This is a genomic window from Micromonospora fluostatini (assembly GCF_050410825.1).
Lineage (GTDB): Bacteria > Actinomycetota > Actinomycetes > Mycobacteriales > Micromonosporaceae > Micromonospora > Micromonospora rosaria.
In genome coordinates, this window is record NZ_CP191251.1 from 2,501 (window position 1) to 60,171 (window position 57,671).

Annotated in this window: 48 protein-coding genes, 2 rRNA genes and 1 pseudogene (2 of these 51 running past the window's edge); 35 read left to right on the forward strand and 16 right to left on the reverse strand. The window is 73.0% G+C overall.

The genetic code is table 11. The features are described from left to right. Both ACQUFX_RS00010 and rrf read left to right on the forward strand, forming a co-directional pair. Positions 1–2,706 (forward strand): 23S ribosomal RNA (locus ACQUFX_RS00010); it begins 406 nt to the left of the window's first position. Between the two features lie 82 nt (positions 2,707–2,788). Next, positions 2,789–2,905: ribosomal RNA gene (rrf, locus tag ACQUFX_RS00015) — 5S ribosomal RNA — on the forward strand. 108 nt (positions 2,906–3,013) lie between these two features. On the opposite strand, the gene ACQUFX_RS00020 is transcribed toward rrf, so the two are convergent. Then, complete coding sequence (locus ACQUFX_RS00020) at positions 3,014–3,733, reverse strand: hypothetical protein (protein WP_428963980.1); 720 nt, start codon at positions 3,731–3,733, stop codon at positions 3,014–3,016. Positions 3,734–3,802: 69 nt separating this feature from the next. Between ACQUFX_RS00020 and ACQUFX_RS00025 the strand changes: the two genes are divergently transcribed. The 3 genes from ACQUFX_RS00025 (at position 3,803) to ACQUFX_RS00035 (ending at position 8,327) form a co-directional block, all read left to right on the forward strand. Continuing rightward, positions 3,803–6,421: a valine--tRNA ligase gene (locus ACQUFX_RS00025; RefSeq protein ID WP_428963981.1), complete on the forward strand. Its 2,619-nt coding sequence runs from the start codon at positions 3,803–3,805 to the stop codon at positions 6,419–6,421. A 185-nt stretch (positions 6,422–6,606) separates the two neighbouring features. Then, positions 6,607–7,878: a bifunctional folylpolyglutamate synthase/dihydrofolate synthase gene (locus tag ACQUFX_RS00030; RefSeq protein WP_428966807.1), complete on the forward strand. Its 1,272-nt coding sequence runs from the start codon at positions 6,607–6,609 to the stop codon at positions 7,876–7,878. After that, positions 7,875–8,327 (forward strand): DUF4233 domain-containing protein, encoded by a 453-nt coding sequence (locus ACQUFX_RS00035; RefSeq protein ID WP_428963982.1) that lies wholly within the window; start codon positions 7,875–7,877, stop codon positions 8,325–8,327. The genes ACQUFX_RS00030 and ACQUFX_RS00035 overlap by 4 nt, the downstream gene beginning before the upstream one ends. A gap of 18 nt (positions 8,328–8,345) precedes the next feature. Here the strand turns inward: ACQUFX_RS00035 and ACQUFX_RS00040 are convergent, their stop codons facing one another. Beyond that, the gene (locus tag ACQUFX_RS00040; protein ID WP_428963983.1) at positions 8,346–9,929 is read right to left on the reverse strand and encodes a VOC family protein; all 1,584 of its coding nucleotides are present in this window, start codon (positions 9,927–9,929) and stop codon (positions 8,346–8,348) included. A 142-nt stretch (positions 9,930–10,071) separates the two neighbouring features. Here ACQUFX_RS00040 and ndk point away from each other — a divergent pair, with 142 nt between their 5' ends. Beyond that, the gene (gene ndk, locus ACQUFX_RS00045; RefSeq protein WP_067373566.1) at positions 10,072–10,497 is read left to right on the forward strand and encodes a nucleoside-diphosphate kinase; all 426 of its coding nucleotides are present in this window, start codon (positions 10,072–10,074) and stop codon (positions 10,495–10,497) included. Between the two features lie 86 nt (positions 10,498–10,583). Here the strand turns inward: ndk and ACQUFX_RS00050 are convergent, their stop codons facing one another. Further along, on the reverse strand, positions 10,584–11,450 hold the full coding sequence (locus tag ACQUFX_RS00050) for an RNA polymerase sigma-70 factor (protein ID WP_428963984.1): 867 nt from the start codon (positions 11,448–11,450) through the stop codon (positions 10,584–10,586). A gap of 107 nt (positions 11,451–11,557) precedes the next feature. Next, positions 11,558–11,998 (reverse strand): carboxymuconolactone decarboxylase family protein, encoded by a 441-nt coding sequence (locus ACQUFX_RS00055; RefSeq protein ID WP_428963985.1) that lies wholly within the window; start codon positions 11,996–11,998, stop codon positions 11,558–11,560. A gap of 554 nt (positions 11,999–12,552) precedes the next feature. Here ACQUFX_RS00055 and ileS point away from each other — a divergent pair. Further along, complete coding sequence (ileS, locus tag ACQUFX_RS00060) at positions 12,553–15,726, forward strand: isoleucine--tRNA ligase (protein WP_428963986.1); 3,174 nt, start codon at positions 12,553–12,555, stop codon at positions 15,724–15,726. 206 nt (positions 15,727–15,932) lie between these two features. After that, complete coding sequence (locus ACQUFX_RS00065) at positions 15,933–16,625, forward strand: lysophospholipid acyltransferase family protein (protein ID WP_428963987.1); 693 nt, start codon at positions 15,933–15,935, stop codon at positions 16,623–16,625. A gap of 36 nt (positions 16,626–16,661) precedes the next feature. Here ACQUFX_RS00065 and ACQUFX_RS00070 read toward each other — a convergent pair whose 3' ends face one another. Together ACQUFX_RS00070 and ACQUFX_RS00075 are read right to left on the reverse strand one after the other, a co-directional pair. Next, positions 16,662–18,134 (reverse strand): cryptochrome/photolyase family protein, encoded by a 1,473-nt coding sequence (locus ACQUFX_RS00070; RefSeq protein ID WP_428963988.1) that lies wholly within the window; start codon positions 18,132–18,134, stop codon positions 16,662–16,664. A 65-nt stretch (positions 18,135–18,199) separates the two neighbouring features. Beyond that, positions 18,200–19,840 (reverse strand): hypothetical protein, encoded by a 1,641-nt coding sequence (locus ACQUFX_RS00075; RefSeq protein ID WP_428963989.1) that lies wholly within the window; start codon positions 19,838–19,840, stop codon positions 18,200–18,202. Positions 19,841–20,025: 185 nt separating this feature from the next. On the opposite strand from ACQUFX_RS00075, the gene ACQUFX_RS00080 reads away from it, so the two are divergent. The 8 genes from ACQUFX_RS00080 (at position 20,026) to ACQUFX_RS00115 (ending at position 29,799) form a co-directional block, all read left to right on the forward strand. Continuing rightward, a complete protein-coding gene (locus tag ACQUFX_RS00080) occupies positions 20,026–22,002 on the forward strand; it encodes a TIGR03960 family B12-binding radical SAM protein (protein WP_428963990.1) in 1,977 nt (658 codons plus the stop codon). 177 nt (positions 22,003–22,179) lie between these two features. Next, the gene (locus ACQUFX_RS00085) at positions 22,180–22,899 is read left to right on the forward strand and encodes a TIGR03936 family radical SAM-associated protein (protein WP_428966808.1); all 720 of its coding nucleotides are present in this window, start codon (positions 22,180–22,182) and stop codon (positions 22,897–22,899) included. Between the two features lie 130 nt (positions 22,900–23,029). Then, positions 23,030–26,200 (forward strand): Rne/Rng family ribonuclease, encoded by a 3,171-nt coding sequence (locus ACQUFX_RS00090; RefSeq protein WP_428963991.1) that lies wholly within the window; start codon positions 23,030–23,032, stop codon positions 26,198–26,200. Between the two features lie 125 nt (positions 26,201–26,325). Continuing rightward, positions 26,326–26,790, forward strand: a complete 465-nt coding sequence (locus tag ACQUFX_RS00095; protein WP_428963992.1) for a hypothetical protein — start codon at positions 26,326–26,328, stop codon at positions 26,788–26,790. Positions 26,791–27,066: 276 nt separating this feature from the next. Continuing rightward, a complete protein-coding gene (gene rplU, locus ACQUFX_RS00100) occupies positions 27,067–27,381 on the forward strand; it encodes a 50S ribosomal protein L21 (protein ID WP_275031453.1) in 315 nt (104 codons plus the stop codon). Between the two features lie 11 nt (positions 27,382–27,392). Continuing rightward, positions 27,393–27,650 (forward strand): 50S ribosomal protein L27, encoded by a 258-nt coding sequence (rpmA, locus tag ACQUFX_RS00105; RefSeq protein ID WP_067359753.1) that lies wholly within the window; start codon positions 27,393–27,395, stop codon positions 27,648–27,650. A 126-nt stretch (positions 27,651–27,776) separates the two neighbouring features. Beyond that, positions 27,777–29,246 carry a GTPase ObgE gene (gene obgE / locus ACQUFX_RS00110; protein WP_428963993.1) on the forward strand — a complete coding sequence of 490 codons (1,470 nt, stop codon included), beginning with the start codon at positions 27,777–27,779 and terminating at the stop codon, positions 29,244–29,246. 103 nt (positions 29,247–29,349) lie between these two features. After that, positions 29,350–29,799 carry a GNAT family N-acetyltransferase gene (locus tag ACQUFX_RS00115; protein WP_067359751.1) on the forward strand — a complete coding sequence of 150 codons (450 nt, stop codon included), beginning with the start codon at positions 29,350–29,352 and terminating at the stop codon, positions 29,797–29,799. Between the two features lie 63 nt (positions 29,800–29,862). On the opposite strand, the gene ACQUFX_RS00120 is transcribed toward ACQUFX_RS00115, so the two are convergent. Continuing rightward, positions 29,863–30,357 carry a DUF4383 domain-containing protein gene (locus tag ACQUFX_RS00120; RefSeq protein WP_428963994.1) on the reverse strand — a complete coding sequence of 165 codons (495 nt, stop codon included), beginning with the start codon at positions 30,355–30,357 and terminating at the stop codon, positions 29,863–29,865. A 193-nt stretch (positions 30,358–30,550) separates the two neighbouring features. Then, a complete protein-coding gene (locus ACQUFX_RS00125) occupies positions 30,551–31,798 on the reverse strand; it encodes a cytochrome P450 (protein ID WP_428963995.1) in 1,248 nt (415 codons plus the stop codon). A gap of 342 nt (positions 31,799–32,140) precedes the next feature. On the opposite strand from ACQUFX_RS00125, the gene ACQUFX_RS00130 reads away from it, so the two are divergent. Beyond that, a complete protein-coding gene (locus ACQUFX_RS00130) occupies positions 32,141–32,581 on the forward strand; it encodes a hypothetical protein (protein ID WP_428963996.1) in 441 nt (146 codons plus the stop codon). 15 nt (positions 32,582–32,596) lie between these two features. Here the strand turns inward: ACQUFX_RS00130 and ACQUFX_RS00135 are convergent, their stop codons facing one another. Then, entirely contained in the window at positions 32,597–32,815 is a 219-nt protein-coding gene (locus tag ACQUFX_RS00135; protein WP_067359748.1) for a DUF397 domain-containing protein, read from the reverse strand. 66 nt (positions 32,816–32,881) lie between these two features. Between ACQUFX_RS00135 and pepN the strand changes: the two genes are divergently transcribed. From pepN to ACQUFX_RS00180, 9 genes and pseudogenes are all read left to right on the forward strand, one after another. Further along, a complete protein-coding gene (gene pepN / locus ACQUFX_RS00140) occupies positions 32,882–35,404 on the forward strand; it encodes an aminopeptidase N (RefSeq protein ID WP_428963997.1) in 2,523 nt (840 codons plus the stop codon). A gap of 105 nt (positions 35,405–35,509) precedes the next feature. After that, the gene (gene nadD / locus ACQUFX_RS00145; protein WP_428963998.1) at positions 35,510–36,109 is read left to right on the forward strand and encodes a nicotinate-nucleotide adenylyltransferase; all 600 of its coding nucleotides are present in this window, start codon (positions 35,510–35,512) and stop codon (positions 36,107–36,109) included. A 106-nt stretch (positions 36,110–36,215) separates the two neighbouring features. Next, positions 36,216–36,626 carry a ribosome silencing factor gene (gene rsfS, locus ACQUFX_RS00150; RefSeq protein WP_428963999.1) on the forward strand — a complete coding sequence of 137 codons (411 nt, stop codon included), beginning with the start codon at positions 36,216–36,218 and terminating at the stop codon, positions 36,624–36,626. Continuing rightward, the gene (locus ACQUFX_RS00155; protein ID WP_428964000.1) at positions 36,623–37,252 is read left to right on the forward strand and encodes a histidine phosphatase family protein; all 630 of its coding nucleotides are present in this window, start codon (positions 36,623–36,625) and stop codon (positions 37,250–37,252) included. Before rsfS ends, ACQUFX_RS00155 begins: the two co-directional genes overlap by 4 nt. Positions 37,253–37,324: 72 nt before the next feature. Next, on the forward strand, positions 37,325–38,200 hold the full coding sequence (locus tag ACQUFX_RS00160) for a DegV family protein (RefSeq protein WP_428964001.1): 876 nt from the start codon (positions 37,325–37,327) through the stop codon (positions 38,198–38,200). A 592-nt stretch (positions 38,201–38,792) separates the two neighbouring features. Continuing rightward, positions 38,793–39,515 (forward strand): annotated as a pseudogene (locus ACQUFX_RS00165) (ComEA family DNA-binding protein); the annotation flags it as partial. Then, entirely contained in the window at positions 39,512–41,935 is a 2,424-nt protein-coding gene (locus tag ACQUFX_RS00170; protein ID WP_428964002.1) for a ComEC/Rec2 family competence protein, read from the forward strand. The pseudogene ACQUFX_RS00165 and the gene ACQUFX_RS00170, both read left to right, overlap by 4 nt. A gap of 140 nt (positions 41,936–42,075) precedes the next feature. Beyond that, positions 42,076–43,053, forward strand: coding sequence for a DNA polymerase III subunit delta (gene holA / locus ACQUFX_RS00175; protein WP_067359742.1), 978 nt, complete (start codon positions 42,076–42,078; stop codon positions 43,051–43,053). Next, positions 43,050–43,511, forward strand: a complete 462-nt coding sequence (locus ACQUFX_RS00180; protein ID WP_428964003.1) for a hypothetical protein — start codon at positions 43,050–43,052, stop codon at positions 43,509–43,511. The genes holA and ACQUFX_RS00180 overlap by 4 nt, the downstream gene beginning before the upstream one ends. 141 nt (positions 43,512–43,652) lie before the next feature. Here ACQUFX_RS00180 and rpsT read toward each other — a convergent pair whose 3' ends face one another. Together rpsT and ACQUFX_RS00190 are read right to left on the reverse strand one after the other, a co-directional pair. Beyond that, positions 43,653–43,919, reverse strand: a complete 267-nt coding sequence (gene rpsT, locus ACQUFX_RS00185; RefSeq protein WP_067359740.1) for a 30S ribosomal protein S20 — start codon at positions 43,917–43,919, stop codon at positions 43,653–43,655. 189 nt (positions 43,920–44,108) lie between these two features. Continuing rightward, on the reverse strand, positions 44,109–45,140 hold the full coding sequence (locus ACQUFX_RS00190; protein ID WP_428964004.1) for a phosphotransferase: 1,032 nt from the start codon (positions 45,138–45,140) through the stop codon (positions 44,109–44,111). Positions 45,141–45,225: 85 nt separating this feature from the next. Here ACQUFX_RS00190 and ACQUFX_RS00195 point away from each other — a divergent pair, with 85 nt between their 5' ends. The 7 genes from ACQUFX_RS00195 (at position 45,226) to ACQUFX_RS00225 (ending at position 52,244) form a co-directional block, all read left to right on the forward strand. Next, positions 45,226–45,762: a DUF4240 domain-containing protein gene (locus tag ACQUFX_RS00195; RefSeq protein WP_428964005.1), complete on the forward strand. Its 537-nt coding sequence runs from the start codon at positions 45,226–45,228 to the stop codon at positions 45,760–45,762. 210 nt (positions 45,763–45,972) lie between these two features. Beyond that, complete coding sequence (lepA, locus tag ACQUFX_RS00200) at positions 45,973–47,850, forward strand: translation elongation factor 4 (RefSeq protein ID WP_428964006.1); 1,878 nt, start codon at positions 45,973–45,975, stop codon at positions 47,848–47,850. A gap of 289 nt (positions 47,851–48,139) precedes the next feature. Further along, the gene (locus ACQUFX_RS00205; protein WP_428964007.1) at positions 48,140–48,424 is read left to right on the forward strand and encodes a GlsB/YeaQ/YmgE family stress response membrane protein; all 285 of its coding nucleotides are present in this window, start codon (positions 48,140–48,142) and stop codon (positions 48,422–48,424) included. A gap of 216 nt (positions 48,425–48,640) precedes the next feature. Then, positions 48,641–48,922: a GlsB/YeaQ/YmgE family stress response membrane protein gene (locus ACQUFX_RS00210; RefSeq protein WP_067359735.1), complete on the forward strand. Its 282-nt coding sequence runs from the start codon at positions 48,641–48,643 to the stop codon at positions 48,920–48,922. Positions 48,923–49,150: 228 nt separating this feature from the next. Continuing rightward, positions 49,151–50,437 carry a sugar ABC transporter substrate-binding protein gene (locus ACQUFX_RS00215; RefSeq protein ID WP_428964008.1) on the forward strand — a complete coding sequence of 429 codons (1,287 nt, stop codon included), beginning with the start codon at positions 49,151–49,153 and terminating at the stop codon, positions 50,435–50,437. Continuing rightward, positions 50,434–51,417, forward strand: coding sequence for a carbohydrate ABC transporter permease (locus ACQUFX_RS00220; protein ID WP_428964009.1), 984 nt, complete (start codon positions 50,434–50,436; stop codon positions 51,415–51,417). The genes ACQUFX_RS00215 and ACQUFX_RS00220 overlap by 4 nt, the downstream gene beginning before the upstream one ends. Beyond that, positions 51,414–52,244, forward strand: a complete 831-nt coding sequence (locus tag ACQUFX_RS00225) for a carbohydrate ABC transporter permease (protein WP_428964010.1) — start codon at positions 51,414–51,416, stop codon at positions 52,242–52,244. The genes ACQUFX_RS00220 and ACQUFX_RS00225 overlap by 4 nt, the downstream gene beginning before the upstream one ends. 51 nt (positions 52,245–52,295) lie before the next feature. Here the strand turns inward: ACQUFX_RS00225 and ACQUFX_RS00230 are convergent, their stop codons facing one another. Together ACQUFX_RS00230 and ACQUFX_RS00235 are read right to left on the reverse strand one after the other, a co-directional pair. Continuing rightward, positions 52,296–52,634, reverse strand: a complete 339-nt coding sequence (locus ACQUFX_RS00230) for a winged helix-turn-helix domain-containing protein (protein WP_428964011.1) — start codon at positions 52,632–52,634, stop codon at positions 52,296–52,298. Beyond that, entirely contained in the window at positions 52,631–52,942 is a 312-nt protein-coding gene (locus ACQUFX_RS00235; protein WP_428964012.1) for a hypothetical protein, read from the reverse strand. Before ACQUFX_RS00235 ends, ACQUFX_RS00230 begins: the two co-directional genes overlap by 4 nt. 248 nt (positions 52,943–53,190) lie before the next feature. Between ACQUFX_RS00235 and ACQUFX_RS00240 the strand changes: the two genes are divergently transcribed. Next, the gene (locus tag ACQUFX_RS00240; RefSeq protein ID WP_428964013.1) at positions 53,191–53,829 is read left to right on the forward strand and encodes an MOSC domain-containing protein; all 639 of its coding nucleotides are present in this window, start codon (positions 53,191–53,193) and stop codon (positions 53,827–53,829) included. 136 nt (positions 53,830–53,965) lie between these two features. On the opposite strand, the gene ACQUFX_RS00245 is transcribed toward ACQUFX_RS00240, so the two are convergent. From ACQUFX_RS00245 to ACQUFX_RS00255, 3 genes are all read right to left on the reverse strand, one after another. Continuing rightward, positions 53,966–54,868 carry a phytanoyl-CoA dioxygenase family protein gene (locus ACQUFX_RS00245; protein ID WP_428964014.1) on the reverse strand — a complete coding sequence of 301 codons (903 nt, stop codon included), beginning with the start codon at positions 54,866–54,868 and terminating at the stop codon, positions 53,966–53,968. A 244-nt stretch (positions 54,869–55,112) separates the two neighbouring features. Then, on the reverse strand, positions 55,113–55,970 hold the full coding sequence (locus ACQUFX_RS00250; RefSeq protein WP_428964015.1) for a hypothetical protein: 858 nt from the start codon (positions 55,968–55,970) through the stop codon (positions 55,113–55,115). A 202-nt stretch (positions 55,971–56,172) separates the two neighbouring features. Then, positions 56,173–56,970: an enoyl-CoA hydratase-related protein gene (locus tag ACQUFX_RS00255; RefSeq protein WP_428964016.1), complete on the reverse strand. Its 798-nt coding sequence runs from the start codon at positions 56,968–56,970 to the stop codon at positions 56,173–56,175. A 12-nt stretch (positions 56,971–56,982) separates the two neighbouring features. On the opposite strand from ACQUFX_RS00255, the gene hemW reads away from it, so the two are divergent. Further along, positions 56,983–57,671, forward strand: the 5' portion of a protein-coding gene (gene hemW, locus ACQUFX_RS00260) for a radical SAM family heme chaperone HemW (RefSeq protein WP_428964017.1). 541 nt of this gene lie beyond the right edge of the window; 689 of the gene's 1,230 nt are visible here — the first part of the coding sequence; its start codon is at positions 56,983–56,985; its stop codon lies beyond the right edge, outside the window.

Genomic DNA, 57,671 nt, shown 5'->3' on the forward strand with positions numbered 1-57,671 from the left:
ACGGTGAGAGTCCGGTAGGTGAAAGTGGCTGGTCTCCTGTGGGTGTTCCCGAGTAGCGGCGGACTCCTGAAATCTGCCGTGAATCTGCCAGGACCACCTGGTAAGCCTAAATACTTCCTGGTGACCGATAGCGGACGAGTACCGTGAGGGAATGGTGAAAAGTACCCCGGGAGGGGAGTGAAATAGTACCTGAAACCGTTCGCCTACAATCCGTCGGAGCCTTGCGGGGTGACGGCGTGCCTTTTGAAGAATGAGCCTGCGAGTTAGTGGCATGTGGCGAGGTTAACCCGTGTGGGGGAGCCGTAGCGAAAGCGAGTCTGAATAGGGCGATTCAGTCGCGTGTCCTAGACCCGAAGCGGAGTGATCTAGCCATGGGCAGGCTGAAGCGCGGGTAAGACCGCGTGGAGGGCCGAACCCACCAACGTTGAAAAGTTGGGGGATGACCTGTGGTTAGGGGTGAAAGGCCAATCAAACTCCGTGATAGCTGGTTCTCCCCGAAATGCATTTAGGTGCAGCGTCGTGTGTTTCTTGCCGGAGGTAGAGCACTGGATGGTCTAGGGGGCCCACAAGCTTACCGAAATCAGCCAAACTCCGAATGCCGGTAAGTGAGAGCGCGGCAGTGAGACTGCGGGGGATAAGCTTCGTAGTCGAGAGGGAAACAGCCCAGATCACCAGCTAAGGCCCCTAAGCGTGTGCTAAGTGGAAAAGGATGTGGGGTCGCATAGACAACCAGGAGGTTGGCTTAGAAGCAGCCACCCTTTAAAGAGTGCGTAATAGCTCACTGGTCAAGTGGTTCCGCGCCGACAATGTAGCGGGGCTCAAGTACACCGCCGAAGCTGTGGCATTCACATTTTAACCCCGCGGAGGCTTTCGGGTTTCCGTGCAGGTGTGTGGATGGGTAGGGGAGCGTCGTGCCGGGGGTGAAGCAGCCGAGTGATCGAGTTGTGGACGCGGCACGAGTGAGAATGCAGGCATGAGTAGCGAAAGAAGGGTGAGAAACCCTTCCGCCGGATGACCAAGGGTTCCAGGGCCAGGTTAATCCGCCCTGGGTGAGTCGGGACCTAAGGCGAGGCCGAGAGGCGTAGTCGATGGACAACGGGTTGATATTCCCGTACCCGCGAAGGAGCGCCCGTGATGAACCTCGTTGTGCTAACCACCCAAACCATTTGAGACCTTCGGGTTGATGGTGGGGAGGCTGGGAACCTGGCGGGTAGTAGTCAAGCGATGGGGTGACGCAGGAAGGTAGCTGAGCCCGGCCGGTGGTTGTGCCGGGGTAAGCGTGTAGGCCGTGTTGTAGGCAAATCCGCAACACATTGAGGCTGAGACGTGATGCCGAGCCGATTCAGGTGAAGTCAGTGATCCTATGCTGCCGAGAAAAGCCTCTAGCGAGTTCCGAGCGGCCCGTACCCCAAACCGACACAGGTGGTCAGGTAGAGAATACCAAGGCGATCGGGTGAACTGTGGTTAAGGAACTCGGCAAATTGCCCCCGTAACTTAGGGAGAAGGGGGGCCGGAGACGTGAAGCCCCGTGCGGGTGGAGCGTTGTATGGCCGCAGAGAGCAGGGGGAAGCGACTGTTTACTAAAAACACAGGTCCATGCGAAGAAGTAATTCGATGTATATGGACTGACGCCTGCCCGGTGCTGGAACGTTAAGGGGACCTGTTAGCTCTTCGGGGCGAAGCGGAGAACTTAAGCGCCAGTAAACGGCGGTGGTAACTATAACCATCCTAAGGTAGCGAAATTCCTTGTCGGGTAAGTTCCGACCTGCACGAATGGCGTAACGACTTCCCCACTGTCTCAACCACAGGCCCGGCGAAATTGCAGTACGAGTAAAGATGCTCGTTACGCGCGGCAGGACGAAAAGACCCCGGGACCTTTACTATAGCTTGACATTGGTATTTGAGTTAGCTTGTGTAGGATAGGTGGGAGCCGGTGAAGTCCATACGCCAGTATGGGTGGAGGCAATCTTGAAATACCACTCTGGTTGATTCGGGTATCTAACTTCGGGCCGTTATCCGGTTCAGGGACAGTGTCTGGTGGGTAGTTTAACTGGGGCGGTTGCCTCCTAAAAGGTAACGGAGGCGCCCAAAGGTTCCCTCAGCCTGGTTGGCAATCAGGTGTTGAGTGCAAGTGCACAAGGGAGCTTGACTGTGAGACTGACAGGTCGAGCAGGGACGAAAGTCGGGACTAGTGATCCGGCACTTGCGTGTGGAAGCGGTGTCGCTCAACGGATAAAAGGTACCCCGGGGATAACAGGCTGATCTTCCCCAAGAGTCCATATCGACGGGATGGTTTGGCACCTCGATGTCGGCTCGTCGCATCCTGGGGCTGTAGCAGGTCCCAAGGGTTGGGCTGTTCGCCCATTAAAGCGGTACGCGAGCTGGGTTTAGAACGTCGTGAGACAGTTCGGTCTCTATCCGCCGTGCGCGTAGGATACTTGAGAAGGGCTGTCCCTAGTACGAGAGGACCGGGACGGACGAACCTCTGGTGTGCCAGTTGTCCCGCCAGGGGCACGGCTGGTTGGCTACGTTCGGAAGGGATAACCGCTGAAAGCATCTAAGCGGGAAGCTCGCTTCAAGATGAGGTATCCCACCACACTTTGTGTGGGTAAGGCCCCCAGTGAGACGACTGGGTTGATAGGCCGGAGATGTAAGCTCGGTAACGGGTTGAGTTGACCGGTACTAATAGGCCGAGGACTTGACTACGAAGCTGCTACGCGTCCACTGTGCAACTCTTGACAAGCGAACAGCAGACCCGTGTGGGTGTTGTTTGATATGTCGATAGGGTTACGGCGGTTATGGCGGAGGGGAAACGCCCGGTTACATTCCGAACCCGGAAGCTAAGCCTTCCAGCGCCGATGGTACTGCACTCGGGAGGGTGTGGGAGAGTAGGACGCCGCCGGACATTCTTCACGTGAGGGCCACCCCTATGGGGTGGCCCTCACGTCGTTTTTCCCGGACCCGACAACCGGCCGGCCCGGCCCGTCCACCTGGAACGGGCCGGCGACACGGGTCAGGGTCGGGTCTGGATCTTCTCGCGGACGGCCCGGAGCAGGTTTCCCGCGTCGGTGACGGTACGGCCTGGGAACATGGCCATCACCACACTGCCGTGGTCGGCCCAGCCGCACACCGGAAGGTCACCGCCCTCACCGCTGGTGGCGCCGCACTTCATCACCCCGCGGAGGGGGCCGGCGGACACCTCGCGGATGTCGGTGACCTCGCCGGTGTCGCCCGCGGTCAGCGTGAAGAGCGTGTCGAGGTCCCGCTCCGGCTGCCAGAGCAGGGTGGCCCCGCCGAAGACGAGTACCGGCCGACTCTCGTCGTCAGGATCGACGTACACCGCGCCGAAGCTGCGGTCCAGGTCGATCTGGGCGGCGAACCCGCTGCGCAGGTAGTCCGCCGTGCTGCGGGCCCGTTCGCGGTCGTCCCGGACCAGGCTCCCGATCTTGTCGGGGGTGGCCAGGTCGGCGTCCTTCTGCTGGGCCACCCGCCAGCCGGCCACGCCGAGGCTGCCCACGCCGGCCAGCCCGACCGCCAGTGCCACGGCCAGCGCCCAGCGGGCCCGGCGGGACCGGAGGAGCTTTCGCTCGGGCTCGCCGTCCGGGTCGTGGTTGCTGAGCTCGATGGGCTCCTCGCTCAGCTCGATCAGCGGCGCGTTGTCGGCGTAGGGCTGCCCGGTGGCGGGTGCGGACCCACCGGCGGCGGCGCCACCGGTGACGTGTGCGTCGGACATGACCGCCACCGTACGCGAAGCACCGGTGGCGCACGTCGGCTCCGCCGAAGCGGTTCGTAGACTTTGAGGGTGACCGAGAACCTGGATGCCCGACGCCCCGACGCCCCGACCCTCGCCGGCCAGTACCAGCCCGGCGAGGTAGAGCAGCGACGGTACGAGCAGTGGGTAGCCGCCGGCCACTTCCGGGCGTCGGCGGAGAGCGACAAGCCGCCGTTCACCATCGTCATCCCGCCGCCGAACGTGACGGGTGTACTGCACATGGGCCACGCCCTCGACCACACCGTCCAGGACGCGCTGATCCGGCGCAAGCGGATGCAGGGCTTCGAGGCGCTCTGGCTGCCCGGCATGGACCACGCCGGCATCGCCACCCAGAACGTCGTCGAGCGGCAGCTCGCCGGCCAGGGGCTGTCCCGGCACGACCTGGGCCGGGAGAAGTTCGTCGAGCGGGTCTGGCAGTGGAAGGCCGAGTCCGGTGGGGCGATCCTCGGCCAGATGCGCCGGCTGGGCGACTCCGTCGACTGGGACCGCGAGCGGTTCACCATGGACGAGGGGCTGTCCCGGGCGGTACAGACGATCTTCAAGAAGCTCTACGACGATGGCCTGATCTACCGGGCGAACCGGATCATCAACTGGTGCCCGCGCTGCCTGACCGCCCTCTCCGACATCGAGGTGGAGCACACCGACGACGACGGTGAGCTGGTCTCCATCCGGTACAGCGACGACGTGGTGGTGGCCACCACCCGGGCCGAGACGATGCTCGGCGACACCGCCGTGGCCGTGCACCCGGACGACGAGCGGTACCGGCACCTGATCGGCACCGAGGTGGAGCTGCCGCTCACCGGGCGGCGGATCCCGATCGTCGGGGACGCGCACGTCGACCCGAGCTTCGGCACCGGCATGGTCAAGGTCACCCCGGCGCACGACCCCAACGACTTCGAGATCGGCCAGCGCCACGACCTGCCGGCCGTGACCGTCATGGACGAGCGGGGCGTGATCACCGCGCCCGGCCCGTTCCAGGGGCTGGACCGGTTCGAGGCCCGGCCGGCGATCGTCGCCGCGCTGCGCGAGCAGGGCCTGATCGTGGCCGAGAAGCGGCCGTACGTGCACGCGGTGGGGCACTGCTCCCGGTGCAAGACGACCGTGGAGCCCCGGCTGTCGTTGCAGTGGTTCGTGAACACCACCCCGCTGGCGAAGGCGGCCGGGGACGCGGTGCGCGACGGCCGGGTGGCCATCGAGCCGGCCGACCTGGCCAAGCGGTACTTCGCCTGGGTCGACAACATGCACGACTGGTGCATCTCCCGGCAGCTCTGGTGGGGCCACCGCATCCCGGTCTGGTACGGCCCGGACGGCGAGGTGGTCTGCGTCGGCCCCGATGAGGAACCGCCGACCGGCGAGGGCTGGCACCAGGACGAGGACGTGCTGGACACCTGGTTCTCCAGCGCGCTGTGGCCGTTCTCCACCCTCGGCTGGCCGGACCCGACCCCGGACCTGGCGAAGTTCTACCCGACCAGCGTGCTGGTCACCGGGTACGACATCCTCTTCTTCTGGGTCGCCCGGATGATGATGTTCGGCCTCTACGCGATGGACGGCCGGCAGCCGTTCGACGTGGTCGCCCTGCACGGCATGGTCCGCGACGAGTTCGGCAAGAAGATGTCCAAGTCGTTCGGGAACGTGGTCGACCCGCTGGACTGGATCGACCGGTACGGCGCGGACGCCACCCGGTTCACCCTGGCCCGGGGCGCGAACCCGGGCGGAGACGTGCCGGTCAGCGAGGACTGGTGCCAGGGCTCCCGCAACTTCTGCAACAAGCTCTGGAACGCCACCCGGTTCGCGCTGCTCAACGGCGCGCACACCACCGGGCCACTGCCGGCGGCCGAGCGCCTGTCGACCGTCGACCGGTGGATCCTGTCCCGGCTGGCGCACGTCACCGCCGAGGTCGACGAGCAGTTCGAGAAGTACGAGTTCGCCAAGGTCTGCGACCTGCTGTACCACTTCGCCTGGGACGACGTCTGCGACTGGTACGTGGAGCTGAGCAAGCCGGTGCTCGGCGCGGGTGGCGAGGCCGCCGACGTCAGCCGTCGGGTGCTCGGGCACGTGCTGGACCAGTTGCTGCGGCTGCTGCACCCGGTGATCCCGTTCGTCACCGAGGAGCTGTGGACCGCGCTGACCGGTGGGGAGACGGTGCTGACCGCCGCCTGGCCGGTCGCCGACCGTACCCTCGTCGACGACGCCGCGGAGGTCGAGGTCGGCACCGTGCAGCGGGTGGTGACCGAGATCCGGCGGTTCCGCTCCGACCAGGGGCTGCGCCCGACGCAGCGGGTCGTGGCGCGGCTGGACGGCCTGGCCGGGGCGGGCATCGCGGCGCACGAGCCGCTGATCCGCTCCCTGGCCCGGCTGGACACCGGCGACGACGGCTTCCAGGCCAGCGCCACCCTGACCATGCCGGGCGAGGTGAGCGTCGCGCTGGACACCCGGGGCTCGATCGACGTGGCCGCCGAGCGGGCCCGGCTGACCAAGGACCGCGCCGCCGCCGAGAAGGAGGTGGCGCAGGCCAGGGCGAAGCTGGACAACCCGGCGTTCGTCGGGAAGGCGCCGGAGCCCGTGGTGGCCAAGATCCGGGACCGGCTCGCGGTGGCCGGGGCCGACCTGGTCCGCATCGACGCCGCGCTGGAGGCACTGCCCTCGTGACCGACCGTACCGAGCACACCGACGACAACGAGCACACCGACGACACTGACGGTGCCGGCGCGGCCGGCCGGGCCGCCCGTGGCGGGCGCCCGGCGCGGGCGGAGCGTACCGACCGGGGGGTCCGCGCCGGGCACGCCGACTTCGCCGCCGTCGACGCCGAGCTGGCCGGGCGCGGGTTCACCCGGATGGTCTTCGAGCTGGACCGCATCGAGAGCCTGCTCGACCTCCTCGGCAGCCCGCAGCGGGCGTACCCGTCGATCCACCTGACCGGCACGAACGGCAAGACGTCGACGGCCCGGATGATCGACTCGCTGCTGCGGGCGTTCGGGCTGCACACCGGGCGGTACACCAGCCCGCACCTGGAGACCGTCCGGGAGCGGATCAGCCTGGACGGGGAGCCGGTCAGCGAGGACCGCTTCGTCGCCACGTACCGGGAGGTGGCCCCGCTGGCCGGGCTGGTCGACCAGCGGTCGGCCGAGCCGCTGACCTACTTCGACATGACCACGGCGCTGGCGTTCGCGACCTTCGCCGACGCCCCGGTCGACGTGGCGGTGGTCGAGGTGGGCCTCGGCGGCGCCGAGGACGCCACCAACGTGATCCAGGCCGGGGTCTGTGTGCTCACCCCGATCGGGCTGGACCACACCGAGTGGCTGGGCGACACGATCCAGGACATCGCGCTGGCCAAGGCGGGCATCATCCACCCCGGCGCGACGGTGATCTCCGCCGCGCAGGAGGAGGAGGCCGCCCGGCCCATCCTGGAACGCTGCGTCGAGGTGGGGGCGACCGTCGCCCGGGAGGGCGCGGAGTTCGGCGTGCTGCGCCGGTCGGTCGCCGTCGGCGGCCAGGTGCTCACCCTCCAGGGCCTCGGCGGGGTGTACGAGGAGGTCTTCATCCCGCTGCACGGGGCCCACCAGGCGCAGAACGCGGCCGTGGCGCTGGCGGCGGTGGAGGCGTTCCTCGGTGCCGGCGCGCGCCGGCAACTGGACGTGGAGACGGTCCGGGAGGGCTTCGCCACGGCCAGCTCGCCGGGCCGGCTGGAGCGGGTACGCACCGCCCCGACCGTGCTGCTCGACGGCGCGCACAACCCGCAGGGCATGGCCGCCACGGTCACCGCGCTCCAGGAGGAGTTCGCGTTCAGCAAGCTCGTCGGGGTGCTCGGCGTGCTCGCCGACAAGGACGCGGCCAGCCTGCTGGAGCTGCTGGAGCCGGTGCTCGACTCGGTGGTGGTCACCCGCAACAGCTCGCCCCGGGCGATGCCCGCCGCCGAGTTGGGCGCCCTGGCGGCCGAGGTGTTCGGGCCGGACCGGGTGGAGGTGGCCGAGGAGATGCCGGACGCGATCGAGGCGGCGGTGGCCGCCGCCGAGTCCGACGTGCCGGGAGAGCTGAGCGGGGTGGGTGTGCTGATCACCGGGTCGGTGGTGACCGTGGCCGACGCCCGCCGGCTGCTGAAGCGATGACCGGCCCGCAGCGACCCGGCCCCGAGCCGGACGACGTGCCGGCCGAGGCGCCGACCGAGGGGGCGCCCCGCTCCGGGCTGCGTGACCCGGAGCGGGCGGTCCGGGGGCTGGGCGCGGCGACCCTGGGCCTGGAGGCGCTGGTGCTGCTGCTCGGCATCCAGCCGATCCGGGTGCTCGGCGGGGACCTGAGCGGGGCGACCATCGCGGTCGTCGTGGTGATCGCCGTGGCGGCGGTGCTGCTCGCCGGCATGATGCGCCGGCCGTGGGCCTGGCACGCCGGCACCGTGCTGCAGGGGGCGCTGATCCTGTCCGGCCTGCTGCACTGGTCGCTGCTGGCGCTCGGCGTCATCTTCGCCCTGGTGTGGGCGTACGCGCTGCACGTGCGGCGGTTGATCCTCGGGCCCGCCCCCGGGCCGACGACCGGCCGGCGGGGCGGGCCCGACGCCTGACAGGGCGGGGCCGGCGGGTCAGGCCCCGGTGAGGGTCCGCCACTGGGTCAGGGCGATGCCGTGGCCGTCGGGGTCGCGGAACGCCGCCGCCCAGACCTCCAGCTTGGTGCCCCGGTTGACCACCCGGGGGGCGTACGTGAAGCGGAGCCCGTTGTCCCGCAGCCGCTCGTACGCCGCCTGGATGTCGTTGACCTCCAGGTTGACGTGGACCAGCCGGCGGCTGATCGGTGCCGCCTCGCTGACCTCCCGCAGCACCAGTCGGGTGGTGCCGGAGGCGAGCACCGCGTTGCCGGAGCCCCGGTCCACCTCGGTGAAGCCGAGCACGTCCCGGTAGAAGTCCAGGGACCGGGTGAGGTCGGTGACCAGCACGGTGATCCCGACGCCGCTGATCGGGGCGGCCGGGTCGAGGTCGACGGTGTCCGGGTCGTACCCGAAGATCGCCGCGTCGAGGTCGGCGTCGCCCAGACCGGGGTCGGTGGCGCGGGCCGTCGCCGGGTCGTCCAGCGGCAGGTCGATCGGGTCGCTCTCCGGCCGGCTCGTCGGACCGCTGTTCGGTCGGCTCGGCGGGCCGCTGTCCGACCGGGCCGTGGGGTCGGTCGCCGGCTGGTGGACCGGGTCGGCCGGCGACCGGTCGAACGGATCGGACTCCGGCAGGTCGGAGCCGGTGCGCTGGCCGGGGGCCGGCGAGTCGAGCGGGTACCCCGAGCCCTGCCCGGCCGGGACGTCGACCGGGTCCACCGGGTACCCCGAACCCCGCTGGGCGGGCGGGACGTCCACCGGGTCGGCCGGTGCCTCCTGCCGGGTCGCGACGGGGGTGTCGACCCGCTCCTCGACCGGGGGGTCGGGCTGCTCCTCGGCGGGCGGACGGGGGCCGGGGGTGGCCCGGCGGGGCAGCGTCCCGGCGGGCTGTTCGACCAGGGTGCCCTCCAGGACGACCGGGCCGCCCGGACGCTGGTGCACCACCACCGGCTCCCGGCGCTCCGGCCGGGCGCCCAGGTCGTCGTCGAGCGGGTCGAGCACCGGCGGGTCCCGGAAGTCGTCGCGCAGGTCGTCCCGGAGGTCGTCGCCGACCCGGTCGGCCCAGGGCGGGGCCTCCTGCTGGAGCAGCACCTCGTCGACCGGCTCGGCCGCCGCCGCGGCGGCGAACTCGGGCGGCAGGTCGGCGGCTGCCTCGGCGTGGGTGGGCACCTCGTCCCAGAGCACCCGCACGTGCCGGTGGTCGTCGAGGGCGACCCGGATCGGCAGCGTCTGCCCGAGCGACGGCCACTTGGCCACCGGCACCCGGGGCTCGATGATCTTCTTGGTGCGGGGCGGCATCCCCGGCGCGTCGATCACGAGTTGCAGCTCGCAGCGACCGAACGCGTACTGGGTGGGTGGCTCGGAGACGCTGTGCACGTGCCCGACGCCGACCACCCAGGTACGGCCGCCGCCTTGCACGGTGCCCAGCGCGATCGCGAGCGCCACCAGGGCGACGCCGAGCGCCACGATGGCCCAGCTCGTCATGCCCAGACCGAACAGCACCACGAAGGTCGCCACGGTGCCGAGCACGGCGGCGATCAGCTTCCGGACCGGCGCGATGGGTCGACTCCCGCCATTCGCCACAGTGGACCTCCCTGGGGTCGGGACCAGGCTAGGCCGGACCGGTGACGGAGCGGAAGAGCAGCCGCCGCGCCGGTGGCCGGACCGGGTCGCTACGCTGACCGTACCCAGCCAGACCGCCTTCGGCGTACAGGAGGAACCCAGCGTGTCCAGCAGCAGCCCGGACGAGCGCACGCTTGTCCTGATCAAGCCCGACGCCGTCCGGCGGGGCCTGGTCGGCGAGATCGTCTCCCGCTTCGAGCGCAAGGGGCTGCGGATCGACGCCATGCAGACGCGGACCCTGGACGGGGACTTCGCCGACCAGCACTACGCCGAGCACGTGGACAAGCCGTTCTACCCGCCGCTGAAGGACTTCATGACCAGCGGGCCGCTGGTCGCGCTGGTGCTCTCCGGCGACCAGGTGATCGACGTCGTGCGGGGCATGATCGGCGCCACCGACGGGCGCAAGGCCGCCGCCGGGACCATCCGGGGCGACCTCGCCCTGTCCAACCGGGAGAACCTGGTGCACGCCTCGGACTCGCCGGACAGCGCCAAGCGCGAGATCGCGCTCTGGTTCCCCGAGCTGGGCTGAGCACCGCCGCAGGAGCTGTCGGGCGGGGCCGGTCGGCCCCGCCCGTGGTGTCTCGACCCGACCGGTCGATCACCCGCCCGGCCGGCTCAGCCGCCCGCCGGCACCCCGGTCAGCCGGGCCACCTTCTCCGGGTTGCCCACCACGTACAGCCCGGTGATCCGCCCGCCGGCGGCGGCCACGGTGACCGCGTACCGCCGGCCGTCGGGTCGGTGCAGCAGCAGACCGGGCTGGCCGTTCAGCTCGACCGGGGTGGCCAGGAACAGCGGCCGGCGGGGGCCGTAGATGCCGGCGAAGAAGCGGGCGACCCGGTCGGCGCCGGAGACCGGCCGGCGGGCCGCCGTGACCCGGCCGCCCCCGTCGGTCCACGCGACCGCGTCCGCCGCCACGAGGTCGGTCAGCCGGGCCAGGTCGCCGTCGCGGGCGGCGGCCAGGAACGCGTCCAGCAGCCGGCGCTGCTCGGCCGGGTCGGCGCTGAACCGCCGGCGGTCGTCGGCGATCCGGGCCGCCGCCCGGTGGTGCACCTGCCGGCAGTCCGCCGCCGGGCGGTCCAGGATCTCGCCGATCTCGGCGTAGGGCAGCGTGAACGCGGTGCGCAGCACGTAGACCGCCCGCTCCGGCGGGGTCAGCCGCTCCAGCAGGTGCAGCAGCGCCACGGAGAGCGAGTCGCGCAGCTCCGCGTGTTCCAGTGGTCCGAACGGTGCGGTCGCGGTGGGGACCGGCTCGGGCAGCCACGGCCCGACGTACGTCTCCCGGGCCGCCTGTCGTGCCCGGAGCCGGTCGATCGACAGCCGGGTGACCACCCGGGACAGGTACCGGCGGGGTTCGGCCACGGCCGCCCGGTCGACGCCCAGCCAGCGCAGGTACGCCTCCTGGAGCACGTCCTCGGCGTCGGCGAGGCTGCCGAGCATCCGGTACGCCAGCCCGAGCAGCATCGGCCGGTGCGCCGTCAGCACCCCGGCCGCCTCCTCCTGCCCGGGGCCGGTCTCCGGCCCCGTCGACGTCCCGATCCCCGTCGTCCCGCCTCCCGTCGTCCCGGTCCCCGTCGTTGCGCTGCTGCCCGTTACTCCTGCACCGGCGGCTGGAGCCGGGTGGCCGCCACGATTCGGTTCCACACGTTGATTGTGGCGATCGCGACCACCAGGTCCGCCACCTCCTTCTCCGACCAGACCCGCGCGGCGGCGTCCCAGACCTCGTCGGGCACCCCGTGGTCGCCGAGCCGGGTGAGCGCGTCGGTGAGCGCGAGCGCGGCGCGTTCCCGCTCGTCGAAGAAGGGCGCCTCGTGCCAGGCGGCCACGGCGAACAGCCGCCGGCTGGACTCGCCCGCCGCGAGGGCGTCCCGGCTGTGCATGTCCACGCAGAACGCGCAGCCGTTCAGGACCGAGGCGCGCAGCTTCACCAGGTGCAGCACGGTGTGCTCGACGTTCTCCCGGCCGTACCGCTCGAGCCCGAGCACCGCGCGGTACGCGGCCGGCGCCACCGCCTCCAGGTCGATCCGACTCATGATGTCCTCCCGTCGCTTGGGGTCCACACCCCCACGACGTCCCCCGACCCCCCGAACGTGACCACCCCCCACTGTGACCCCCACCACCCCACCCCCACCCCACCCACCCCACCCACCCCACCCCACCCACCCCACCCACCCCACCCACCCCACCCACCCCCCGCCCCCTCCCTGCCGGCGGTGATCATGGAGTTGGCGGTCTCGGCTAGCGCCCTGGGCCGCCGCCAACTCCATGATCAACCCGCGGGGGCGGGGGTGGGGTGGGGGTGGGGGTTACTTGGGGGCGGGTGGGGGTGGGGTCGAGTAGGCTGGGCGGGACAGTGGCGACGATCCGGCCATCACCGGGGAGCCTCCGGAAGAAAGGGCGTCCGCGCCCGAGTAGAACCGGACGGGTCCGGCCCGTCACAGCCGGCCAACGAGCGGGCGGTCGATCTCGGCCGCCAAGCGGGGTGGTACCGCGGGCCTGTCCCGGGGGCGCCGGCACGGCGTACCCGGTCCGGGTTCGTCCTCGCAGACCCACACGACAGTGAGCTGCACGAGGAGAGCGACCCCCGATGGCCTATCCGTTGCACGACCCGACTGCCGCCGGTGTGCCGGCGAGCCCCGACCTGCCCGCGGTCGAGCGCGGGGTGCTGGAGCACTGGGCGGCCGACAAGACCTTCGAGGCCTCCGTCGAGGCCCGGCCGGCCGGGGTGGACGGGGACAACGAGTACGTCTTCTACGACGGCCCGCCCTTCGCCAACGGCCTGCCGCACTACGGCCACCTCTTCACCGGGTACGTCAAGGACGTGGTGCCGCGCTACCAGACCATGCGCGGCCGGCACGTCGAGCGGCGGTTCGGCTGGGACTGCCACGGCCTGCCCGCCGAGGTGGTCGCCGAGAAGCAGCTCGGCATCACGAGCAAGGCGGAGATCCTCGACCTGGGGGTGGCCCGGTTCAACGAGGCGTGCCGCACCTCGGTGCTGGAGTTCACCCACGACTGGGAGCGGTACGTCACCCGGCAGGCCCGCTGGGTCGACTTCGGCAACGACTACAAGACCCTCGACCTGGACTACATGGAAAGCGTCATGTGGGCCTTCAAGACCCTGCACGACAAGGGGCTGGTCTACGAGGGCTTCCGGGTGCTGGCGTACTGCTGGCGCTGCGAGACGCCGCTGTCGAACACCGAGACCCGGATGGACGACGTGTACCGGGACCGGCACGACCCGGCGCTGACGGTCTGGTTCGAGCTGACCGGTGACGAGTCCGCCCCGGAGCCGGTGCGCGGGCCGGTGCGGGTCGGCGTCTGGACCACCACGCCGTGGACCCTGCCGTCGAACCTGGCGCTCGCCGTCGGCCCGGACATCGAGTACGCGGTGCTGGAGCGCGACGGCCAGCGGTACGTGGTGGGCGCGGCCCGGGTCGCCGCGTACGCCAAGGAGCTGGAGGGGTACGAGCGGGTCGGCACGGTGTACGGCCGGGACCTGGTCGGACGCCGGTACACGCCGCTCTACGACTTCCTGGTCGAGCAGGCCGGGGAGAACGCGTACCAGGTCCTCGGCGCGGAGTTCGTCACCACGGAGGACGGTACCGGGGTGGTGCACCTGGCCCCGGCCTTCGGCGAGGACGACCAGAACGTCTGCACCGCGGCCGGCATCCCGACCATCGTCACCGTCGACGACCACACCCGGTTCACCGCCCTGGTCCCGCCCTTCGAGGGGGAGCAGGTCTTCGACGTCAACAAGCCGGTGATCCGGCAGCTCAAGGAGCGGGGGGTGGTGCTCAAGCAGGACACCTACACCCACTCCTACCCGCACTGCTGGCGCTGCGACACGCCGCTGGTCTACAAGGCGGTGTCGTCGTGGTTCGTCGCGGTGACCCGGTTCAAGGACCGGATGGTCGAGCTGAACCAGCAGATCAACTGGACGCCCGGCCACATCAAGGACGGCTCGTTCGGCAAGTGGCTGGCCAACGCCCGGGACTGGTCGATCAGCCGTAACCGGTTCTGGGGCTCCCCGATCCCGGTGTGGCGCTCCGACGACCCGGCCTACCCCCGGGTCGACGTGTACGGCTCGCTGGCCGAGATCGAGCGGGACTTCGGGGTACGCCTGACCGACCTGCACCGGCCGGCGGTGGACGAGCTGACCCGTCCCAACCCGGACGACCCGACCGGCCGCTCGACCATGCGCCGGGTGCCGGAGGTGCTGGACTGCTGGTTCGAGTCCGGGTCGATGCCCTTCGCCCAGGTGCACTACCCGTTCGAGAACCGGGACTGGTTCGAGCACCACTACCCGGGCGACTTCATCGTGGAGTACATCGGGCAGACCCGGGGCTGGTTCTACACCATGCACGTGCTGGCCACCGCGCTGTTCGACCGGCCGGCGTTCCGCAACTGCCTCAGCCACGGCATCCTGCTCGGCTCGGACGGGCGCAAGATGTCCAAGAGCCTGCGCAACTACCCGGACGTGTACCACGTCTTCGACTCGTACGGGTCGGACGCGATGCGCTGGATGCTGATGTCCTCCCCGGTGCTACGCGGCGGGGACATGGCGGTGACCGAGGCGGGCATCCGGGACGCCGTCCGGCAGGTGCTGCTGCCGCTGTGGAACGTCTGGTACTTCTTCTCGCTCTACGCCAACGCCGACGGCCACCGGGCCAAGCGGAAGGTCGACACTGAGCCGACCAGCGGCGGCCCCGCCGCCAGCCACCTGCTCGACCGGTACGTGCTGGCGAAGACGCGGGAACTGGTCGAGACCGTCCAGGGGCAGATGGACGCGTACGACATCTCCGGTGCGTGCGCCACCGTCCGGTCGTACCTGGACGCGCTGACCAACTGGTACGTGCGCCGGTCGCGGGACCGGTTCTGGTCCGGTGACGCGGACGCGTTCGACACCCTCGCCACGGTGCTGGAGACGCTCTGCCGGGTGGTGGCGCCGCTGGCGCCGCTGACCGCCGAGGAGATCTGGCGCGGGCTGACCGGCGAGCGGTCGGTGCACCTGACCGACTGGCCGTCGGTGGACGAGTTCCCGGCCGACCACGAGCTGGTCGCCGCGATGGACGCGACCCGGGAGGTCTGCTCGGCGGCGCTGTCGCTGCGCAAGGCCAAGGGCCTGCGGGTGCGGCTGCCGCTGGCGAGGCTGACCGTGGCCTCGCCCCGGGCCGAGGCGCTGCGCCCCTTCGCCGACCTGGTCGCCGACGAGGTCAACGTGAAGGAGGTCGAGTTCTCCACGGCGGTCGCCAGCTACTGCCAGCAGGTGCTGACGGTGGTGCCCCGGGCGCTCGGCCCCCGGGTCGGCAAGCAGGTGCAGCAGGTGATCCGGGCGGTCAAGGCGGGTGACTGGGAGCTGGTCGACGGCGCCCCGGTCGCCGCCGGGGTCACCCTCGCCGAGGGCGAGTACGAGCTGCGCCTGGTCGCCGCCGACGCGGAGCACTCCGCGCCGCTGCCGGCCGGTGAGGGCGTGGTGGTGCTGGACACCGAGGTCACCCCGGAACTGGCCGCCGAGGGGTTGGCCCGGGACGTGGTCCGGGTGGTGCAGCAGGCCCGCCGCGACGCCGACCTGGACGTCTCGGACCGGATCGTGCTGCTGCTCGCCGCCTCCGAGACGGTCCGAGCGGCGGTGTCGGCGTACACCGACTTCGTCGCCGGGGAGGTCCTGGCCGGGTCGGTCGACTTCGCCGACGGGGTCGAGGGCTTCACCGGCGAGGTCGGTGACGGCGAGCAGGTGACCGTCGCCGTCCGCCGCATGTAGGTGTGAGCAGGGGCCCCTTCTCGACGTTTCCGGTGGAGGAGGGGCCCCTTGTCGACCGCGTTTCCGGCGCGCCGACGTGCGCCCGGATGCCGTGGACCCGGGGTGGGCGCACGGTGGCCCGATCGGGCGGGCGTGACGGCGTCGGCTAACGTGACAGCGCTCGGCCAACCACACCGCCTGTTGGGGTACGACCGTCCGGAGGACCAGTGCCGCTGCTCTACACGATCGGCAAGCTCACCGTGGGGCCCGCACTGCGGTTGGCCTTCCGTCCCACCGTGGAGGGGCTGGAGCACATCCCGAAGTCCGGGGGTGCCATCTTCGCCGGCAACCACCTCTCGGTCGCCGACGAGTTGTTCCTCGGCGCGGTGGTTCCCCGGCACCTGGCCTTCTGGGCGAAGTCGGAGTACTTCAAGGGCCCCGGCGTGAAGGGCGCGTTCTCCCGGTTCGTCTTGACCGGCCTCGGCGCGATCCCGGTCGAGCGGGCCGGTGGGCGGGCGGCGCTGTCGGCGTTCGACGCGGCCATCCCCGCCCTGCGGGGTGGTGACCAGGTGGCCATCTACCCGGAGGGGACCCGGTCGCCGGACGGCCGGCTCTACCGGGGACGCACCGGCGCGGCCCGACTGGCCGTGGCCGCCGGGGTGCCGATCGTCCCGGTCGGCATGATCGGCACGGAGAAGGTCCAGCCGATCGGCGCGCGGGTGCCCCGGCCGGGCGCCGGCAAGATCACGGTACGGTTCGGCAAGCCGCTGGACTTCACCGGCCGGCCGGACGACCGGACCTCGCTGCGGGAGATGACCGACGAGCTGATGAGCGAGATCCAGAAGCTCACCGGCCAGGAGTACGTGCCCCGCTACGCGCCCAAGCGCGACGAGCCCACCCCGGGCGAGGCCCCCGCCTGACCCGTCCCGCCGGCGCCGGCGGACGACCTCCGGTCGTCACGGGGCGGCGTCGCCGCGCTGCTTCTCCTGCGCGAGCACCGCGTCGACGTCGGTGAGCCGGTCGAGCTGCTTGATCGACCGGGCCATCCGGGCGTTGCCGGGGATCCGCTGCCGGTTGCGGTGCAGGAACGACCAGTACCCGGCGGTGAACGGGCAGGCGGTGTCGCCGAGGGGTCGCTTCGGGTCGTACGGGCAGCCGCCGCAGTAGTCGCTCATCCGGTTGATGTACGTCCCGCCGGAGGCGTACGGCTTGGTGGTCAGCTGGCCGAGGTCGGCGTACTGGCTCATGCCGATGACGTTGCCGGTCATCACCCACTCGTACCCGTCGACGAAGTTGCGGTGGAACCAGTCCACCAGTTCGGCGGGCCGCCAGCCCCGTTGCAGGGCGTAGTTGCCGAGCACCATCAGCCGGGGGACGTGGTGCACCCAGCCGTGCTCCCGGACCCCGCTGAGCACGTCGGTGAGGCAGTGTGCCCGGACCGCGTCGGCGTCCAGCTCCTGCCACCAGGCGGGTACGGTGCGCCGGGCGGCCAGCGCGTTGCTGTCGCGCCAGCCGGCGTCGTGGTACCAGTACAGGTTCCAGACGAAGTCCCGCCAGCCGAGGAGCTGCCGGACGAAACCCTCCACGCTGGGCAGCGGTGCCGCCTTCGCCCGGTACGCCTGCTCGGCGCCCCGGATCGCCTCCATCGGGTCGAGCAGGCCCAGGTTGAACGAGGAGGAGAGCATGCTGTGCGCCAGCCACGGGTCGGTGGAGAGCATCGCGTCCTCGTACGGGCCGAACAGCGGCAGCCGGTGCCGCAGGAAGTGCCGCAGGCGTGCCTGGGCCTCCCTGCGGGTCGCCGGGAACCGGCGCGGGCCGTCCTGCCCGGCGAACCGGATGCCCTCCCGCTCCCAGCGGTCCAGGTCGGCCCGGGCCTCGGCGTCGATGTCGTCCTCGCGGGGCGTCGGCGGGGCCGGTACCGGCAGGTGGTCGGCGTCCTTCGGCGGTGGGTGCCGGTTCCCCTGGTCGAGGCTCCACCGGCCGCCCGTCGGCTCGTCCCCCTCGACCAGCACGGCGTGCCGCTGCCGGGCGAACCGGTAGAACGCGTCCAGGCGCAGCGCGCCCCGCCGGGCGTCGGCCCAGTCGGCGAAGTCGTCCAGGCCGGTGACGAAGCCGCGCGCCGGCAGCACCCTCACCCGCTCCTGCCGCCGGACGAAGTCCAGCGCCCGCCGGGAGGTGGGGTGGCAGACCTCCAACGGCTCGCGGACCCGGCGCAGCCCGTCGCGGTACGTCTCGGCGCGCAGGTAGCGCGCCTGGTCGCCGAGTTCCGCCGCGCGGTGACGCAGGGCGGAGAGCACCAGGTGCGCCTTCTGCCGGTGGAAGACCCGACGCCGGAAGACCGCCTTCGACTCGATCAGCAGCACCGGCTGGTGCCGGTCGTCGAGGAAGTGCGGCCCCAACTGGTCGGCGAAGAGCCAACGCCGCGACATGTCCTGATGGTGGCCCGGGGGCCGGTTCCGTGTGGGCAAGAAGTGAGAACCTTACGTGTTGGGCATCACGCCTGTTCCACGGTGATGATCTGGCTGCGGAGCGTGCCGAGCAGGGCGGCGCTGTCGTCCACGGAGAGGCGGGTGAAGACCGCGGTGGTGATGCTGCCGTGGTCGACCGAGGCGCAGACCACCACGGCGGTGCCGTCGGCGCGGCCGGTGGCGCAGCGCACGTGCCGTCCCCGGACGCCGGTCTCCACCACCGTCGCCTCGCCGAGCTGGTAGTCGCCGGTCAGCCGCTCGATCTCACCCTCGGCGTCGCTCTCCGGGGTCAGTCGCAGGCCGGTGCCGCCGACCACCGTCACCCGCTTGCCGTCGCGGGTGGTGTAGAGGCCGCCGAAGGTGTCGGTGGCCAACAGGTGCGCCTCGGCGAAGCCCGTCTCCAGCCGGCGCACCGTCTCGTCGCCGTCGGGGCGCAGGCGCAGGTCGGCGACCTCGGCGGGCAGGCTCGCGCGGGCCGGGTACTGGTCCCAGACCGGCTTGCCGAAGTACGCCGGGCAGCCGCAGCAGCAGGCCACGGTGAGCAGGAACGTCATGAACATCCGCAACGGCCACCGGCGGCGCCGGCGGGGTGGGGCGGGCGGCGGATGACCGGGGGGCCGCTGGCCCGCCGCCCAGGGGTTGGCCGGCGGCGCGGCCGGCGGCCCGGCCGGCGGTGACACCGGCCGGGGCGGTGGCGGCGACACCGGTGGCGGCACGGAGACCGGCCGGGCGGCGACCGGCGGGGGCGGCGGGGACACCGGCCGGGCGACCGGCGGCGTCGGATGACCGGCGTACGGCGGGTGGTGTGCGGCCGGTGGTGGCGCATACGGCGCGGCCGGGGGCCCCGGCTGGTACGGCGGGGCGGGGGTGTGCCCGGCCGCCGGGAACCGGTACGGCTCGGGCGGGGTGGACCCGGCGACCGGGTACGGCTCGGGCGGGGTGTGCGAGTACGGCTCGGATGGGGTGCGCGGGGCCGGCGGCTCGGGCCAGGCCGGCTCGGGCGGCGCGGCGGGAGGGCGGCCCGGCTGCGGTGGGGCGGGGTGGGACGCCGGGTCCGGCTCGCCGGCGGGGTGCAGCAGGGTCGGGGGCAGCGCCGGATAGCTGGTGGAGGGCAGGTGCCAGCCGCTGGTGTCGGCCCCCGCCCACGGGTCCACCGGTGTCTGCTCCTCCGGTGGCGGCTCACTGGGCCGGGGCGGCAGCGGGGTGGGCTCGGCGGACTGGCCCCAGACCCGTCGCCGGGGCGGCGGTGGCGGGACGGCCGCCGACCCGCTCACCCGGTGCCCGAGCAGGTCCTCGGCCGGCCCGTCCCACACCCGGGTGCGCGGCATCCCCGGCGCACCGGCCTGGTCGGCCGGGTCCGGCGCCCCGCCACCACCCGGCCCGCTGGCCCCGGCACCGGGCGTACCCGGGAGGTCGCCGGTGTCGGCCCGCGTGGGCTCGTCGGCCCGGCGCGCCGGGTGCTCCGCCCGGACGGTGTCGTCCGGCGGGGTGGTGCGGTCGGCGTCCACCGTGGGCAGCTTGCGCGTGCCCTGCGGGCCGGTCCGGGGACCGGCGGTCGGTGGTGCGGGGGACGGCGGCCCGTCGGCGACCGCCGGATTCCGGCCCTCGCCCGTCGCCGGGGTGGCCCCCTCCGCCGGCCGGTCGTGTTCCGGCTGCGGCTCCGGCATCGCGGCAATCTCCTCTCGCGCCGGTTGCGAGGTTAGTACCGACGTGCCACGCCGACACACCCGGCCGCCCGCCCGTCGGATCCGGCCCGGGGACGGGCCGTCGCCCGGCGGCGACGGACGCGGTCGAAAGCGGTGGGTGCGGTGCGGCGCGGTGGTCGACGGGTGGGCGCGTACCCTTGGGGTCCATGAGCGTCCCGTCGACCACGCCGCGCCCTGTCGCGACGAACTCCGTCTGGCCCCGTCTGGAGCCGCTGCTGCCCCAGGTGACCAAGCCCATCCAGTACGTCGGTGGCGAGCTGGGTGCGGTGGTCAAGGACTGGGACGCGGCGACCGTCCGGTGGGCGCTGATGTATCCGGACGCGTACGAGGTGGGCCTGCCCAACCAGGGCGTGCAGATCCTCTACGAGGTGCTCAACGAGCTGCCGGACGTGCTGGCCGAGCGGACGTACGCGGTCTGGCCGGACCTGGAGGCGCTGATGCGCGCACACGACGTGCCGCAGTTCACCGTCGACGCGCACCGGTCGGTGCGCGACTTCGACGTCTTCGGCGTCTCCTTCGCCACCGAGCTGGGCTACACCAACCTGCTGACCGCGATCGACCTGGCCGGGATCCCGCTGCTGGCCGCCGACCGGACCGACGCCGACCCGGTGATCGTGGCCGGCGGGCACGCCGCGTTCAACCCGGAGCCGATCGCCGACTTCGTCGACGCCGCCGTGCTCGGCGACGGCGAGGAGGCGGTCCTGGAGATCACCGGGATCGTCCGGCAGTGGAAGGAGGAGGGCTCGCCCGGCGGCCGCGACGAGCTGCTCCTGCGGCTGGCCCGCACCGAGAGCGTCTACGTGCCGCGCTTCTACGACGTGGACTACCTGCCCGACGGCCGGATCCAGCGGGTCGTGCCGAACCGGGCGGACGTGCCGTTCCGGGTGCACAAGCGCACGACCATGGACCTGGACGCCTGGCCGTACCCGAAGAAGCCCCTGGTCCCGCTCGCCGAGACGGTGCACGAGCGGTTCGCGGTGGAGATCTTCCGGGGCTGCACCCGGGGCTGCCGGTTCTGCCAGGCCGGCATGATCACCCGCCCGGTGCGGGAGCGGTCGATCACCACGGTGGGGCAGATGGTGCGGGAGGGGCTGGAGTTCTCCGGCTTCTCCGAGGTGGGTCTGCTGTCGCTGTCGTCGGCCGACCACTCCGAGATCGGTGACATGTGCTCCGGCCTGGCCGAGCAGTACGCGGGCAGCAACGTGTCGCTGTCGCTGCCCTCGACCCGGGTGGACGCGTTCAACATCGACCTGGCCCAGGAGCTGTCCCGCAACGGCCGGCGGACCGGGCTGACCTTCGCCCCGGAGGGCGGGTCGGAGCGGATCCGGCGCGTGATCAACAAGATGGTGTCGAAGGAAGACCTGATCCGCACCGTGGTCACCGCGTACACCAACGGCTGGCGGCAGGTGAAGCTCTACTTCATGTGCGGCCTGCCCACCGAGACCGACGCCGACGTCCTCGAGATCGCGGACATGGCGCACGAGGTGATCCGGGCCGGTCGGGCGGCCACCGGCAGCAAGGACATCCGCTGCACGGTCTCCATCGGCGGGTTCGTGCCGAAGCCGCACACCCCGTTCCAGTGGGCCCCGATGGAGCGGCCGGAGGTCATCGACGGCCGGCTCCGGCTGCTCAAGCAGGCGATCAACGCGGACCGGTCGCTGGGCCGCGCGATCGGCTTCCGGTACCACGACGGCGAGCCGTCGCTGATCGAGGGCCTGCTGTCCCGGGGCGACCGCCGGGTCGGCGCGGTGGTCCGCCGGGTCTGGGAGAACGGCGGCCGGTTCGACGGCTGGAGCGAGCACTTCTCGTACCAGCGCTGGGTGGAGGCCGCCGACGAGGTGCTGCCGACCTTCGGCGTGGACCTGGACTGGTACACCACCCGTGAGCGTGAGGAGCTGGAGGTCCTGCCCTGGGACCACCTCGACTCCGGCCTGGACAAGGACTGGCTCTGGCAGGACTGGCAGGACGCGCTCGGCGAGTACGAGCAGGACGACTGCCGGTGGACCCCGTGCTTCGACTGCGGGGTCTGCCCGTCGATGGACACCGAGATCCAGATCGGCCCCACCGGGAAGAAGCTGCTGCCGCTCACCCCGGTCAACAGCCTGCGGGTGCCCACCGCCTGACCCCGCGCCCGCACCGCCCCCACCCCACCTGCGGTCGATCACGGAACCTGCCGGCGGCGGCCCGCCCGGGTACGCCGCCGGCTCCGTGACCGACGTGACGACCGAACGAGGAGTACGACGATCAGCAGGAAACCACAGCCGGAGGGCGGCCAGGCGCCGGTCGTCCAGCGGGTCCGGATCCGGTACGCCAAGCGTGGGCCGCTGCGCTTCACCTCGCACCGGGACTTCGCCCGCGCCTTCGAGCGCGCGCTGCGGCGGGCCGGTGTGCCGATCGCCTTCTCCCAGGGCTTCACCCCGCACCCCAAGATCTCGTACGCCAGCGCCGCGCCCACCGGGGTCGCCAGCGAGGCGGAGTACCTGGAGATCGGGCTCCGGGAGCCGGTCGACCCGGCGGCCCTGCGCGCGGCGCTGGACGCGGCGCTCTCGCCCGGCCTCGACGTGCTCGACGCCGTGGTGGCCTCGGCGGGCAGTCTCGCCGACCGGATCGAGGCGTCCCACTGGCGGATCGAGCTGCCCGGGGTGGAGCCGGAGGTGCTGGCCACGGCGGTGACGGCGTTCACCGCGGCGGCGGAGGTCCAGGTAGAGCGGATGACGAAGCAGGGCCGCCGGACGTTCGACGCCCGGAGTGCGGTGATTCACGTCGATCTGGTGGGGCCGTCGGAGACGCCTTCCGAGAACACGGCCGTACCGTGTGCGATACTCGAACTGGTCGTACGGCAGGTCACCCCGTCCGTGCGGCCCGATGACGTCCTTACCGGCCTCCGCGTGGTGGCCGACCTGGAGCCGCCGGTCTCACCTCGGGTGACCCGACTGGCGCAGGGCACGCTGACCGCGCAGGGTGCGATCGTGGATCCGTTGGAGGCGGACCGCGACGGGGCAGCCATCGGCGAGCGTTGACCGACGGTCAGCGTTCGAGGCAGGCAGACTTCGGCGGTCGCGCACATCGCGCGCTCGCGGAACACTTTTGCGGCGACCCTGCGTGGCAGCGCTCACCCGCGCCCGGGGTAGCCAGAACTGGAGAACGTCCATGCTCGAGAACGAGCCCGAGGGCGGCGAACAGCCCGTTTCCCCGTCGGCCGGCGAGACCACCGACACCACCGCCGCCGGAGGCGGCACCCCGGGTACCACCGCTGCCGGAGGCGGCAGCACGGACCGCAGCGGCACCGCCGCCGCGCCGGTCGAGGCGGAGAGCCCGACCGTGACCGGTTCGGCGGAGATCGGCGCGGCCAGCGCCGCCGTCGGCGAGCCGGTCGCCGAGGACGCGCCGAAACGCCGGACCCGGACCACCCGCCGCAAGGTGGCCCCGGTCAGCCCGCCGGAGCAGACCGACGCTCCGGTCGAGGCGTCCAGCGCCACCGCAGCGGCCAGCGGGGAGGCGCCCCAGGCCGAGGTGCTCGCCCCGGTAACCGGGGACCTGGACACCGCGCCGAAGACCCCGCGTCGCCGCCGCAAGGCCACCACCACGCAGAAGGCGGCCGAGGAGCCGCTGGTCGTCACCGGTGCGGAGGAGGCCTCCGCGGAGGTCGTACCGCCGGTCAAGGTGACCCGGACCCGCCGGAAGAAGGCCGTCGCGCCGGTCGAGCCCGTCGCCGAGGCCGCGCCGGCCCCGGCCGACGCGGACGTGGCGCCCGGCGAGCCGGTGGAGCCGGTCGCCGCCGAGCCGACCCCCGCCACCCCGGAGCCGGAGCCCGCCCCCGTCACGTCGGAGCCCGCGCCCGCCGCCGGCCGGCGGCGCACCCGGGGCAGCGGCGCCCAGGCGCGCTCCGGCGAGGTGCCGCCGGGCGTCGAGCCGACGGAGCCGACCGGGCCGGCCGTCGAGCCGGCCGCGCCGACCGCCGAGGCGGCGGAGCCCGCCGCCGAGCCCACCCCGCCCGCCGAGCCGCGCACCCGGCGGCGTCGTGCGGTGCTCTCCGCGCCGACCGTGCTGTTCATGGCCCCGCAGCCGGAGGAACTGCCGCCGCCCCGGGCGGTCGAGCCGGTGACCCCCGCCGTCGAGCCGGAGCCCGCCGCCGCCGAGGAGCCGGCCGAGCCGGGCCGCCGCCGTCGCCGGGGCCGCCGCGAGGCCGAGCCGGTCGAGGTCGTCGAGGTGGAGGAGGAGCCGACCGACGAGGCCGACGAGACCGCCGAGGCCGACGAGGACGAGGACGAGCTGGGCGCCGGCCGGCGCCGCCGGCGGCGGGGCCGTCGGGGTCGGGGCCGGGGCAAGGGCGGCGCGGACGAGGCCGAGGACGAGGAGTCCGAGGAGCCGGTCCAGGCCGAGGGGGCCGAAACCGAGGCCGAGACGGACGAGGGCGACGAGGAGGAGGACGGTGGCGACGGGCTGACCCGCCGCCGGCGTCGCCGCCGTCGTCGGGGTGCCGGCGAGGCCGAGGGGGCCGCCGACGACGGCGTGCCGACCGTGGTCAAGATCCGCGAACCGCGCAAGGCCGTCGACGAGGTCCAGGGCGTCTCCGGGTCGACCCGGCTGGAGGCCAAGCGCCAGCGCCGCCGGGACGGCCGTGAGCAGCGTCGTACCCGTCCGCCGATCCTGAGCGAGTCGGAGTTCCTGGCCCGCCGCGAGGCGGTCGACCGGGTGATGGCGGTACGCCAGCGCGGCGACCGGACCCAGATCGCCGTCCTGGAGGACGGGGTGCTGGTCGAGCACTACGTGACCCGCAACTCCGCCGGCACCATGGCCGGCAACGTCTACCTCGGCAAGGTGCAGAACGTCCTGCCGAGCATGGAGGCGGCCTTCGTCGACATCGGCCGGGGGCGCAACGCCGTGCTGTACGCCGGCGAGGTGAACTGGGACACCACCGGCCTGGAGGGGCGGGCCCGCTCGATCGAGCAGGCGCTCCGGTCCGGCGACTCGGTGCTGGTGCAGGTCACCAAGGACCCGATCGGGCACAAGGGCGCCCGGCTGACCAGCCACATCGCGCTCTCCGGCCGGCACCTGGTCTACGTTCCCAACGGCAACGCCTCGGGGATCAGCCGCAAGCTGCCCGACACCGAGCGCAAGCGGCTGCGGGACGCGCTGAAGAAGCTGGTCCCGGACGGCGCCGGCGTGATCGTCCGGACGGCCGCCGAGGGGGCCAGCGAGGACGAGTTGGCCCGTGACGTCAAGCGGCTCCAGGCCCAGTGGGAGGACATCCAGGCCAAGGCCGCCTCCGGTGGCGCCCCGGTGCTGCTCTACGAGGAGCCCGACCTGGTCATCCGGGTGGTCCGTGACCTGTTCAACGAGGACTTCCGCGAGCTGGTCATCGAGGGCGACGAGGCGTTCGGCATGGTCGAGTCGTACCTGTCGCACGTCTCCCCGGACCTGGTGGAGCGGCTGCGCCGGCACGCCGGCACCACCGACGTCTTCGCCGAGTACCGGATCGACGAGCAGATCCTCAAGGGCCTGGACCGCAAGGTCTTCCTCCCCTCCGGCGGTCACCTGGTGATCGACCGGACCGAGGCGATGACCGTGGTCGACGTGAACACCGGCAAGTACACCGGTGCCGGGGGCAACCTGGAGGAGACGGTCACCCGGAACAACCTGGAGGCCGCCGAGGAGATCGTCCGTCAGCTCCGGCTGCGCGACATCGGTGGCATCGTGGTGATCGACTTCATCGACATGGTGCTGGAGTCGAACCGGGAGCTGGTGCTGCGGCGGCTCACCGAGTGCCTCGGCCGGGACCGGACCAAGCACCAGGTCACCGAGATCACCTCGCTGGGCCTGGTGCAGATGACCCGCAAGCGGATCGGCGCGGGGCTGCTGGAGGCGTTCAGCGAGAACTGCGAGTGCTGCAAGGGCCGGGGGCTGATCATCCACACCGAGCCGGTGCCGGAGAAGCCCCGGGCCGGTGGCGCGGGCGCGGGCGAGAAGGTCAAGGCGGTGGCCTCCGCGGTCGCCGCCCCGGCGGAGCCGGCCGCTGCCGGTTCGTCCCGGCGGCGGGGCCGCAAGAGCGCCCCGCCGGAGCGGACCGTGGCCGAGATCGCCGAGACCCCGGAGACCGGCGGCGAAGCCGACTACCACGACACGATGGGCTACGACCTGTCCCGGTACGAGACGGAGACCGCCGCCGCGCCGGAGATCGCCGACGCCCAGTCCGGCGAGTCCGCCCGGCTGGCGGCCCCGGACGACCCGGACGCGCTCGGCGACGGGGAGGGCGAGGCGGACGGTACGGGCCGTCGCCGGGCCCGGCGCACGGGCGCACGTCGGCGTACCCGTCCCTGACGGGTTGACGGGTCTGGCATGGTGACAGGGCCCCTTCTCTCGGTGACACCGGGGGAGGGGCCCTTGTCGTACCCGTCCGACCCCGCCCCACCGGCCTGACCGGTCACCCCGGCTAGGAGAACCACATGCGCCGCCTGCTCGCCACCGCCGTCGTCCCCCTGGTCCTGCTGGCCGGGGTGGGCTGTTCCGCCGACCCGGACCCCGCCCCGCCGGGCCCGGCGGCCCCGGCCGGCCCCGCCGTCGCCCTGCCCTCGGCCGGGGCCAGCGCGTCCCAGGTGTGCGCCGCCGCCCAGCAGGCCGGCACGCTGGCGGTGCAGACGTACGTCGACGAACTGGGCCAGATGGTGGCCGCGACCGGGGCCGAGGACGCTCCGGGCGCCCAGGCCGCCCGGGACCGGGCCGGGGCGGCTCTCACCGGCTGGCGGAGCGCGCTGCGTGAGCTGTCGACGCGGGCGACCGACCCGCCGTTGAAGACGCTGCTCACCGACATGGCCGACGAGGTGGAGGCGAAGGGCGCCGACGTCGACGAGATCGACGAGGCCGACCTAGAACGCCTCCGGCAGCGCCTCGACCAACTCTGCGCCCGCTGAGCCCGGCCCCGCCCCGCCCCGCCGGCCAGCGAAAAAGGGGTGGGCGGTTTGGGCGTCGGGGTGGGGATGGCGTACGCTATCTTGCGGCGCACTTTTGGTGCGCTGAGTTCTCGCTGCCCGGGCCGCCGTGCCCACGGCGACCGGTGTGCACACCACGGCGTGCCGGCCCACGACGTGCAGACCACGGCGTGCCACACCAGCCGGCGTGTCACACCGACCGGCGCGTCGGAGCGGGAACGACCGCCAGCAGCCTCAACGACAGGGAGTCCGCCTCCGATGTACGCGATCGTCAAGACCGGCGGCAAGCAGTACAAGGTCGCCGAGGGCGACGTGATCGAGGTCGAGAAGCTCGTCGGTGCCCCCGGCGACGCGGTGCAGCTCACCGCGGTGCTCCTCGTCGACGGTGACGACCTGGTGACCGACGCGGCCAAGCTCGCCAAGGTCGCGGTGTCCGGCGAGATCGCCGCCCACACCAAGGGCCCGAAGATCCGGATCCACAAGTTCAAGAACAAGACCGGCTACCACAAGCGCCAGGGTCACCGCCAGCCGCTGACCCAGGTGAAGGTGACCGGCATCTCCAGCGGGAAGTAGGTCGTCCTCCAATGGCTCACAAAAAGGGTGCGTCCAGCTCGCGTAACGGCCGTGACTCCGCGGCCCAGCGGCTCGGCGTGAAGCGCTTCGGTGGTCAGGTGGTCAGCGCGGGTGAGATCCTCATCCGGCAGCGGGGCACCAAGTTCCACCCCGGTGACCTGGTCGGCCGTGGCGGAGACGACACGCTCTTCGCGCTGGCCGCCGGCTCGGTCCAGTTCGGTACCAAGCGCGGTCGCAAGACCGTCAGCATCGTACCGGCGGAGCAGTAGTCTCACGGCGAAGCGGGCCGCGGACCGGTGGGTCCCGGCCCGCTTCGCCTTTTCTCCGACCGGACGGGGCCGCTCCGACCGGTGGATCTCACGCGCGGGGACGAACCCCGTGGGAAGGACTGCGACGTGGCGACGTTCGTTGACCGGGTCGTCCTGCACCTGCAGGCCGGCGACGGCGGGCACGGTTGTGTCTCGATCCACCGGGAGAAGTTCAAGCCCTTCGGCGGCCCCGACGGCGGCAACGGCGGGCACGGCGGCAGCGTCTCGCTGATGGTCGACCCGCAGGTGCACACGCTGCTCGACTTCCACTTCCGCCCGCACGTCAAGGCGGAGAACGGCACGGGTGGCGCCGGCTCGAACCGGGACGGGGCCAACGGCCGCGACCTGGTGCTCAAGGTTCCGGACGGGACGGTCGTGCACGCCCCCGACGGGACCGTGCTGGCCGACCTGGTCGGCGCCGGCACCACCATCGAGGTGGCCCGGGGCGGCCGGGGCGGACGCGGCAACGCCTCGCTGGCCAACGCCCGGCGTAAGGCGCCCGGCTTCGCCGAACTGGGCGAGCCCGGTGACCGCCTCGACGTGGTGCTGGAGCTGAAGAGCGTCGCCGACGTCGGCCTGGTGGGCTTCCCGTCCGCCGGCAAGTCGTCGCTGATCTCGGTGCTCTCCGCCGCCAAGCCGAAGATCGCCGACTACCCGTTCACCACGCTGGTGCCCAACCTCGGCGTGGTCCGGCTGGACAACCACACCTTCACCGTCGCCGACGTGCCGGGGCTGATCCCCGGGGCGGCCACCGGCAAGGGGCTCGGGCTGGAGTTCCTGCGGCACGTCGAGCGCTGCGCCGTGCTGGTGCACGTGATCGACACCGCCACCCTGGAGCCCGGCCGGGACCCGGTCGCCGACATCGACGCCATCGAGGCGGAACTGGCCGAGTACGGCGGGCTGGCCGACCGGCCCCGGCTGGTCGCGCTGAACAAGGTCGACGTGCCGGACGGGCGGGACCTGGCCGAGATCGTCCGGCCCGACCTGGACGCCCGGGGGCTGCGGGTGTTCGAGGTCTCCGCGGCGACCCGCGAGGGGCTCAAGGAGCTCACGTACGCGATGGCGGAGCTGGTCGCGCAGTCCCGGGTGGTCCCGGACGTGGAGCCGACCCGGATCGTGATCCGGCCGAGGGCGGTCGACGACGCCGGGTTCACCATCGAGGCGCAGCCGGACGGCTCGTACACCGTCCGGGGGGACCGGCCGGAGCGCTGGGTGCGCCAGACCAACTTCGACAACGACGAGGCGATCGGGTACCTCGCCGACCGGCTGGCCCGGCTCGGTGTGGAGGAGCAGCTCGCCAAGGCCGGCGCCCAACCCGGTGACCTGGTCCGCATCGGCGAGCGCGAGTTCGACTGGCAGCCGACGCTCTACGCGGGGGCGGAGTTCGTTCCCGGCAACCGGGGCACCGACCACCGCCTGGAGGACAAGTCGACCCGGGCGTCGGCCGCCGAGCGGCTGGCCGCCCGCAAGGCCCGCCGCCAGCGCCCCGCCGACGAGCAGGACGGGGCCGATGAGCCCGCCGGCTCCGACGAGGCGACCGACTCTGACACAGAGTGACGGTACGGTTTGGCGGGTCGCGCCGCCGAACGTACCGTTCGTCGCTGCCATCGGGACGGATGTCGGAAACCTGCGCGAAATCCGCGACACCTACCGTGACGGAATGCTGATCGAGGCCCGTCCCGCCACCGACCCGGAGATCCTCGCGCTGGTCACCGCGCAGCAGCGGGAACTGCGGGAGGCCGACGGCGGGCTGGACGGGCAGGCGACGGTGACCCGCGACGACATCGACTACCTGGTGTTCGTGGTCGCCGGGCGGGCGGTCGCCTGCGGCGGCATCCAGGAGCTGGACCGCACCACGGGTGAGCTGAAGCGGATGTACGTCCGGCCGGCGTTCCGGGGCCGGGGGGTCGGCCGGCAACTCCTGGTGGCACTGGAGGAACTCGCGTTCCAGCGGGGGTACCAGACGGTGTGCCTGGAGACCGGGACGTACCTGCCGGCGGCGATCGGGCTGTACACCTCCAGCGGGTACGAGTCGATCCCGGTGTACGGCGAGTACGTCGACAACCCGTACAGCGTGTGTTTCGCCAAGCGCCTGCCGGTGGCCGCCTGACGGCTGACGCCGGTACCGGCCGAACGGCGGGGCCGGCCGGCCGGCGGGACCGGGCCCGGCGGGTCAGGGACGGTCGAACGGGCGGTCCAGCCGCTGCGCGGTGGCGCCGGCGCCGGGGGAGAGCAGCAGCCCCAGCAGGAGCATGCCGAAGCCGAGGCCGAGGTGCAGCCAGTTGTCGGCGGCGTTGACCGGCAGGACGTTCGCCGACGCGGGGGTCTCGCCGTGCGACAGCACCAGCCCGTAGAGCCAGAGGGCCAGGTACACCGCGCCGCCGACGGCCAGGAACACCCGGGCGCCGGCCACGCTGCGGGCGAGCACCAGCCCGACCAGACCGAAGAGCAGGTGCACCGCGTTGTGCAGCACGGAGACCTGGAACACCCCGAGCAGCTTCGCCCCGGAGCCGTGTCCGGCGACGGTCATCTCGTCGTACCCGGTGGTGACGCCCGGGACGAAGCCGAGCAGTCCGACGAGCACGAAGACCCCGGCCACCGCGAGGGCGGCGGTACGGACCCGGGGCCGGTGACCGGTCGTCCGGTCGTCGCGCGTACCACGCGCCATCGCTGTCACCTCCGTGCTGCGGGCACCCGACCGACCGCCGTCGACGCCGGAACACCTCCGGCCGGCTCCGGAGGGCGGTGGTGCCCGCTCCGATCCTCCATCCTGTCGTCCCGACGGCGGGGACCGCAGCGAAACCGTGAACAGGCCGCGACGACGATCGGGCGACGCGCCCGGACCGGCTCGGGGCCGGGGCTCAGCCGGCGCGCCGGACGTCGGTGACCACGAAGCCGCTCGGCGGCAGGACCGGCATCCGGCGCAGGTTCAGCGCGAGGTCCTGCGGCGGGACCACGTACCGCATGGCGGCGGTCAGGTTGGTCACCGCCCGCTTCATCAGCTCGATGGTGATCCACTCCCCGGCGCACCGGTGCCCGCCGAGGTGGTCGCCACCGCCCTGCGGAACCAGGTCGTACCGGTCGCCGTGCCAGGTGGCGAAGCGGTCCGGCCGGAACCGGTCCGGCTCCGGCCAGAGGTCGGGATGGTGGTTGGTGCCGTACAGGTCGAGCAGCACCCGCCGGCCCCGGGGGAAGTGGTAGCCCTGCCAGTCGAAGGAGTCCCGGACCCGGGCGGCGACGACCGGGAAGAACGGATAGAAGCGGCGGACCTCCTGGACGAAGCGCTCGGTGGGCTCCTCGCCGGCCCGGACCCGGTCCCGCCACCCGGGGTGCTCGTGCAGGGCGAGCGCGGCGAAGACGACGTACCGGTCCACCGCCACCGTGGGGCGGAGCACGTTGAGCAGTTCCACCGCGGCGATCCGGCGGGGCAGCAGCCGCCCGTCGGCGTCGTGGTGCCCGGCGACCGCGGCCAGGGCACTGCCCGGCGGGGCGGGCAGGGTGCCGTCGCGGGCCCGGTCCACCACGTCGGCCAGCCAGCGCTCGGCCCGCTGCCGGGCCAGGCGGCCCCGCCAGTGCCGGGGGCCGAACGCGGCCGGGGCGGCGATCATCGCGTGCAGGTCGGCGCAGCGGCGCGCCACGGCCGAGGCGGCCAGCGGTACGCCGGCCCAGGCGCAGACCGCCCGGGTGAGGATCCGGCCGACCTCCTCGTGGAGCACCACCCGACCGGCCTGCTCCCAGGCCGGGATCCGGGCCCGCCACTCGTCGTCGAACAGTTGGCCCAGGTGCCGGACGGCGGACGGCGTCATGATCGACATGAACATCGCCTTGCGGGCCCGGTGTGCCGGGCCGTCCAGCCCCTGCACCCCGCCGACGCCGACCAGGGTGTGCTGGCCCCGTTTCGGCATCGCGCCGTGCCGGACGAACCGGTCGGTGTCGGAGAACAGCATCGCCCCGGGCCGCCCGCGCAGGCAGATGGTCCGTTCCAGCAGTAGCCGGGTCTGGAAGATGTCGCTGCCGAGCCGGGCGCAGCGGTTGCCGATGAACCGGTACCCGTCCCGCAGGAACGCGACGCTGCTGTCCGGGCTGCCGTCCCCCGGGATCGTGCCCATCCGGCGCCCTCCTGACCCGGTGTCGGCCGCCCGTCGACCGGACCGCTGGGCGACTTCTACCCCGGTGACGGCGGCTGAATCCGGGCCGCGTCGAATCCTGCGGGCCGAACCGGGCCCGGCCGGGCCGGGGAGGGGCCAGCCGGGCCGGGGAGGGTCCAGCCGGGCCGGGGAGGGGCCAGCCGACGACAGATCGGCTGGCCCCTCCCCGGACGCCGGAAACCTGGTCTGCTGTCCGGGTACCGCCCGGCGGACCGGTCGGGCGGGACGCCGCTGTCGGCGGCCGGCCGGGTGGACCCGGGCCACGCCGACGCGGGACCGGACGGACGACGGTGGGGAGGCGGCATGCGGGAGAACGGTTCGCCGTACTGGCGGCGGGTGACGACCGGAGCGGACGGCGCCGGCCGGGCGGGGGCGTCGGTGGCGGGGACGACGCCACCCGTCCCGGCACCGGCCGGCGCGGGTCCCGGGACGCCGGCCGGCACCGGTCCGGCCCCCGGGGGCCGTCGGCCGCAACGGTTCACGGTGCATCTGGGGTTCGAGGCGACCGGCCCGGACGAGGCCCGGGAGATCGCCGTCGGGTACGCCGAGGCGCTCGGTCTGCTCCGCCCGGAACTGGCCGTCGGCGCGTCGGCGTTCTCCCCGGCCCACGCCTGGCACCGGGCGGAGCGGTTGTTCTGCGGGGCGGCCGGCCCGGACGGCGAGCACTGTGCCGACGTGGCGGGGCACCCGGGCTTCCACCACGCGCCCGGCCTGGCCGGGCTCGGCTGGGGCGACGGTGACTGACCGGCCGCCCGGTGGTCAGTCCAGGTCGAACTCGCCGTCCTGGGCGCCGGCCACGAAGGCGTCCCACTCGGCCTGCGTGAAGACCAGGACCGGCCCGTCCGGCTCGGCCGAGTTGCGCATGCCGATCAGGTCGTCGACGAAGGCCACCTCGACGGCGCCCTCGGAGGTGTCCCCCTCGGCGCGCTGCCAGACCGCTCTGGACAGGTCGAAGTCGCCCTTGGGGTGCTGACTCATGGTTCGTCCTCCATCGCGAAGCGTTAAGGGGAACGTCTCCGGCTCCCCATCGGGCAGGATAAGCGGATGCCGAGCCTGACCCGTGTAGAGGCGACCGCGCGTGGCGAGTTGATTACCGTCACGTCCTATCAGGTGGACCTCGATCTCACCGGTGGCGCGGAGCGGTTCCGCTCCCGCGTCACCATCCGGTTCCGGGCGACCCCCGGTGCCGAGACCTTCGTCGAGGTCAAGCCCGCGACCCTGCTGGCGGTACGCCTCGACGACGACGACCTCGACCCGGGCGCGCTGGTCGACAACCGGTACCCGCTTACCGGCCTGCGCGCGGAGAACACGCTGGTCGTCGAGGCCGAGATGGCGTACTCGAACACCGGCGAGGGGATGCACCGCTTCGTCGACCCGGCCGACGGCGAGACCTACCTGTACGCGATGTCCTTCCTGGACGAGGTGCAACGGATCTTCGCCGCCTTCGACCAGCCCGACCTGAAGGCGCCGGTGACGCTGACGGTGACCGCGCCGCCGGGGTGGACGGTCGCGGCCAACGCCGACGTCGCCGCCACCCCGGCGCCCGGCCGGTGGGAGTTCGCCCCCACGGTGCCGCTGCCCACGTACCTGTTCACCCTGGTCGCCGGGCCCTGGCACGTCCGCCGGGACAGCCACGACGGCATCCCGCTCGCGGTCTACTGCCGGCGGTCGCTCGCCCCGTACCTGGACGCCGAGCTGGCCGAGATCCTCACCGTCACCCGGCAGTGCCTGGACCGGTTCCACCAGCTCTTCGCCGAGCGGTACCCGTTCGGCACGTACGGCCAGGCGTTCCTGCCCGAGTTCAACCTCGGCGCGATGGAGAACCCGGGCCTGGTCGGCCTCCGCGACGACTACGTCTTCCGCTCGGCGGTCACCGACGCCGAACGGGAGCGGCGGGCCACCACCATCGCGCACGAGATGGCCCACATGTGGTTCGGCGACCTGGTCACCATGCGCTGGTGGGACGACCTGTGGCTGAACGAGTCGTTCGCCGAGTACCTCGGCACCCGGGTCACCGCCGAGGCGACCCGCTTCGACCGCGCCTGGACGACCTTCGCGCTGCGCCGCAAGGCCTGGGGGTACGCGGCCGACCAGCGGCCGTCCACCCACCCGGTGGCCCCCGAGGAGGTCGTCGACGCCGCCGAGGGGCTGCTGAACTTCGACGGCATCTCGTACGCCAAGGGCGCGGCGGTGCTGCGGCAACTCGTCGCCTGGCTCGGGGACGAGGCGTTCCTCGCCGGGCTGAACGCCCACTTCGCCGCGCACCGGTTCGGCAACGCCACCCTGGCCGACCTGCTGGACAGTCTCGCCGCCGCGGCCCCGGGCCGGGACCTGCGGGGCTGGGCGGCGCGGTGGCTGCGCCAGGCGCAGGTCAACACGCTGCGGGCGGAGGTCGCGGTGGCCGCCGACGGCCGGTACACCGAGGTGGCGATCGTGCAGAGCGCCCCCGCCTCGCACCCGGTGCTGCGCCCGCACCGGGTGGGCGTCGGCCGGTACCACGCCGACGGCACGGTGACCCGCGACGAGGTGGACCTCGACCCGGACGTCGACGGCGGCCGGACCGTCCTCACCGGACTGGCGGGCCAGCCGGCGGCCCGGCTGCTGCTGCCCAACGACGGTGACCTGACCTTCGCCAAGGTCCGCCTCGACCCGGCCTCGGTGGACGCCCTGCCGCTGCTCCTGCCCGACCTGGCCGACCCCCTCGCCCGGGCCGTGCTGTGGGGCGCGGCGCTGGACGCGGCGACCGACGGGGAGCTGCCGGTGACCGCGCTGGTCACGCTGATCGAGACGGCCCTGCCGGCGGAGACCGAGGTGGTCCTCGTCGAGGACGTCCTGTCGTTGAGCCGGTCGCTGATCGACCGGTACCTGGAGCCGGCGGCCCGCGCCACGGCGCTGGAGGTGGTGGCGCGCACCTGCGCCCGGATGGCGTCGGCCGCGTCGCCCGGCGGGTCGATGCAACTGGCCACCGTGCGCGGGGCGGTCGCCGCCGGCACCGACGTCGACCTGCTCGTCGGCTGGCTGGCCGGGCGGGACGTGCCGGCGGGGCTGGCCGTCGACGCGGAACTGCGTTGGCGGGTGCTGCGCCGACTGGTGGTGCTCGGGGCGGCCGGCGCGGCGGTGATCGACGCCGAGGCCGCGGCCGACCCCAGCGCGACCGGCGCGGAGCGGGCCGCCCGGTGCCGCGCGGCGCTGCCCGACCTGGCCGCCAAGGAGGCCGCGTGGGAGATCGTCGTCCGTGACACCGCGCTGTCCAACCGGCTGGTGGAGGCCACCGCCGAGGGGTTCTGGCATCCCGAGCAGGCCGAGCTGACCGCGGGGTACGTGCCGCGGTACTTCGCCGAGATGCCGGCGGCGGCCCACCTGCGTACCCCGTGGGTGGCCGACGAGGTCGCGAAGCTGGCCTATCCCGAGTTCGCCGTGGCGCAGAGCACCCGGGAGTCGGCCGCGGCGCTGCTGGCCCGCGACGACCTGACCCCGGGGGTGCGCCGGGTGGTCACCGACGCGGACGACGACCTGCGTCGGGCGCTCGCGGCCCGGACGGCGGTGGCGGCGATCGTGGCGACCTGACCCCCGCCCCGCCGGCCCCGGCACCGGTCCCGTTTCCGCCCGCCGCCGGTGGGCGGGCACGGTGGTCGGGGTCGGGGCGGCGGGGGCGCGGCATACGATCACCAGGTGGAGGAACGTATCCGGCGGGTCGGGATCATGGGCGGCACCTTCGACCCGATCCACCACGGGCACCTGGTGGCGGCCAGCGAGGTGGCGAACCGGTTCGGGCTCGACGAGGTGGTCTTCGTGCCCACCGGGCAGCCGTGGCAGAAGGCGGACACCCCGGTCAGCCCGGCCGAGGACCGCTACCTGATGACCGTGGTCGCCACCGCCTCGAATCCGGACTTCCAGGTCAGTCGGGTGGACATCGACCGGGACGGGCCGACCTACACCGTCGACACCCTGCGCGACCTGCACGCCCTGTACGGCGCGCAGGCCCGGCTCTTCTTCATCACCGGTGCGGACGCGCTGGAACGGATCCTCTCCTGGAAGAACCTGACGGAGATCTTCGAGCTGGCCCACTTCATCGGGGTCACCCGGCCCGGGTTCGAGCTGACCGCCGCCCACCTGCCCGCCGACGCGGTCAGCCTGGTCCAGGTCCCGGCGATGGCCATCTCGTCCACCGACTGCCGCGCCCGGGTCGCCCGGGGCGAGCCGGTCTGGTACCTGGTCCCCGACGGTGTGGTGCAGTACATCGCCAAACGCGGCCTCTACCAGGAGAAGTAGGGGCCGGCATGGGCTGTCTGTCCCGGTATCCGACCAGAACTGACGCGTCGGGACGGCGCGGCGTGTGAGACGCTTGGAACATCGCACGGTTGATCGAAGGAGAACGGTGACAGTTTCCGAACGCGCTCACGAGCTGGCGATCGCCGCCGCCCAGGCCGCCGCCGACAAGAAGGCGCAGGACATCGTCATCATCGATGTGGGCGACCAGCTCGCCATCACCGACGCGTTCCTGCTCGCCGCCGCCCCCAACGAGCGCCAGGTGCTGGCCATCGTCGACGCCATCGAGGAGCGGCTGCTCGACCTGCCGGAGAAGGCCAAGCCGGTCCGGCGCGAGGGCGAGCGCGGTGGGCGCTGGGTGCTGCTCGACTACGTCGACATCGTGGTGCACGTGCAGCACACCGAGGAGCGCGAGTTCTACGCCCTCGACCGGCTCTGGAAGGACTGCCCGACCATCCCGTTCGTCGACCGTGACCTGGTCGACGCCGAGGCGGGCGGCTCGACCTCCACCGCCGAATGACCCGGCTGGTCGTCTGGCGGCACGGCAACACCGACTGGAACGCCGCCAGCCGGGTCCAGGGGCAGACCGACGTCCCCCTCAACGACCTGGGCCGGGAGCAGGCCCGCGCGGCGGCGCCGCTGCTCGCGGCGCTGCGCCCGGACGCGATCGTGACCAGCGACCTGAGCCGCGCCGCCGACACCGCCGCCGCCCTCGCCGCGCACACCGGCCTGCCGGTCCGGTCCGACGCCGGGCTACGGGAGCGGTACTTCGGGCGCTGGCAGGGCCTGCTGCTCACCGAGGTGGCCGAGCGGTACCCCGAGGAGTACGCCCGCTGGCGGGCCGGTGACCCCGACCCGGGCGCGGACGTCGAGAGCCTCGCCGACCTGGGTGCCCGGCTCGGCACGGCGTTGCAGAAGGCTGCCGACCTGGTGCCCGGCGGCACCGTCGTGGTCGCCACCCACGGTGCCGCGGCCCGGCAGGGCTGCGGTCACCTGCTCGGCTGGGACGCGACGGTGCTGCGCGCGCTCGGCTCGCTGGAGAACTGCCACTGGACCGAGTTGCGGCACAACGCCGTCCGGGGCTGGCATCTGCGGGCCCACAACGTCGGTCCGGTCACCGCGACCGTCCCCGTCGAGGCGGTCTGAGCCGGACACGCACCGGGCCGCCCACCAACCCGCCCGGCCCGACCGGGGTCGGCATCGGCTAGCGTGCCGGGCATGTCCGTCGCGGTCGTCACCGACTCCACCGCCTACCTGCCGTCCGAGCTGGTGCGTTCGCACCGGATCACGGTGGTACCCCTGACCGTGGTGCTCAACGGCGCGGAGGGCCTGGAAGGGGTCGAGACGTTCCCCGCCGACGCCACCCGGGCGTTGGGCGCGCGGCGGGTCTCGGTGAGCACCTCCCGCCCCGCCCCGGAGCAGTTCGCGCGCACGTACCGCCGGCTGCTCGACGCGGGGGCGGAGGCCGTCGTCTCCGTGCACCTGTCGACGGGGCTCTCCGGCACCGTCGAGGCGGCCCGGCTCGCCGCCGCCGAGGTGGGCGCGGAGCGGGTCGCCGTCGTCGACAGCCGGTCCACCGGGATGGGGCTGGGCTTCCCGGTACTGGCCGCCGCCTGCGCCGCCGAGGCGGGCGCCGACCTGTCCGGGGTACGCCGGGCCGCACTGGACGCCGTCGCCCGCACCACGATCTTCTTCTACGTCGACACGCTGGAGTTCCTCCGTCGGGGTGGCCGGATCAACGCCGCCGAGGCGCTGCTGGGCACCGCCCTGTCGGTGAAGCCGATCATGCACATGCCGGACGGGACGATCGAGGTCCGGGACAGGGTGCGTACCGCCAGCCGGGGCGTGGCGAAACTGGTCGACCTCGCGGCCGAGGCGGCCGGCGACGCCGACGTGGACCTCGCGGTGCACCACCTCGCCGCGCCGCAGCGGGCCGGGGCGCTGCTCGACGCGCTGACCGCCCGGTTCGGCGACCGGCTGCGCCAGGCGTACGTCACCGAGGCCGGTGCGGTGGTCGCCGCGCACGCCGGGCCGGGACTGGCCTGCGTGGTCGTCCACCGGCTCCCGACCGCCCCGGACACCGACCCCCGATAGACCCGCCCGGCCTGGCTCCTGCGTGGCCTGGCCTTCGCGCTGGCTGGGCTTCGGGCCGGCGGGGGCTGGCTGGTGGGGCCGGCGCCATAGCAGACAAGTGCATGATCAGGCGGTTGTCCACAGTCGCGGTCGTCGTCCACAGGGGGTGGTCGACCGGCCGCGCCGAACGGATGGCCGGCCGTAGCGTCGCCGCGTGTCCGACGACGAGGCGACGATGGCGCACCAACGGCTGTGGCGGCTGTTCGAGCCGACCCCCGCCCACCCGACCGCCACCGATCCGCAGGGCCTGCTGCCCGTGGTCGAGCGGTTCGCGTCCCCGGCGCGGCCGACGCCGCACCTCCCGCCCGTCGACGACGACCACGCCGGCCGCGACCACGTCCGTCACGAGCAGGCCCGTCACGACGACGGCTGGCACGACGACGCCCACCACGATCGCGCCCACCACGATCGCGCCCACCACGATCGCGCCCGGCACGTCCACGGCCGGTACGCCCGTGGTTGGCACGACCGGGTCCGGCGCGACCACCACGACCACGGTGACCGGCCCGGCCACCCCGCTGGTCCCGGCGTCGCCGGGCACGGCCACGTCGACCCGGACGAGCACCACGACCACCCCGGCCACCACGACGACGGCGCGGACGGGCCGGTCGACCCGCCGGCCGCCCGACTGCCCGGGCCGGACGCGTTCGATCCCGGCCGGCGGGGTGTCCGGGTGCTCGCCGTCGTCGGGGTGCTGGTGGTCCTCGGCGCCGGGGTCTGGGCGTGGCGCGCCAGGCCGCAGGCGGAGCCGGTCGCGCCGGCGACGACGGCGACCCTGGCGGTACCCGAGGCGTCCGCCGAGCCGAGTGAGCCGTCCACGGACGATCTGGTGGTCGCGGTGGCCGGCAAGGTCCGCCGGCCAGGGCTGGTCCGGGTGCCGGCCGGTGCCCGGGTCGCCGACGCCGTGGCCGCCGCCGGGGGAGTCCTGCCCGGGGTGGACCTCGCCCTGCTCAACCCGGCCCGCAAGGTCGCCGACGGTGAACTGGTCCTGGTCGGGGTCACCCCGCCGCCCGGCCAGCCGGCCGCACCGGCGGGCGGTGGGGCGCCGGGCGCGGCGGGGCAGCCGGGCGGGGCCGCCCCGGGTGGCCTGGTCAACCTGAACACCGCCACGCTCGCCCAACTCGACGGGTTGCCCGGGGTCGGCCCGGTGCTCGCCCAGCGGATCGTCGACCATCGGGAGCGGCACGGCGGCTTCCGGACCGTGGGCGACCTGCGCCAGGTGAGCGGCATCGGCGATGCCCGGTACGAACAGCTCAAGGAACTGGTGACGGTGTGACGGGCCGCCTGCCCGCCGTCGGCACCCGGCCGGCCGGTGCGCGCTCCGGTGGTCCGGTCGACGGGGGCGACCCGGCCCCGCCGGACCTGCGGCTGGCCGGGCTGGCGGTGGCCGCCTGGCTGACCGCCCTGGCCGGGCTGTACCTGACCGGGTGGACGATGCTGCTGGTCGCCGGGCTCGCCGCCGGCCTCGCCACCGTTGCCACGGTGCACCTGACCGGAGTCCTGGGCCGGCCGGCGGCCCCCGTGCGCCGGTACGGCTGGATCGCGGTCGCCGCGCTGATCGGGGTGGTCTGCGGTGCGACGGCGACCGCCGCCCGGCTCGGCGTCCGGGACGCCGAGGCGATCCGGGCGTTGGTCGACGAGCGGGCCACCGTCACCGTCGCGGCGACCGTCACCGACGACCCGCGCCCGGTCCGCCGGGTGCCCGGCCGGCCGGCGGCCCTCCTGGTGGCGGCCGAGCTGACCACGCTGACCGGGCCGGACGGCCGGCGGGTGCGCGCCCCGGCCCGGCTCCTGCTGCTCGCCACCGATCCGGGCTGGCAGGGGCTGCTTCCCGGGCAGCGGGTCACCACCGAGGGGCGGCTGACCGAACCCCGGGGCGGCGACCTGACCGCGGCGGTGGTGCTGGTCGACGGGCCGCCGGTGCGCCACGGGCCACCGTCCTGGCTGCAACGGGCCGCCGGTGACCTCCGCGCCGGGCTGCAACGCGCCTGCGAGCCGTTGCCCGACGAGCAGGGTGGCCTGCTGCCCGGCTTGGTCGTCGGCGACACCAGCCGGCTGCTGCCCACCGTGGAGGAGGACTTCCGGGCCACCGGCATGACCCACCTCAACGCGGTCTCCGGCTCGAACGTGGCGATCGTCGTGGGCGCGGTGCTGCTGCTGGCCCGGTGGTGCCGGGCCGGGCCGTACCTGGCGGCGGGGCTCTGCGCGGTGGCGCTGGTCGGCTTCGTGGTGCTGGTCCGCCCGTCGCCGAGCGTGGTCCGCGCCGGCACCATGGGTGCGATCGGGCTGGCCGCCCTCGCCGCCGGGCGACCCCGGGCGGCGCTGCCCGCGCTGGCCGCCGCGGTGGCGGTGCTGGTGGTGCTCGATCCGGAGCTGGCCGGGGACGCCGGGTTCGCGCTCTCCGTGCTGGCCACCGGGGGTCTGCTGCTGCTCGCCCCGCGCTGGCGGGACGGGCTGCGCCGGCGGGGCGTGCCGGCCGGGCTGGCCGAGGCCCTGGCGGTGCCGGCGGCGGCGCAGCTCGCCTGCGGCCCGGTGGTGGCCGGCATCTCCGGCACCGTCAGTCTGGTCGCGGTGCCGGCGAACCTGCTGGTGGTGCCGGCCATCGCGCCCGCCACGGTGCTCGGGGTGGTGGCGGCCGTGGTCTCGCCGTTCTGGCCGGCCGGTGCCGAGGCCGCCGCCTGGCTGGGCAGTTGGCCGGCCTGGTGGCTGGTGACGGTGGCCCGGTACGGAGCCCGCCTGCCCGGCGGGAACCTGCCCTGGCCGGGCGGGGTGGTCGGGGCGCTGCTCCTCGGGGCGCTCACCGTGGCGTTGCTGGTCGCCGTCCGCCGTCCGGTGGTCCGCCGGCTGGTGGCGGTGCTCGTCGTCGCGGTGGTGCTGGGCACCCTGCCGGTGAGGCTGGTGGCCGGCGGGTGGCCGCCGCCGGGCTGGGTGGTGGTGGCCTGCGCGGTGGGGCAGGGGGATGCCCTGGTGCTGCCGGTCGCCGAGGGGCGGGCGGTGGTGGTCGACGCCGGCCCGGACCCGACGGCGGTGGACGGCTGCCTGCGCCGGCTGAGGGTCCGGGAGGTGTCGTTGCTGGTGTTCAGCCACTTCCACGTCGACCACACCGGCGGGGTGACGGGGGTGTTCCGGGGGCGCCGGGTACGCGCCGTGGTCACCCCGGGGTGGTCGGAGCCGGCGGGCGGGCGGGACCTGGTCCGGGCGGCGGCGGGCGGGACGCCGGTCGGGGCGGCGACGGTGGGCTGGACGTGGCGGGCCGGTGCGGTGGAGGTGACCGTCGTCGGGCCGCCGTACCCGCTGCGCGGCACCCGGTCGGACCCGAACAACAACTCGCTGATCCTGCGGGCCACCGTGGCCGGGGTGCGGGTCCTGCTGGTCGGGGACGCCGAGACCGAGGAGCAACGGGCGCTGCTGGACCGGCCGCCACCGGGTGGGCTCCGGGCCGAGGTGCTCAAGGTCGCCCACCACGGCTCGGCCTACCAGGAGCCGACCTTCCTGGACGCGGTCCGCCCGGTGGTCGCGCTGGTTCCGGTGGGGGCGGAGAACGACTACGGGCACCCCGATCCGGGGGTGCTGGCCCGGCTGAGCAGGGGCGGAGCCCGGGTGCTGCGGACCGACACCGACGGCGACGTGGCGGCGGTCCGGGATGGGGCCGGGCTGGCGGTGGTGGCCCGGGGCCCCACCCACCCGGGCCGGTAGCACTGCCCCACCTCGACCGGTAGCTGCGGCTTGCAGGCTTTGGTGAAGAATAAGGTCGAATGTCTGGATTTGCGCTGTGTGCGGGGTCTGCCGTGGTCGCGTCGCCGAGCAGGGTGGACCCGTTCCCGGGGCGTGCGAGTATGGGCGGCGTGACCGCCAGTCCCGCACCTATTCTGCTCGTTCTCGGCGACGAGGAGCTGCTCGCCACGCGCGCGGTTTCCGAAGCCGTGGCGACAGCCCGCGCCGCCGACCCGGACGTGGACGTCCGGGAGTACCAGGCCGGGGTGCTCACCGTGGGCGAGATCGCCGAGATGCTCAGTCCGTCGCTCTTCGGCGGGCGGCGGCTGCTCGTGCTCCGCTCCGGCCAGGACGCCCGCAAGGACCTGGCCGCCGCCCTCCTGGCGTACGCGAAGAACCCCGACCCCGACGTCCAGTTGGTGGTGCTGCACCTCGGCGCGGCCAAGGGCAAGGCGTTCGCCGACGGGCTGAAGGCGGCGGGCGCGACCGTGGTCCCCGCCGCCAAGCTGAAGGGCCACCGGGAGCGGGTCGCCTTCGTCCGGGAGGAGATCCGCCGGGCCGGCGGCCGGTGCGCCGAGGACGCCGCCGAGACGCTGATCGCGGCGGTCGGCACCGACCTGCGGGAGTTGGCCGCCGCGTGCGCGCAGCTCATCGCGGACACCGACGGTCGCATCGGTGCCGACACGGTGGCCCGGTACTACCGGGGGCGGGCGGAGGTGAGCGGCTTCACGGTCGCCGACGCGACGATGGTCGGGGACGTCCCCGCCGCGTTGGAGGCGCTGCGCTGGGCGCTGCACGTCGGCGTGGACCCGGTCCCGATCGCCGACGCCCTCGCCGACGGGGTGCGGACCGTCGCCCGGGTGGCCTCCGCCGGCCGGGGCAGCGCGTACCAGTTGGCGAGCAGCCTGGGCATGCCACCGTGGAAGATCGAACGGGCGCAGCGGCAGGGGCGGGGGTGGACCCCGGAGGGCCTGGTCCAGGCAATGCAGGCGGCGGCCGAGGCCAACGCGGCGGTCAAGGGCGGCGCGGACGACCGGGCGTACGCCCTGGAACGGGCGGTCTTCGCGGTCGCCGCCGCCCGGCAGGACGGGGCCAGGTGAGCGGGGCCACCCGGACGGGCTGGGCCACGATCCCGGTCGACGAGGAGCGGTACCGGCCGCTCTACGCCCGGCTCCTCGGCCTGCGCTTCGTCAACCCGGGTGGGGTGCTCTGCTTCCTCTTCTTCGAGGGCTCGGTGGCCCTCGCCGCGCTGCTCGCCCTGGCCGAGCTGGTCAGTTGGTGGTCGGTGCTGCTGTTGCCCGCCGCCGTGGCGGTCATGGTCAAGCTCAACGACATGGTGGCCGAGACGGTGGTCCGGTCGGCGACGCTCGTGCCCGAGCAGGAGCGGGACCGTTTCCGCCGGCAGATGGAGCCGGTGGTCGGGCGGGTCCGGGTCGCCCACGCCCACACCGTCGTGCCCGGTGTCGTGGTCGCCGTCGAACCGGCACCCGGGACGCGGGTCGAGCCGGCCGGCCGGGGGGCCGATCCCGCCGGCAGCGGTCGAGGCCAGGGCGGGTAGGGGGGGCCGGGCCCGGTGGCGTGGCCCGGGGCCTCGGAAGGAACCAGCCGCCGGGGTGAGTCCGGACGGAGACGGCCGGAACCCCCGGGACTGGTCAGCCCCGGGGGTTCCGGTCAGGTCAGCGGTCTGCTGGTCGCCGGCTCAGGCGGCGAGCGAGTCCACGCGCTTGGCGATCGCGGACTTGCGGTTCGCAGCCTGGTTGGCGTGGATCACGCCCTTGCTGGCCGCCTTGTCCAGCTTGCGCGCGGCGTCCCGCATGAGGGTGGTGGCCTTCTCGACGTCACCGGTCTCCGCAGCCTCGTGGAACTTGCGGATGGCGGTCTTCAGCGACGACTTGACCGACTTGTTCCGCAGCCGGCGCTTCTCGTTCTGCCGGTTGCGCTTGATCTGGGACTTGATGTTCGCCACGCGACAGCCTCGTCTTGATAGCTCGGGTTGGTCTGCTTGCTGCGCGCGACGAGCATGCGTCATCGCTGCGCGAAAAGCCAGGTTACCAGGTCGCCCCAGACGAGCCAAAACGGCTCGGGGGACACGGTCCCGCCGGGCACCCCACCACCTCGGGCACGGGGCGGTGCGCCGTCGCCGGCCCGGTCACCGTCAGCGGTCGGGCGGCGGGGCGTCGCCGGGCCGGCGAGGTGCGGCGCCGAGGGACCAGCCCTGCCGGCGGGCGAGCCAGTCGAGCGCCTGCTCCCCGCTCCACCGCTGGTGCGCCGACCGGTACGACGGAGCGGCCGGCGGGGCCGCCGCCGCGCCGGTGAGGAAGTAGCCGCAGAGCGCGGCGAGGGTGACGTCCAGGGCGTCCGGGGGCGCGTCGGCCGCCGCCGGGTGCCCGGTGAAGAGCGCGTCGGCGTCCAGCCCACCCGCGTACGCGGGGAGCAGGAGGGTCACCAGGTCGAACCAGGCCGGCCCGTGACAGAGCCAGGCCCAGTCGCAGAACCAGACCCGGCCGTCCGCCCCGACCAGGACGTTGTCCGCCCGCAGGTCACCGTGGAGCAGCCCGGTCGCGGCCGTGGCGTACGCCGGCAGCCGCGACTCCAGGGCCACCAGGTCGTCGAGGCGGTCGGGGACTCCGGCGGGTACCGGCGGCAGCGGCTCCCGGCCGGCGGCCACCTCCACCCACCAGAGGATGTCCTCCCGGGCCAGGTCGGCCAGGTGCGGCAGGCCCAGCCCGGTCAGCGCGGCCGGTGGCGTGGCCAGGGCGGCGGCGACCTCGGCGTACCCGGCGAGGGTGGCGGTCAGCTCGGCCGGGTCCCAGGGCAGCCGGGGCATCCGCCCGTCGACGGCGTCCAGACCGATCGCGTACCAGCCGGCCGCGTCCAGGGTCCACCGGGGCCGGGGGACCGGCAGCCCGGCGGGCAGCCCGGCGAGGACGGCCACCTCGCGGGCGTACCAGTCGGCGAGGTGCCGGTCCCGGGCCAGCTCCGCGGCCTTGACGAAGACCTGGCCGCCGTCGGCGGTGGTCAGCACCGCGGCGAAGCCCCGGGTGAACCCGCCACCGGCGGTCCGGGCCCCGACCACCGGGGCGCCGAGCCGCGCCGTGACCGCCGCGCGCAGCCCGGCCGGCAGCGCCGACCAGGCGGGCCGGGCGGCGGTCGCGTGGTACGGCACCGGGGGCGAGGTCGGGCGCATCCGTCCATGGTGCCGGTCGGCCGGGCCGGCCCGCGCGCCGATCCTGCGGGGCGGGCGGGAGGCCGCTCTGTCAGACTGCCACTCCATGAGGACCGACGACTTCTGGCGGCTGATCGACGAGGCGAGGGCCGGGGCCGGCGGTGCGCCCGACGCGGTCGCCGCCCGGGCGGTCGCCCTGCTCGCCGCCCGGGACCCGGCGGAGATCCTCGGGTACGCCCAGCACCAGCAGCGGGTGCTCGCCGCCTCGTACACGGTCGACCTCTGGGGCGCGGCGTACCTGATCAACGGGGGCGCGTCCGACGACGGCTTCGAGTACTTCCGGGGCTGGCTGATGACCCAGGGTCGGGCGGTCTTCGCCCGGGCGGTCGGGGCTCCGGACTCGCTGGCGGAGCTGCCGCAGGTCCGGGCCGCCGCGCTCAGCGGCGAGGAGTTCGAGTGCGAGGACATGCTGGCGGTGCCGTGGGACGCGTACCGCAAGGCCACCGCCGCCGACCTGCCGACGGACCGGGACCCGGTGCCGGTGCCGAACCTCGACGACTTCTGGGACTTCGACGACGAGGACGCCGCCCGGCAGCGGCTGCCGAAGCTGGCCGCCCTCTTCGTCGAGCCGCCGGTGGAGTGACGGACCGCTGGGCGGCCGGTCAGGTGGCCGCCGGAGGGTGAGAAGGGAACCCCTCTCTACCGTAGGCGTTAACAAGGGGCCCTTCCTTCCACCGCCGTCGGTCGGTGCCGGGGATCGCCCGCACAGCGGAGGCGCGGCGGCGACGTGGGAGCATAGAGGGGGCCGGCGCCGCGCCGGCCTGCTCACGTCAGCCGACCAGAACGGACCGCTGTGCCACCGAAGCTCGATTCCGGCGCGAACGCTCCTGGTGCCACCGACCCGGCGCGCATCCGGAACTTCTGCATCATCGCCCACATCGACCACGGAAAGTCGACCCTGGCCGACCGGATGTTGCAGCTCACCGGGGTGGTCGACCCACGGCAGATGCGTGCGCAGTACCTCGACCGGATGGACATCGAGCGCGAGCGCGGCATCACCATCAAGAGCCAGGCCGTCCGGATGCCGTGGACGATCCGGGAGGGCGACCGGGCCGGCGAGCCCGCCGTGCTCAACATGATCGACACCCCGGGGCACGTCGACTTCACCTACGAGGTGTCCCGCTCGCTGGCCGCCTGCGAGGGGGCGATCCTGCTGGTCGACGCCGCCCAGGGCATCGAGGCGCAGACGCTGGCCAACCTCTACCTGGCGCTCGAGAACGACCTGCACGTCATCCCGGTCCTCAACAAGATCGACCTGCCGGCCGCCCAGCCCGAGAAGTACGCCGAGGAGTTGGCCCGGCTGATCGGCGGCGACCCGGCCGACTGCATCCGGGTCTCCGGCAAGACCGGTGAGGGCGTCCCGCACCTGCTGGACGAGATCGTCCGGCAGTTCGTCCCGCCGGTCGGGGAGGCCGAGGCGCCGGCCCGTGCGATGATCTTCGATTCGGTGTACGACGTGTACCGGGGCGTGGTGACCTACGTCCGGGTGGTCGACGGGCACATCAACGCCCGGGACCGGATCAAGATGATGTCCACCGGTGCGGCGCACGAGCTGCTGGAGATCGGGGTCATCTCGCCGGAGATGGTGAAGGCCGACGCGCTCGGCGTCGGCGAGGTGGGGTACCTGATCACCGGGGTGAAGGACGTCCGCCAGTCCCGGGTCGGTGACACGGTCACCATCAACTCCAAGCCGGCGACGGCGGCGCTCGGTGGGTACAAGGACCCGAAGCCGATGGTCTACTCGGGGCTGTACCCGATCGACGGCTCCGACTACCCGAACCTGCGTGACGCGCTGGACAAGCTCAAGCTCAACGACGCGGCGCTGACCTACGAGCCGGAGACCTCCGGCGCGCTCGGCTTCGGGTTCCGCTGCGGCTTCCTCGGCCTGCTGCACCTGGAGATCATCCGGGAGCGGCTGGAGCGCGAGTTCAACCTCGACCTGATCTCCACCGCGCCGAACGTGGTCTACCGGGCGATCACCGAGGACGGCCAGGAGATCACCGTCACCAACCCCAGCGAGTACCCGACCGGCAAGATCGCCGAGGTGTACGAGCCGGTGGTCCGGGCGACCGTCCTCACCCCGAACGACTACGTCGGCGCGGTGATGGAGCTCTGCCAGGGGCGGCGCGGCAGCCTGCTCGGCATGGACTACCTCTCCGCCGACCGGGTGGAGCTGCGCTACACCCTGCCCCTCGCCGAGATCATCTTCGACTTCTTCGACCAGCTCAAGAGCCGGACCAAGGGGTACGCCTCGCTGGACTACGAGACCTCCGGCGAGCAGTCCTCCGACCTGGTGAAGGTGGACATCCTGCTGCACGGCGAGCCGGTGGACGCGTTCAGCGCGATCGTGCACAAGGACAAGGCGTACGCCTACGGCACCAGCATCGCCGCCAAGCTGCGCAGCCTCATCCCCCGGCAGCAGTTCGAGGTGCCGATCCAGGCCGCGATCGGCAGCCGGGTGATCGCCCGGGAGACCATCCGGGCGATCCGCAAGGACGTCCTCGCCAAGTGCTACGGCGGTGACATCAGCCGGAAGCGGAAGCTGCTGGAGAAGCAGAAGGAAGGCAAGAAGCGGATGAAGATGGTGGGCCGGGTGGAGGTCCCCCAGGAGGCCTTCATCGCCGCGCTCTCCTCCGACTCCGGAGACGGGAAGGCCACCGGCAAGAAGTGACCGGTTTCCGGTCACGCTCCGCTGTCGAAGGGTCGGGGTGATCCGTGGTCGAGGTCGCCCCGGCCCCCTGTCGACGGTGCCGTGCCGCCGATTCCGGTCCCGTCACGCTACCGCCACGACCATCTTGACACCGTCATTCACCTGGTCTTCCGTGCGGCGGCGCGAGGCCGGCGATCGAGGCCGGTCGAGATCGGTGGGGATCGGTCGGTTTGGTTGCGCCCGGACCCGGGCATCCAGAGGTCACCAGAGAAAGCACAACACCGTGTGACCTTGCTGGAGGAGGACGACCGTGGAACTCACCGTCTGGGGCATCATCACTGCGCTCGTCGTTGGTCTGATCGTCGGCGCGCTGGGCCGCCTGGTCGTCCCGGGCCGCCAGAACATGCCGATGTGGATGCACATGCTGATCGGCGTCGGCGCCGCCCTGCTGGGCACGCTCATCGCCCGGGCCAGCGGGTTCGCCGAGACCGCCGGGATCGACTGGCGTGAGCTGATGTTGCAGGTCCTGCTGGCCGCCGTCGCGGTGGCGCTGGTCGCTGGCGTCGGACGTCGCCGCCACGTCTCCCACCGGTAGGGCACGTACCCCGCAGTCCGTCCACGGGCACCCGGCCATCGGCCGGGTGCCCGTCGCGTTGTGGGGCTTACCTCCCGACCTGCGGCCTTCGTGGTGAGGATGCCGCCCCGCCCGCCGACGGGTGATTCGTCCACCGGACCGGTTTGAGTTTTCAGCGGGTCGGGAACTGTGGGGTCACGACACTGAACGACCCGAGACATATTGAGGAGAACGATCGTGACCGTCACCGGAATCATCACCGCGCTCATCGTCGGCCTGATCGTTGGTGCGCTGGGCCGGCTGGTCGTGCCGGGCCGCCAGAACATGCCGATCTGGCTGCACATGCTCATCGGTGTGGGCGCCGCGCTACTCGGTACCGTGATCGCCCGCTCCACCGGGCTCGCCACCGGGAGCGCCCTGAACCTGGGTGAACTGCTGATCCAGGTCCTGCTGGCCGCGGTGGCGGTCGCCCTGGTCGCCGGGGTGGGTGGCCGGCGCCGGGGGGTCACCCACCGGTAAGCACCGAACGACACCGACGGGCGCCCGACCATCCGGTCGGGCGCCCGTCGCGTGTCTCCGGGCCGTCCACTCCCGACGGGTGCCCGGTCGCCGTCGTCACCGCTGCCGGGGTCAGGTCCCCTGCGGTACGGTCGCCTCGCCGTCGGGCTCGCCCCTGTCGTAAAGGATTTTTACCTACTAAGGTGCGGCGGAGAAGGTAAGTGCCGGACGGTGCGAGGGAGACGTGGCGTGAACAGGTGGAAACGGCTGACCCCGGTCACCGCCGTGGTGGCCTCGGTCGCGATGCTGATCGCCGGGTGCGGTGGTGCCGACGACCCGGCCGCCGACGACAGCCGGCTGACGGTCTGGATGATGGGCGAGGGGAGCGAGGCGCAGACCGCCTTCCTCGACGGCGTCGAGACCGAGTTCCGCACGAAGCACCCGGACACCGACGTCGTGGTCCAGTACGTCCCCTGGCTGGAGGCGCCGAAGAAGTTCCAGGCCGCGCTCGCCGGTGGGGCGGGGCCCGACGTCACCGAGCTGGGCAACACCGAGACCCAGGGCTGGGCGGCCCAGCAGGCCCTCGCCGACGTCACCGACCGGTTCGGCGGCTGGGCCGAGGGGCGGGACGTCCTGCCCGACCTGGTCCGCAACGCCCAGCTCGACGGCCGGCAGTACGGCGTCCCGTGGTACGCGGGGGTGCGGGCCGTCTACTACCGGGCCGACTGGTTCGCCGAGGCCGGGGTGCGACCGCCGACCACCTGGGACGAGCTGGTCGCCGCCGCCAAGGCCGTCCAGGCGAAGAAGCCCGGCACCTACGGCATCGCCCTGCCCGGCAACTCGGAGCTGCCCTTCTACTCCTTCCTCTGGGGCGCCGGCGGTGAGATCGCCACCGAGCAGGGCGGGACCTGGACCTCCGGGTACACCTCGCCGCAGGCCCGGCAGGCGGTGACGTTCTGGACCGACCTGGTCACCGTGCACAAGGTGGCCCCGCCCGCCGCCGCCGGCTGGAACGAGATCGACGCCCGTACCCAGTTCGCCACCGGCAAGGCGGCGATGGCCTTCGCCGGGAGCTGGCAGGCCGGCGCCATCAAGAAGGACAACCCGGAGATCGAGAAGGTCTGGGGTACGTTCCCGATCCCCGGTCCGGACGGCCGCCCGGCCCCCGCCTTCGCCGGTGGCTCGGACCTCGCCGTCTGGGAGGACAGCCCGCGCAAGGACCTGGCCTGGGACTACCTGACCGTGCTGCTCACCAAGCAGAACGCGAAGACCTTCGCGGACAGCCTCGGCTTCTTCCCGGTCTACCAGGACCTGGTCAACGGGGGCGGGTACGCCGACGACAAGCTCATGGCCGCCTTCGCCACCACCATCCAGCGCACCCGGCTGACCCCGCTGACCCCGAAGTGGGTCGAGGTGAGCCGGACCAAGACGGTGACCCAGGCGATGAACAGCTCGGTGATCAAGGGACAGAAGACCGTCGAGCAGGCCACCGCCGACGCGGCCGGCGAGATGGAAAGCATCCTCAACGCCAAGTGACGACGCTGACCGACGCCCCTGGCACGTCCGCCGCGCGGGAGACCCCCGCCCGGCGGCGCCGCCGGGCCGACCGCCTGCCGTACCTGCTGCTCCTGCCCTGCCTGGTGGTGATCGGCGGGCTGCTGCTCTGGCCGCTCGGCCAGGTGGTGTGGATGTCGTTCCACCGGCTGGACAACGTCCGGCAGGTACGCGGTGACCGGCCCTGGCCCTTCGTCGGGCTGGAGAACTACCTCCAGATCCTCGGCGACCCGTTCTTCCACACCGTGCTGCGCAACACGGTGCTCTTCGCCGTCGCCACCGTGGCGCTGACCATGGTGCTCGGCACGCTGGTCGGGCTGCTGCTGAACCAGCTCGGCCGGCGGATGGCCACCTTCGTCGGCAGTTGCGTGATGCTCGCCTGGGCCACCCCGGCGCTCACCGGCACGATCGTCTGGAAGTGGATCTTCGACGACACCAGTGGACTGGTGACCTGGCTGTTCAACGCGCTGCCCGACGGGCTCTCCACCGCGCTGTTCGGGCGCAGCGACTGGACCGGGTACGGCTGGTTCAACTCGCCGCTGCTCTTCTTCGCCATCCTCACCCTGGTGGTGGTCTGGCACTCGTTCCCGTTCATCGCGGTCAGCGTGCTGGCCGGGCTCAAGAGCGTGCCCAGCGAACTGCACGAGGCGGCCCGGGTGGACGGGGCCGGCCCGTGGCGGGTCTTCTGGTCGGTGACGTTCCCGCTGCTGCGGCCGGTCTTCGGGATCCTGGTCGTGCTCTCCACCATCTGGGACTTCAAGGTCTTCACCCAGCAGTTCGTGCTGGCCGGTGGCACCCAGGACCGGTCGACCTTCATGCTCTCCATCTACTCGTACGCCGAGGCCTTCTCGCCCCCGCCCAAGTACGGCCTCGGCGCGGCGATCGCGGTGATCCTGACGGTGATCCTGCTGGTGGTGACCGGGTTCTACGTCCGCATGGTGCTGCGCCAGGAGGAGTCGTGAAACGGTTCGCCCTCAACGGCGCCGGCCTGCTGGTGGCGCTCTTCGCGGCCTTCCCCGTCTACTGGATGGTCGCCACCTCGCTCAAGCCGAGCCGGGAGATCTTCTCCGCCACCCCGCGACCGGTGCCCGCCGAGCCGACCCTGGCGCACTACCGGGACATCCTCACCGGCGACCTCATCCCCGGGGTGTCCTTCGTCGACTTCTTCCGCAACAGTCTCCTGGTCGCGGCGGCCACGGTCCTGCTCAGCGGGCTGGTCGCGCTGCTCGCCGCGACCGCCGTGGCCCGGTTCCGGTTCTCCCTGCGGACCAGCTTCCTGATCATGCTGCTGGTGGTGCAGATGATCCCGCTGGAGGCCCTGGTCATCCCGTTGTTCCTGATGATCCAGCGGCTCGGGCTCTACAACACCCTGCCCAGCCTGATCCTGACGTACCTCGGCTTCTCGCTGCCGTTCGCGGTCTGGATGCTGCGCGGGTTCGTCGCGGCGGTGCCGAAGGAACTGGAGGAGGCGGCGGCGATCGACGGGGCCAACCGGGGGCAGATCTTCCGGCGGATCCTCTTCCCGCTGGTCGCCCCCGGTCTCGTCGCCACCAGCATCTTCTCCTTCATCACCGCGTGGAACGAGCTGATCTTCGCGCTGACCTTCCTCAACGACCAGGAGAAGTACACCCTGCCGGTGGCGATGACCTTCTTCTTCGGCCGGGACGACACCGCCTGGGGTCCGGTGATGGCCGCCTCCACCCTGATCACCCTGCCGGTGATCGTCTTCTTCCTGCTGGTGCAGCGTCGGATGGTCACCGGCCTGGTCGCCGGCGCCGTCAAGGGCTGAGGTGTAAGGAAGGCCCCCTGTTAACGCATTCGGTAGTAGAAGGGCCCCTTCCTAACACCCGGATCCGGAGGGCGGGGCGGCGGCGGGGGTGACGGTCGCGCCGGCACGGGCCACGATCTCCTGCAACGCCGCGACGTGACCCGCGAAGGCGTCCCGGCCCCGCCGGGTCAACGTCACCGAGGTCCGGGCCCGTTTGCCCACGAAGCTCTTGCGGATCTCGGCGTAGCCGGCCCGCTCCAGGGCGGAGAGCTGCTTGGAGAGCGCGGAGTCGGACAGGTCGAGCTGCTCGCGCAGGTACCGGAACTCGGCCCAGTCGGTGGCGGCGAGGAGGCTGACCAGGGACAGGCGGGTCGGCGCGTGGATCAGCTCGTCGAAGCGGGCCCTGGTCACCGGCCGCCGCCGATCGGCCGGGCGCTCATCACGCTGCGAAGGTACCCCATCAGCCGGTGCCCGCTGAGCGCCATGGTCAACCCGGTGACGCCGGCACCGATGGTGGCCGGCCAGGGCAACCCGGCCGCGTCCGCGGCGAACCCGCTGCCGAGGCCGAGGACGACCAGGGCGAGGACGTACCCGACGATGGCGAGGCCGCCCCGGACGCCGAGCAGGTCGTTGCGGACCTGGGCGCGGTGACGCAGCGCGACCCGGGTGACCAGGGCGTACCCCGGGCGTACCCGACGGACCCGACCGCGACCACCCACGGCCGGGCGGTCTCGACCGCGGTGGTGAAGGCGACCATCAGCCCACCCACCGCCAGCCGGGTACGAGGGTGGCGCCGATCGCCTGGCGGATCTCGGTGAGCGCGTCGGCGGAGGCGGGGGAGATGGCGGGCTCGGTCACGGCGGTCTCCTTGCCGAGGAGAAGAGTGCTTTCCTGTCAGGAAAGCAGACCGCGTACTTTCCTGCTGGGCAAGTGCTTTCCGGTTCGGCGAGACGTTACGCTGACCGCCATGGGCAGGGTGACGGCGGTGAACCTCGGCGTGGTGACCGAGGCGCAGTGGGCGGGCGACGCGAGCGGTCGCAGCGGGATCGACAAGCGGCCCGTCGAGGGGCCGGTGCCGGTGCGGTTGCACGGGGTGGTCGGGGACTTCATCGCCGAGCGGGCCCACCACGGTGGCCCCGACCAGGCGCTCTACGCGTACGCCGAGGAGGACGCGGCCTGGTGGGCGGCCGAGCTGGGCCGCGAGATCCGGCCCGGCGGCTTCGGCGAGAACCTGACCACGCACGGGGTGGACGTCACCGGCGCGGTCGTCGGCGAGCAGTGGCTGGTCGGGTCGGCGCTGCTCCAGGTGACCAAGCCGCGGACGCCGTGCCGGACGTTCGCCGGCTTCTGGGGGATGCCCGACCTGATCAAGCGGTTCACCGCGCGGGCCGTGCCCGGGGCGTACCTGCGGGTGCTGCGCGAGGGAGAGGTGAGCGCCGGGGACCCGGTGCAGGTCGTGGCGCGGCCGGAGCACGGCGTCACCATCGGTGAGGTGTTCCGGGCGACCAACCTGGAGCCGGAGCTGCTGCCCCGGCTGCTGGACGCGCCCGAGCTGCCCGAGTCGATCCGGGAGAAGGTCAACCGCCGCCTCGCCGGCCGGCCCTGACCGCCGCCGGCCCCCGACCGCCGGCCCTGACCGCCGGGCGGGCTGCCCGCCGGCTGCCGGGCGAGCGCCGGCGGCGGGTGTTAAGAAGGGGCCCCTGCTATACCGGAAGCGTTAACAGGGGGCCCCTCCTTTCAGCTCAGCGGAGCCAGGGGACGCTGCGGTCGAGCAGACCGCGCTCCTTGAGCTCCTTGCGCAGCGGGATCTCGTCGTCGATGTACCCGTTCCAGTTGATGCCCCAGTAGTTGGCGGTGTGCGTACCCTCGCCGCAGAGCTGGCGCTGCACCGGCGAGCGGTTGGCCCACCACTCGCCGTCCTTGTCGATGTGCAGCTCGTCCAGCGGGCGGATCCACCGGTACGTGTACCCGACGAAGAGCATCTTGCGGGTGATGGTGGACAGGTTCGTCGACCGGGAGTGCCACTGGCGGCGGTCGAAGATGAACGCGTCACCCGGGTTGGCGGTGATCTCCACCGTGCCCTCCGGGTCCGGGTTGTGCACCGTCAGGTCGTCCGGCCGGGGCAGGGAGTTCCACAGGTGGCTGCCCGGGATGACCTTGGTGGCGCCGCGCCCGGTCTCCGAGAGGTCGGACAGGACGTACGCGACCTTCAGCGAGAACATCGGCCGGGGCAGGTTCGGGTCCATCGTCTCCGGGTCGGAGTTCTGCCGGTACCCGTCCTGGTGCCAGCCCCAGTACGGCTTCTCCGGCTCGGCGGCCGGCGGGGTGACGTCCAGGTGGTTGTGGTGGGTGTAGATGTTCCAGCCGGCCAGCCCCCACATGTACGGGAAGGCGATCGGGTGGGTGAGCAGCTCACCGAAGAGCTCGTCACGCTCCAGGAAGCCCAGCAGGTGCAGGGTGCCGTCCTTGGTGGTGTTGCCCTTGGCCTTCTCCTCCGCGTAGACGCGGTCGACGGCTTCCTCCAGGGCGGCCCGGTGGTCCTCCGTCAGCACGTTCCGCAGGAGCATGAAGCCCTGCTCGTGGAACTCCTTGCGGTCGGTGTCGCTGATCGGTTCGTAACCGGTCCGGCCCTCGTAATCGAACACCGCGTCGTACCCCTCCCCATGAGGTGGAACCATTTCTGGCACAGGTCGCCGATGGTAACGCGCGGTCGCCGGGGCGGGGGAAGGGCCACAGGTCCCGGATCCGCACCGCCGTTGACCAGGGGCGATGGGTCGACTCCGGCGAGTGCTCGCGGCGCGGTGGTATGCCGCGCTATCCGGCTGCTTGCCGGATGTGGGCGATTGTGCGTTTCGTGCGGTTCCGATGGTGATCGCCCGGATCGGCGGGTCAGAGGTCGCCGAACACCTCGGCGACCACCCGGGACTCCGAGCCGCCGTCGGCGGCCCTGCCCCAGCTCCCCTGCTTCGAGGTCCACTCCAGGCCACCGAAGCTGACCCGCTTGACCCCGTGGTCCCGGGCGTGCGCGACGAGCCAGTGCGCGTACCGCCAGCCGTCGCGCTTCTTGGCGGCGGGCACCACGAGCCCGGTCAGGTCGGCCGGCGACTCCGCGCCGGGCAGTCCCCAGTCCAGGGTCAGCGCCCGGGTCAGTTCCGCCGTGGCGGCGTCCCCGCGCATCGCCGGCTCGGTGCCGATCGTGCAGGCCACCGCGCCGGTCGCCTGGCCGAGCAGGGCGCGGGTGAGCACCTGCGAGTCGTCCGCCCACTTCTCGTACGCCTCGGGGAAGGCCGACCGCTGGACCGCCTGCGCGGCGTCGGTGACCCGCATCTCCTCCCAGCCCCTGACCTTCTTCAGCGCGGCGTAGAAGCGCTTGGCCGCGTACCGGGGGTCGCGGATCTGGGCCGGCGTGCCCCAGCCCTGGCTGGGGCGCTGCTGGAACAACCCCACCGAGTCCCGGTCGCCGCCGGCCAGGTTGCGCAGGCTCGACTCCTGGTACGCGGTGGCCAGGGCGACCACCACGGCCTGCTCGGGCATGCCGCGCTGGATGCCGATCGCGGCGATGGTGGCCGCGTTGGCCATCTGGTGCGAGTCGAGGCCGACCCGACCGTCCGCCTGGACCGTGCAGCCCCGGCTGGCGAAGGTGACCTGGAACTGCCCGACCTGTCGGGCGACCACCCAGATCCCGAGAACGGCGACGACCGCGAGAACGACACCGCTTGCGACGGCTGCCCGTGTGCGCACCCACACCCCCTGTTCGACGCTCCGACAAGAGTACGTCTCGGGTGGCGCTGATCAGCCCGTCCGCCCGGATCGTCACGTTCCGCCGCGTGTCCGCGACAGTCGGCGGTCGGCGACCGGCGTTCCCCCGCCCGGTCCGGTGAAACGGCCGGGCGGGGGACCACCGGTCGGCAGCCCGGCCCCGGTCGGCCCGGGCCGTGGCCGGTCCGGGCTACGCCGGGGGGTCGGCCGGGGCGGGTGCCCAGCTCGCGTCCCGCTTCTCCCGGAACGCCTGCACGCCCTCACGCCCCTCGGCGGAGAGGAAGTAGCCGGTGGACAGGGCGGCCAGCGCGGCGATCTCGTCCCGCAGGTCGGTGGCGGCCGGCCGGCGCAGCAGCTCCTTCGCCCCGGCCAGCGCCCCGGGGGCGCCCCGGACCAACGAGGCGCAGTACCGGGCCACCGTCGCGTCCAGCTCCGCCGCCGGCACGGCGGTGGTGACCAGGCCGATCCCGGCGGCCCGCCGGCCGTCGAAGGTGTCCCCGGTCAGGTACAGCTCGGCGGCGGCCCGGGGGAGCAGCCGGGGCAGCACGGTCGCCGAGATCACCGCCGGGATCACCCCGATCCGGACCTCGGTGAAGGCGAAGGTGGCCCCCTCGGCGCAGACCGCCAGGTCGGCCGCCGCGATCAGGCCCAGGCCGCCGGCCCGGGCCGGCCCGGCGACCCGGGCCAGCACCGGCTTGGGGCACTCCCGGACGGCGGCCAGCACGTCGCCGAGCATCCCGGCCGGCACGGTCCCGCTGGCGTACGCGGCGGCGGTCTCCTTCAGGTCGGCGCCGGAGCAGAAGACCGGGCCGGTGTGGTCGAGCACGACGACCCGGACGGCGTCGTCGGCGACGGCGGCGGCCAGCCCGGCCAGCAACTGGGTCATCAGCGGCGTGGAGAGGGCGTTGCGGTTGTGCGGGCTGTCCAGGGTGAGGGTGGTCACCCCACGGGACGTGGTGACCCGCACCAGGGGGTCGGGAGAGGTCATGCGGGCACACTAGTGGCTGTGCCCGGCCTCCTCCCAGAAGGTGAGACCGTCCCCGTCGACGGTTCGCTGCCCGAATCCGCCACCGCCGCCGTCGGCGCGCGGGGCTTCGGCGTCTACCTCCACGTCCCGTTCTGCGCCAGTCGCTGCGGCTACTGCGACTTCAACACGTACACCGCCGCCGAGCTGGGCGGCGGGGCCAGCCGGGAGGAGTACGCCGACACCGTCCTGGCCGAGCTGGCGCTCGCCGGGCGGGTGCTCGGCGACACCCCGCCGCCCCGGGTGTCGACCGTCTTCGTCGGCGGCGGCACCCCGACCCTGCTCCCCGCCGACGACCTGGCCCGGATCCTGGACGCGATCGACCGCACCTGGGGGCTGGCGGCCGACGCGGAGGTGACCACCGAGGCGAACCCGGAGTCGGTGACCCCGGAGTCGTTGAAGACCCTGCGCGCCGCCGGCTACACCCGCATCTCGCTGGGCATGCAGTCCGCCGCGCCCGGGGTGCTGGCGATCCTCGACCGGCGGCACAGCGCCGGCCGGGCCACCGCCGCCGCCCGGGAGGCCCGCGACGCCGGGTTCGACCACGTCAACCTGGACCTGATCTACGGCACCCCGGGGGAGCGCGCGGAGGACTTCGCCGCCAGCCTCGACGAGGTGATCGCCGCCGGGGTCGACCACGTCAGCGCGTACGCCCTGATCGTGGA

Coding starts and splice junctions, on each gene's coding strand:
- ACQUFX_RS00020 (WP_428963980.1), bottom strand. CDS start 3,733: ATGTCCGACGCACACGTCACCGGTGGCGCCGCCGCCGGTGGGTCCGCA.
- ACQUFX_RS00030 (WP_428966807.1), top strand. CDS start 6,607: ATGGTCTTCGAGCTGGACCGCATCGAGAGCCTGCTCGACCTCCTCGGC.
- ACQUFX_RS00035 (WP_428963982.1), top strand. CDS start 7,875: ATGACCGGCCCGCAGCGACCCGGCCCCGAGCCGGACGACGTGCCGGCC.
- ACQUFX_RS00055 (WP_428963985.1), bottom strand. CDS start 11,998: ATGAGTCGGATCGACCTGGAGGCGGTGGCGCCGGCCGCGTACCGCGCG.
- ileS (WP_428963986.1), top strand. CDS start 12,553: ATGGCCTATCCGTTGCACGACCCGACTGCCGCCGGTGTGCCGGCGAGC.
- ACQUFX_RS00070 (WP_428963988.1), bottom strand. CDS start 18,134: ATGTCGCGGCGTTGGCTCTTCGCCGACCAGTTGGGGCCGCACTTCCTC.
- ACQUFX_RS00075 (WP_428963989.1), bottom strand. CDS start 19,840: ATGCCGGAGCCGCAGCCGGAACACGACCGGCCGGCGGAGGGGGCCACC.
- ACQUFX_RS00080 (WP_428963990.1), top strand. CDS start 20,026: ATGAGCGTCCCGTCGACCACGCCGCGCCCTGTCGCGACGAACTCCGTC.
- ACQUFX_RS00090 (WP_428963991.1), top strand. CDS start 23,030: ATGCTCGAGAACGAGCCCGAGGGCGGCGAACAGCCCGTTTCCCCGTCG.
- ACQUFX_RS00095 (WP_428963992.1), top strand. CDS start 26,326: ATGCGCCGCCTGCTCGCCACCGCCGTCGTCCCCCTGGTCCTGCTGGCC.
- rplU (WP_275031453.1), top strand. CDS start 27,067: ATGTACGCGATCGTCAAGACCGGCGGCAAGCAGTACAAGGTCGCCGAG.
- rpmA (WP_067359753.1), top strand. CDS start 27,393: ATGGCTCACAAAAAGGGTGCGTCCAGCTCGCGTAACGGCCGTGACTCC.
- ACQUFX_RS00115 (WP_067359751.1), top strand. CDS start 29,350: ATGCTGATCGAGGCCCGTCCCGCCACCGACCCGGAGATCCTCGCGCTG.
- ACQUFX_RS00120 (WP_428963994.1), bottom strand. CDS start 30,357: ATGGCGCGTGGTACGCGCGACGACCGGACGACCGGTCACCGGCCCCGG.
- ACQUFX_RS00125 (WP_428963995.1), bottom strand. CDS start 31,798: ATGGGCACGATCCCGGGGGACGGCAGCCCGGACAGCAGCGTCGCGTTC.
- ACQUFX_RS00130 (WP_428963996.1), top strand. CDS start 32,141: ATGCGGGAGAACGGTTCGCCGTACTGGCGGCGGGTGACGACCGGAGCG.
- ACQUFX_RS00135 (WP_067359748.1), bottom strand. CDS start 32,815: ATGAGTCAGCACCCCAAGGGCGACTTCGACCTGTCCAGAGCGGTCTGG.
- pepN (WP_428963997.1), top strand. CDS start 32,882: ATGCCGAGCCTGACCCGTGTAGAGGCGACCGCGCGTGGCGAGTTGATT.
- ACQUFX_RS00155 (WP_428964000.1), top strand. CDS start 36,623: ATGACCCGGCTGGTCGTCTGGCGGCACGGCAACACCGACTGGAACGCC.
- ACQUFX_RS00160 (WP_428964001.1), top strand. CDS start 37,325: ATGTCCGTCGCGGTCGTCACCGACTCCACCGCCTACCTGCCGTCCGAG.
- holA (WP_067359742.1), top strand. CDS start 42,076: ATGGGCGGCGTGACCGCCAGTCCCGCACCTATTCTGCTCGTTCTCGGC.
- ACQUFX_RS00190 (WP_428964004.1), bottom strand. CDS start 45,140: ATGCGCCCGACCTCGCCCCCGGTGCCGTACCACGCGACCGCCGCCCGG.
- ACQUFX_RS00195 (WP_428964005.1), top strand. CDS start 45,226: ATGAGGACCGACGACTTCTGGCGGCTGATCGACGAGGCGAGGGCCGGG.
- ACQUFX_RS00240 (WP_428964013.1), top strand. CDS start 53,191: ATGGGCAGGGTGACGGCGGTGAACCTCGGCGTGGTGACCGAGGCGCAG.
- ACQUFX_RS00255 (WP_428964016.1), bottom strand. CDS start 56,970: ATGACCTCTCCCGACCCCCTGGTGCGGGTCACCACGTCCCGTGGGGTG.